Source organism: Streptomyces sp. CB01373 (assembly GCF_002803075.1).
In the GTDB taxonomy this organism is placed as follows: Bacteria; Actinomycetota; Actinomycetes; order Streptomycetales; family Streptomycetaceae; genus Streptomyces.
In genome coordinates this window covers 253139-309703 of the sequence record NZ_NNBK01000006.1, presented here as the reverse complement: position 1 = coordinate 309703, position 56565 = coordinate 253139, and the positions used below count along the sequence as shown (strand labels likewise).

Sequence of the window (56565 nt, the reverse complement as noted above, 5' to 3'; positions counted from 1 at the left end):
TAGTCCCCCGGGCCGGAGCCGGAGTCGGGCATGTGCCCCGGCCCTTCGAACCGGATGTGCCGGACGCCGACCTTCGCCTGCCGCAGCCGTGTCCGCAGCGGGCCCTCGGTGTTGGGCCGCAGCGTCAGGCCGGCCAGGACGGCGATCCGGTCCGCGGTCTTCGGCACGGTCGAGTGGTCGGTCCACAGATGCTCGGCGAACTCCGGCTCGCGCAGCCTCTCCAGGCAGTCGTCGAGCTGCCGCACGGCCCAGGTCTCCCGGCCGACGGCGGTCTTCCCGGCGACGTACCCGACGAGGTGCCCGAACCCGCGCTCCCGCAGCCGTCTCAGAACGGTCTCGCGTTCCGCGAGGAGCGCGAAGTGCCGTACGTCATGGCGCAGTTCGCGCAGCCGTCCGACGGTCTCGGCGAACTGGCCGGCGTCGGTGACGGTCATGGGCGCGATCACCACGCCCTCGTGCCGGGTGAGCGCCAGGTCGAGGACCTCCACCACCCCCTGCCGCCAGGACGCCAAGTCCCTGAAGTCGCCGCGCAGTCCGGGCGGCAGCATGCGGCGCAGACCGAACCCGGCATGCTCGGGATCGCAGACGACGCTGCCGGGCAGACGGCGCTGGATCTCGTGTGCGGTCTGTGTTTTTCCGCCCCCGAAGGGGCCGTTGATCCACAGGAGCATGCGCAGACCCTACCGATGGCCGCGTACTGCCTTCAGCCGTGTCCGCCGGCCCGGACGAGTCCCGTCTCGTAGGCGAGGACCACCACCTGCACCCGGTCCCGCAGGCCCAGCTTGGTCAGGATGCGGCCCACATGGGTCTTCACCGTCGCCTCGGACAGCACCAGCCGGGCGGCGATCTCGCCGTTCGACAGGCCCTGCGCGACCAGGACCATGACCTCGCGCTCGCGCTCGGTGAGCCGCTGGAGCTCCTTGTGCTGGGGCTCCTTGCCGGCCATGGGCAGCATCGGGGCGAACCGGTCGAGCAGCCGCCGGGTGGTGGAGGGCGCGACGACGGCGTCCCCGCTGTGCACGGAGCGGATCGCGGCGAGCAGGTCGCCGGGCGGCACGTCCTTGAGCATGAACCCGGAGGCGCCGGCCTTCAGCCCGGAGAAGGCGTACTCGTCGAGGTCGAAGGTGGTCAGGATGAGCACCTTCGGCGGGTCCGGCTCGGAACAGATGCGGCGGGTGGCCTCCACACCGTCCAGCTTCGGCATGCGCACGTCCATCAGCACCACGTCGACGGCGGTGGAGCGCAGCACCTGGAGGGCCTCGACGCCGTCGCCCGCCTCCGCGACGACCTCCATGTCCGGCTGGGCGGCGAGCACCATCCGGAATCCCGTGCGCAGCAGCACCTGGTCGTCGACGAGCATCACGCGGATCGTCATCGGGTGGGTCCTCTTCCGTTCGTCATCGGTGGTTCGCGCGGGTGCGGTGTGCGCCGGTGTCAGTGCACCGGTTTGAGCGGCAGCAGGGCGCTGATGCGGAAGCCGCCGCCGGGGCGCGGACCCGCGTCCAGGGTGCCGCCCACCATGCCGATGCGTTCGCGCATGCCGATCAGGCCGTGCCCACGCCCGTCGGCGCCGCCCTCCTCGTACAGCTCGTGCGGCGCGCCCTTGCCGTCGTCCTCGACGAGCAGTCCGAGCCCGTCGTCGAAGTAGACCAGGCGCACGCTCGCGCCCGCGTTCGGCCCGCCGTGCTTGCGGGTGTTGGTGAGGGCCTCCTGCACGATGCGGTACGCGGTGAGCTCGACCCCGCTGGGCAGCGGACGCGGGGTGCCCTCGATCCTGAAGTCGACGGGGAGCCCGGAACCCCGGCACTGCTCGACGAGGTCCTCGATCTGGCCGACGTCGGGCTGCGGCACGTACTCGCCGCCCTCCTGGTGCTCGCCGGTGCGCAGCACGCCCAGCAGGCGGCGCATCTCGGCGAGGGCCTGGCGGCCGGTGGAGGAGATCGTCTCCAGGGCCTTCTTGGCCTGGTCGGGCGCGGCGTCCAGGACGTAGGCGGCGCCGTCGGCCTGCACCACCATCACCGACACGTTGTGCGCGACCACGTCGTGCAGCTCGCGCGCTATCCGGGCGCGTTCCGCGGCGACCGCGACCTTGGCCTGTGCCTCGCGTTCCTTCTCCAGACGGGCGGCGCGCTCCTCCAGCTGCGCGAAGTAGGCGCGGCGGGTGCGCACCGAATCGCCGAGCACCCAGGCGAGGGCGAACGGCACCGTCTGGAAGACGGTTATCGCGACATTGCCCAGGGCGCTCGCGTCGTGCTGCGGCCAGCGGATCTGCGCGAGGGTCGCCGCGCACAGCCCGCCGGCCAGGGCGAACCGGCTGGCCCAGCGGGCGCCGATCGCGGCGACCGTGTAGATGATCACCAGCATGGCGAAGTCGGCGACCATCGTCTCGGCGTCCAGGACCAGCTGCGCCGCACCCGCCGCGCCCGCCAGCACCAGCATCTTCTCCGGCATCCGGCGGCGCAGTGCGACGACCACGCACAGCACGAAGGACAGGGCGAGGCCCGCGTGGACCGAACCGTGGTGGCCGGGCGCCCCGTTGAGATTCGACACGCTCACGCCGGAAAGCCCGAGGAGGATGAGGGCCCAGGAGCCGTCCACCCACATCGGGTGCCTGCGGATGAAGTCATAGAGGCGCTGCACGTAACCCAGAGTAGGGAAGCGGCACAGGTGCCGGGGTCAACCGGAGGGCCGATCCGCACGGGGCTCTCGTACTCCCCAAGGTGGAGGCAGTGATCATTTGTGCGCCTCGCCCCACCGGGCGGACCCTAGTCTGTCGGGGTGACGGAAGACCCGGCGGACAGCACCGAGCGCACCACGGCAAACGGCCCCGAGCGCACCCCCGCGCGCACCACGGCGCGGAGCGCGGCGGGCGGCCGGGCCGAGGAGTGGCGCGGCTGGCGGTCAGCGGCCGAGGAGGCCCTGTACGGGCCGGACGGCTTCTACCGGCGGCCCGAGGGCCCGGCCGGTCACTTCCGTACGTCCGTGCACGCCTCGCCGCTGTTCGCGGCGGCCGTGGCGCGGCTGCTGTGCGGGGTCGACCGGGCGCTGGGCCGCCCGGCGGCGCTCGACTTCGTCGACATGGCGGCCGGGCGGGGCGAGCTGGCGGCGGGCGTGCTCGCCGCGCTGCCCGCGGACGTGGCGGCACGCACGCGCGTGCACGCGGTCGAGATCGCCGCCCGGCCGGAGGGCCTGGACGACCGGATCGCGTGGTCGGAGCAGCCACCGCGGGGCATCACCGGGCTGCTGTTCGCCAACGAGTGGCTGGACAACGTGCCGGTGGAGGTCGTGGAAGTGGACTCCGCGGGCGTGCCCCGGCAGGTCCTCGTACGGCGGGACGGCGCCGAGCGGCTCGGGGAGCCGGTGACGGGAGCGCGGGCGCGGTGGCTGGACCGGTGGTGGCCGCTGGCCGCCGAGCAGGGCCTGCGCGCGGAGATCGGGCTGCCCCGCGACACCGCCTGGGCCGCCGCGGTCTCGCGGGTCGAACGGGGCCTCGCGGTCGCCGTCGACTACGCGCACACGGCCGGGGCGCGACCGCCCTTCGGAACGCTCACGGGCTTCCGGGAGGGCCGGGAGACGGCACCGGTGCCGGACGGGTCGTGCGACATCACGGCGCACGTGGCCCTGGACGCCTGCGCCGCGAGCGCGCCTGAGGGCGCCCGGCTGCTGACACAGCGCGAGGCCCTGCACGCCCTGGGAGTCACCGGCGCACGCCCCCCGCTCAGCCTCGCCTCCACGCGCCCCTCGGAGTACGTACGCTCCCTCGCGCGCGCCGGGGAGGCCGCCGAACTCACCGCGCCGGGCGGGCTCGGCGACTTCGGCTGGCTGGCGCACCCGGCCGGCCTCGCGGAGGCGGACGCGGCGGCCCTATTTGTCGATGTCCCCGACCACGAAGAACATTGACCCCAGGATGGCCACCATGTCCGCCACCAGCGTGCCCGGCAGCAGCTCGGTGAGCGCCTGGATGTTGTTGTACGACGCCGAACGCAGCTTCAGCCGGTACGGCGTCTTCTCACCCTTGCTGACCAGGTAGTAGCCGTTGATGCCGAGCGGGTTCTCGGTCCACGCGTACGTGTGCCCCTCGGGCGCCTTGAGGACCTTGGGCAGCCGCTGGTTGATCGGGCCGGGCGGCAGCTCGGCCATCCGGTCCAGACAGGCGTCGGCGAGGTCCAGCGCGTTGTGGGTCTGCTCCAGCAGGCACTCGAAGCGGGCCAGGCAGTCGCCCTCCTGCCGGGTGACCACCTTCAGGGTGTCCTGGAGCTCTCCGTACGCCAGGTACGGCTCGTCACGGCGCAGGTCGAAGTCGACGCCCGACCCGCGCGCGATCGGACCGCTCACGCCGTAGGCGTGCACGGCCCGCGGCGTCAGGACGCCCACGCCCCGGGTGCGTCCGCGGAAGATCTCGTTGCCGAGCACCAGGTCGTCGAAGACGTCCATGCGCGAGCGCACGGCGGCCACCGCGGCACGCGCGCGCGTGGTCCAGCCGGCCGGCAGGTCCTCCTTCAGGCCGCCGACCCGGTTGAACATGTAGTGCATCCGGCCGCCGGAGACCTCCTCCATGACGTTCTGGAGGACCTCGCGCTCCCGGAACGCGTAGAAGACCGGGGTGATGCCGCCCAGCTCCAGCGGGTAGGAGCCGAGGAACATCAGGTGGTTGAGCACCCGGTTCAGCTCGGCGAGCAGGGTGCGCGTCCAGACCGCGCGCGCGGGCACCTCCATGCCGAGCATCCGCTCCACGGCGAGGACCACGCCCAGCTCGTTGGAGAAGGCCGACAGCCAGTCGTGGCGGTTGGCCAGCATGATGATCTGGCGGTAGTCCCTTGCCTCGAACAGCTTCTCCGCGCCGCGGTGCATATAACCGATCACCGGCTCCGCGCGTTTGATGCGCTCGCCGTCCAGCACCAGCTTCAGCCGCAGCACGCCGTGCGTGGAGGGGTGTTGCGGCCCGATGTTCAGCACCATGTCGGTGCTCTCCGCGGCGCCGCCGATCCCGACCGTGGTCTCCGTCGTAGGAGTCATGGACACAGTCTCTCGTACGTACGCTTGCCCCATGGAAACGGGGAGCCGGGAGGACGAGCGGGCGGCGGCCGGGGACGAACCGGTGTGGCGGGCGCTGCCGCGCGGCCTGCTGCGGATGCGCCGGCTGTTGCTGGTGGTGTGGCTGGGCCTGTTCGCCCTGGCGGCGGGGCTGCTGCCGGGCCTGCTGGCCGGCCTCGCCTGGTCGGCGTTCGCCCTGCTGCCGCTGGCCCTGATGGCATGGGGCTGGGTGCTGCTCGGCCGCAACTGGCGCTCCTGGCGGTACGCCGAGCGCGCCGACGACCTGCTGATCAGCCGAGGCGTGCTGTGGCGCGAGGAGACCGTGGTGCCCTACGGGCGGATGCAGCTCGTCGAGGTCACCTCCGGGCCCGTGGAGCGGCACTTCGGGCTGGCCACCGTGCAGCTGCACACGGCCGCCGCCGCGACCGACGCGATCATCCCCGGCCTCGACCCGGCCGAGGCGGAACGGCTGCGCGACCGGCTCACCGAACTCGGCGAGGCACGATCGGCGGGGCTGTGACGGCGGCGGGGGGCGACGAGGCCGTACGCGGAGAGGTCATACGCGGGAAAGCCGTTCCCGGACAGGCCGCGTCCGAAGAGGCCGTGAGCGACGGCGGCATATCCGAACCGGCCGTGAACGACGCGGCCGTACCCGGCGGGCTGCCCGTGACCGAGCGGCGGCTGCATCCCGTCACACCCCTGAGACGGGCGTGGGCTCCGGTCGCCGTGCTCACGGGCTGGGCCGTGCACGACCCCGACCAGGCGCAGCGGCACCTGACGCGGCTGACGACGACCACGCTGGTGACCGGACTCGCGCTCGTCATACCCCTGGCCGCCCTCTACGGCTTCCTGTCCTGGTGGTTCACGCACTTCGCGGTGACCGACACCGAACTGCGCATCCGCACCGGGCTGTTCTTCCGCCGCACCGCGCACATCCGGCTGGAGCGGATCCAGGCCGTCGACGTCACCCGGCCGCTGCTCGCCCGGGTCGCGGGCGTGGCCAAGCTGAAACTCGACGTCGTGGGGACGGACAAGAAGGACGAACTCGCCTTCCTCGGCGAGGAGGAGGCGCGGGCGCTGCGCGCCGAACTGCTCGCGCGCGCGGCCGGGTTCGCGCCGGAGACGGCGCACGAGGTCGGTGAGGCACCCGCGCGGGAACTGGTCCGTGTACCCGGGCGCCTGATCGCCGTCTCGCTGCTGCTGACCGGCGCGACCTGGGTGTCGCTGGTCGCCGCCGCCGTCGTACCGCCGCTGCTGTGGCTGGCCACCCACAGCCTGTGGACAGTGCTCGCCTCCGTCCTGCCGCTGCTCGGCAGCGCCGTGGCGAACAGCGCGGGACGCTTCGCCGCCGAGTACGACTGGGTGGTAGGCGAATCGCCCGACGGGCTGCGGATCGACCGCGGGCTGCTGGACCGCACGCACGAGACGGTGCCGCCTGGGCGGGTACAGACCGTACGGATCGTGGAGCCGCTGCTGTGGCGGTGGCGCGGCTGGGTGCGGGTCGAGCTGGACGTCGCCGGGTCGTCGAACACCTTGCTGCTGCCGGTCGCTCCGCGGGAGGTCGCCGAGTCGGTGATCGCCCGGGTCCTGCCCGGGGTGACGGTGCCTCAGGCCTCCGGCCTGCTCCGGCCGCCGCGGCGCGCCCGGTGGTGCGCGCCGGTGTGGTGGCGCGGCCACGGGATCACCGTCACCGACGCGGTGTTCGCCGCGCGGCACGGGCTGCTGCGGCGCCGGCTCGCACTGGTGCCGCACGCGAAGGTACAGAGCGTACGGCTGCGACAGGGGCCCTGGCAGCGCGTGTGGGGCCTCGCCGGCGTGCACGTGGACAACGGGGCCGGCCGGACCGTGACGGCCCGGCTGCGGGACGCGCGGGAGGCGGACCGGCTGTTGCGGGCCCAGGCGGAGAGGTCGCGCACAGGCCGCCGGAGCGCGCGGCCGGACCGGTGGATGACCTGACCGGTGGGCGACCCGGGTGCGACGCCGGGCGGGTGCCCGGCGTCGCGGAGGACCGGCGTCAGGAGGCCGCGGTGCGCAGCCCCGGAAGGGTGATCTGTTCCGTCTCGTCGTGGGCCGTCAGGTCGATGATCTGATGGCCGGCGACCGGCGCGTCGGCGTCGGCCGGCTTGTACTGGGACTCGGCCTCCGCCTTGTGCGGGGCGAGCGACTCCTGGCCCACCACGTCGCCGAGGCCGTCGTTCCGTACGGTGTCCGACTCGGTGGCCGACGCGTCCGCCTTCGTGCCGAAGAAGTCGAAGCCGCCCTCGACCAGCGGGCGCCGCGAGGGCGCGGCCGGTACGACAGCCACCGCGGTCGGCACGGTGAAGTGCCCGGAGGGCAGCCGAGGCGCGGGCTTGGCCGACTCGGCCTCCTTGGCGGAGGAAGCCGGTAGGGCGGGGGCGGGTGCGGAGGAGGCAGGCGCGGCCTGCTCACCCGAATCGGCCGCGGCCGAGGACGCGATGGACCGGTCGACCGGCTCAGCGGCCTCGGCCATCCCGGCCGCCCCGGCGAGGTGACTCCGGTCGGCCGGCTCGGCGGGCTCGACCAACTCGGTCGCCCCGGTCGACTCCGCGGAGTCCTCCCGGTCGGCGGGCTCGGCGGTCTCGACGGGCTCGGTCTCCGTCCCCGCCTCGTCCGTGGCCGCCGCGCGCTCGCGCGCCTCGTCCGTCTCGTCCGTCGCGGACTCCGGGTCGGCGTCGCCGTCCGCCGGTACGGACGCTTCCCGCACCGGGTCGGTCTCCGACGCCGTGTCAGCTTCCTCCGAGGTACCCGCCTTGGCCGCCTCGTCCGTCCTCGCCGCCCGGGCGCCGTCCTTGCCCAACCGCGACAGGGCGGCCTCGGCGCGCAGGTACAGCTCGGATCCCTCCGGAGAGAACGCGCCGGGCGCCGCGGCCTCCGGTCTCTTCTCGGTCGGCCCGGTCGCGGGAGCCGCGGACTCGTGCGTCTCCGCACCCTCGACGTCCGCGACGTCGACGTCTGCACCCTCGACGTCCGTGACATCGGCCGCGTCCACGGCGTCCGTCGGTGCGGCGGGCAGCGCGAGCACGTCGGGGCCGGTCTCGATCTCCAGCAGGCGGCGGCCCTCCAGCGCGCTCGCGCGCTCGGTCTCCGCCGTGGCGTACCGCCGCAGCAGTGCCGCATGCTCGTTGCGCAGCCCCGCGAGTTCCGTGCGCCGGGCGCGCAGCTTCTCCTCAAGGCGGCCGCGCAGTTCGCGTGACTCCTCGAGGTCGGTCTCGAGTTCGGCGATCCGTTCCTCGAATCGCCACTCGTCGCTCACACGCGCGCGCGTGAGGTCGGCTACCTGCCGTCCGGCCTGCGCGTCCCAGCGGCGCATGACGACCGCGCCGAGAACAGCGGTCACCGCGGCGGTCCCGGCGAGCAACCGCAGCACCGCCGCGTCCGTGAACGCCCAGGGGCCCAGGGCGCAGACGACGGAGACGCCGGCGATCACCGAAGACGGCAACAGCCTGTGCAGGGGTGGGGAATGGCGATGACGTCCACGTGACATGGCCAGAAACTTACCGCGCGTACCTGAATCATGTCGGGCCGCCCCACAAAAAGACAGCCATAACGAAACCTTCATGCGCCGAAGGGAGTTCCGGCCGCGTTTTCCTCCCCTTCAAAGATCATTTTCAGCGGTCGCCCAGCAGGCCGCTCATCCACTGCAACGTCGCCGGGATCTCGCGCCGCCAGGTGTTGAAGTTGTGGCCGCCGCTGTCGAGGATGATGGACGCGATCCGCGTCCTGTTCGTCGCCTTCACCGCGTCGATGAACCTGAGCGTCGACCTGTAGTTGCCCTCGCCGAGCCTGCTGCTGGTGACGAGCAGCGAAGTGTCGGGCGCCGGCAGGTGCTTGACGCTCCACAGCAGATCGGCACGGTTCCGCAGATTCCTGTCCCCCTGGAAAAGATCACCCGTGGTCGGATCGATGGGCGCCCTGTAGTACGGGGACAGGCCCGCACCCGCGGCATACACCTCGGGATGGTGCAGTGCGAGTTTCAGCGCGCAGTAACCGCCCGTGGAATCGCCGACAATGCCCCAGCTGCCCGGCTTCCTTCCGACCCGGTAGTGCGCGAGAAGCGCGTCCGGCAGGTCCTTGGCGAAGAACGTCTCGGTCTGCGGACCGCCCGGGACGTCCACGCACTCCGTGTCCCGCGGCGGCGCCACCGTGGGCCGCAGCATCACCAGGATCATCGGCTGCGCCCGCCCGGTCCTGGCCAGCTCCTGCGCGGTGTGCGGGTAGCGCAGCTTGCTGATCAGCGCCTGCGCGGTGCCCGGGTAGCCGGTGAGGACCACGGCCGCCGGGAAGGTACGGGTCCGGTACTGCGGCTGGAAGTACTCCGGCGGCAGGTAGACGAACGCGGGCGAGGCGATGTGCGTCGTACGGCCCACGATGCCGACCTGCTGGATCTGTCCGGAGACATGGGGCCGGTCGCCGTCGCCCAGCCGCACCTGCTGGGTGCCGATCACCTGGAGGGGGCCTCCGGTGCGGCCGTGCGCGGAGTTGTCGACGACGACCCCCGGCGCGTTCTCCTGCCCGAACAGGTCCGCCCAGCTGGCATAGAAGCCGAAGGCCTGGTTGGCGGCGAGTGCGACGCAGACGAAGATCGCCACCTGGGTGGCCAGCAGCATGCCGACGCGCCCGGTCACCGCGTGCCAGGTACGGCGGGCCAGACGCGGCCAGAGCCACACCGTGCCGGCGAACAGCAGCACGGCGAGGAGAATCGCCAGTACCAGCACCTTGTTGCTCGTGAGACCCATGGGCTTCCCTGCCTGCACTTCCCGCCTCAGGGCTCGCCGACGCTTCCTTGCGAGGGCTTGCCCTGGGCTTTCCCTGCCCTTTGACCCGACTTTCCGGCGGGGAGTGAACCTCTCTCCCCGAGACACCGTCCTAGAGGGCGCAATGTCGCCGGATGCCCGGATCGGCACCGGATTCAAGGTCTCTCGCAGAACTACGGGATGCGATGTCTGTCAGGATAGATGGGGAATTGTCGGACGGGGTTCCGGACCGATCCAGCAGGATGCGGCGCATACTGCGCGGCCCGCGCCCCGAGGCCGTCCCCGCGCTGGTCGCCAGGGCCTGCGCGGTCGTCGGCCTCCTGGACATCGCCGCGGGCGTCTTCCCACGCTTCCGGCACAGCCGGATGCACGCCATGGCCGAGGTGCTGCCGGGCTCGTTCGGGCCGTTCGCCGCGGCGCTCTCGCTCAGCGTGGGCGTGCTGCTGCTGTTGCTCGCGCACGGCCTGAGGCGGCGCAAGCGCCGGGCCTGGCGCGCGGCCGTGGTCCTGCTGCCGGCCGGCGCGGCCGCGGAGTTCGTCTACCGGCACTCCGTGGTCGGGTTGGTCATCTCGCTGGCGCTGCTCGCGCCGCTGCTGTTCCACCGCGGCGAGTTCGCCGCGCTGCCGGACCCGCGCAGCCGCTGGCGGGCGCTGGCCAACTTCGTCCTCATGAGCGCCGGCTCACTGGCCCTGGGCATGATCATCGTCAGCGTGCACACGCACCGCATGGTCGGCGACCCCAGCGTGGCGGACCGGCTGACCCATGTCGTCTACGGCCTGATCGGCTTCGAGGGCCCGGTGGACTACCAGGGCAACACCTCCTGGACCGTCGCCTTCTCCCTCGGCGCCCTCGGCTGGCTCACCGCCGTCACCACCGTCTACCTGGCCTTCCGCCCCGAGCACCCGGCGGCACGCCTGACCGAGGAGGACGAGAGCAGGCTGCGCGAGCTGCTGGCCCGGCACGGCGGCCGCGACTCCCTCGGCCACTTCGCGCTGCGCCGCGACAAGGCCGTCGTGTTCTCCCCCAGCGGCAAGGCGGCGGTGACGTACCGCGTCGTCTCCGGCGTGATGCTCGCCAGCGGCGACCCGATCGGCGACGTCGAGGCCTGGCCGGGCGCCATCGAGCGCTTCATGGACGAGGCCAGGGCCCACTCCTGGACGCCCGCCGTGATGGGCTGCTCCGAGACCGGCGGCGAGGTGTGGACCCGGGAGACCGGCCTGGACGCCCTGGAGCTGGGCGACGAGGCGGTGGTCGACGTCGCGGATTTCTCGCTCGCCGGACGCGCGATGCGCAACGTCCGCCAGATGGTCAAGCGCATCGAGCGAGCCGGCTACGAAACCCGGGTGCGGCGCATCCGTGACCTCGGCGGCACCGAGCTGGAGCGGGTCCGGCGGGCCGCCGAGGACTGGCGCGGCACCGACACCGAACGCGGCTTCTCCATGGCGCTCGGCCGCATCGGCGACCCGGCCGACGGCGACTGCCTCATCGCCACCGCCCACAAGCAGGACGCGGAGCCGGGCGAGTACGGCGATCTGAAGGCGATCCTGCACTTCGTGCCCTGGGGCGAGGACGGCGTGTCCCTGGACCTGATGCGGCGCGACCGCTCGGCCGACCCCGGCATGAACGAACTGCTGATCGTGGCGGCGCTCCAGGCCGCCCCGAAGTTCGGCATCACCCGTATATCGCTGAACTTCGCGATGTTCCGCTCGGCGCTGGCTCGGGGCGAGAAGATCGGCGCCGGCCCGGTGCTGCGCGCCTGGCGCGGGCTGCTGGTCTTCCTCTCCCGCTGGTTCCAGATCGAGTCGCTGTACAAGTTCAACGCCAAGTTCCAGCCCCGCTGGGAGCCGCGGTTCGTCGTCTACCGCGCCTCCTCCGACCTGCCCCGCATCGGCTTCGCCGCCATGCAGGCCGAGGGCTTCGTCGACCTCGCCCTGCCGCTGCCGCGCTTCCTGCGCCGCCGTTCCGCCGCCGCCCAGAGCCCCTGCGCTCACTCGGTGGCGGAACCGGACGTCCGCGCGGCATGACCCGGGACCGGCCCGGGCGGAACCCCCATCCCCTCCAGCACAGGGGGGTTCCGTCCGGGCCACGGCACGAAGGCCCAGGGGGCGGGGCCTACGCTGAACGTATGAGCAACTTCAGCGGGCGCGGCCGCGTGGCGGGCCTTCCGGCGTGGGGCCGGTGCGCGGTCATGGGGGTCGTGAACGTGACCCCCGACTCCTTCTCCGACGGAGGCCGCTGGTTCGACACGACCATCGCCGTCAAGCACGGCCTGGACCTGGTCGCCCAGGGCGCGGACCTCGTCGACGTCGGCGGCGAGTCCACCCGGCCCGGCGCCAGCCGCGTCGACGAGGCCGAGGAGCTGCGGCGCGTCATCCCCGTGGTGCGCGGCCTCGCCGCCGAGGGCGCCACGATCTCCGTCGACACCATGCGCGCCCGCGTCGCCGAGCAGGCGCTCGCGGCCGGTGCCGCCCTCGTCAACGACGTCAGCGGCGGCCTCGCGGATCCCGCGATGATCCCCGTGGTCGCGGACGCGGGCGCGCCCTTCGTTGTCATGCACTGGCGCGGCTTCCTGGAGGGCGGCAACGTCCACGGGGTGTACGAGGACGTCGTCACCGAGGTCGTCGACGAGCTCCACGCGCGCGTGGAGGCCGTCCTGGAGGGCGGGATCGCCGCCGACCGCGTCGTCGTCGACCCCGGCCTCGGCTTCTCCAAGGAGGCCGGGCACGACCTCGCGCTCCTGGCCCACCTCGACCGCCTGCGCGGGCTCGGCCACCCCGTGCTGGTCGCCGCCTCCCGCAAGCGCTTCCTCGGGCGGGTGCTGGCCGGCCCGGAGGGCGCGCCCCCGCCCGCGCGCGAGCGCGACGCCGCCACCGCCGCCGTCTCCGCCCTCGCCGCGCACGCCGGCGCCTGGGCTGTCCGCGTCCACGAGGTCCGCGCCACGGCGGACGCGGTACGCGTCGCCCGCGCCGTGGAACAGGCCCGCACCCCCGCGGGCCCGGCGGACAGTCCCGCCGAAGGAGACCGGTGAGCGCGCCCCACACCGACGTCGAACAGGTGGAGGCCGCCAACACCGCCTACTACGAGGCCCTGGAGCGGGGTGATTTCGAGGAGCTGTCCGCGCTCTGGCTCACCCCCTCCGACCTGGGCGTCGACGAGGAGTACCACGACCCGGCCGACACCGGGGTGGTCTCCTGCGTGCACCCCGGCTGGCCCGTGCTCACCGGACGGGGCGAGGTGCTGCGCTCCTACGCGCTGATCATGGCGAACACCGACTACATCCAGTTCTTCCTCACCGACGTGCACGTCTCGGTGACCGGCGACACCGCCCTGGTGAACTGCACGGAGAACATCCTCAGCGGCGGCCCCGCCCCGGCGGCCGGCGGCGAGCTCGGCCCGCTGGTGGGACAGCTCGTCGTCGCCACCAATGTCTTCCGGCGCACCGGCATCGGCTGGAAGCTCTGGTCCCATCACGCCTCCCCGGTTCTGGCCGAAAACGACGGTGCCGAGGACGACGACACACCCGCCTGAGTGGGTAGGCGCCTGAGCAGGAACGCGGAGTGGCCGGAATCACGGACTGCGGGAGAAGGGCCGCCCACCGGTCCGTGAGCATCCGGGTTCTCCAGGGGAAACACACGGTGAAACCTGCCGGGTCCGGCTCGCCCCGCCTCCCCGCGGCCCGGCTCCGTCAGTGCCCGCAGGTAGATTCGTGCCAGGCCGGTGTGCCGCCCGTACGCGGCAGGGACCGGTCGCCGCCGACGATTGCAGGAGTGATTCGCGTGGATCGTGTCGCGCTGCGCGGCCTGAGGGCCCGCGGGCACCACGGTGTGTTCCCCAAGGAACGCGAGGAGGGCCAGACCTTCCTCGTGGACATCGTCCTGGGAGTCGACACCCGGCCGGCCGCGGCCGACGACGACCTGGCGAAGACCGTGCACTACGGCATCGTGGCCGAGGAGGTCGTGGCCGTGGTGGAGGGCGAGCCCGTGAACCTCATCGAGACGCTCGCCGAGCGCATCGCCCAGGTCTGTCTGAAGCACGGCGGGGTCCTGGAGGTCGAGGTCTGCGTCCACAAACCGGACGCCCCGATCACCGTGCCCTTCGACGACGTGACCGTCACCATCACCCGGAGCCGAGTATGAACGTGCCTTTCACCAAAGGGCCCACCGACCCGACCGTCCAGCCGGTGCCCGCCTCGGTCGTCGAGAAGGTCGACGCCGCCGACACCACCCTGCAGAACCCCAAGCGAGCCGTGATCTCGATCGGCTCCAACCTCGGCAACCGCCTGGAGACCCTCCAGGGTGCCGTCGACGCCCTGGAGGACACCCCCGGCGTCCGCATCAAGGCCGTCTCCCCGGTCTACGAGACGGAGCCGTGGGGCGTCGAGCCCGGCTCCCAGCCGTCGTACTTCAACGCGGTGGTGGTCCTGAAGACCACGCTGCCGCCGTCCTCCCTGCTGGAGCGCGCCCACGCCATCGAGGAGGCCTTCAGCCGGGTCCGCGACGAGCGCTGGGGTCCGCGCACCCTCGACGTCGACATCGTCGCCTACGCGGAGAACGTCTCCGACGACCCGGTCCTCACGCTTCCTCACCCGCGGGCGCACGAGCGCGCCTTCGTCCTGGCCCCGTGGTACGACGTGGACCCGGAGGCGCAGCTCCCGGGCCGCGGCGCGGTGGCCGATCTGCTGACCGCGCTCACCCGCGACGGCGTCGAGCCGCGGGCGGACCTGGAACTCCGGCTGCCCGAGTAGTCGTTAAGGTCAGGGCGACGCAAGGTCTGCGACCGGCCCCGGTCCGGGGGAGCTGAAGGGACACCGTGAGAGAGCTGCGTATCAGGCTGCTGGCAGGCGTGTTCGTCGTCGCCGGAGTGCTGTCCTGGGCGGGTGCCCGGCTGTGGACCGCGGTGGGGACGCTCCCCGGCGTCCCGCTGGCCGCCCCCATCGTCCTCGCCCTGATCGCCGCCGTCCTCCTGGCCACGGCGCTCTCCCTGCGGGCCCGGCTGAAGGCACAGCGCGAGCGCAGGCCCGGCGCCAAGGGTGTCGACCCCATGATGGCCGCCCGCGCGGTCGTCTTCGGCCAGGCCAGCGCCCTGGTCGCCGCCCTCGTCGCCGGCGTGTACGGCGGCACGGGCGTCGCCCTGCTGGAACTCCTTGACATCCCCGCCCGCCGCGACCAGGCCTTCTACGCCGGTTTCTCGGTCCTCGCCGGGATCGCGGTGATAGCGGCCGCCCTGTTCCTCGAACGGGTCTGCAAGCTGCCCGAGGACGACGACCAGAACCCGCCGGGGGCGCAGCCGACGGCATGAGCCCGGCGGACGGCGTACGCCGGCTGAGCGGGCGGGCGCGGCCGGGCTCCGGGCGCGTCAGCGCGCCATGATGAGGCTCATCGCCTCGTTCCGCGTCGCCGCGTCCCGCAACTGACCGCGCACCGCCGAGGTGATGGTCTTCGCGCCGGGCTTGCGGATGCCCCGCATCGACATGCACATGTGCTCGCACTCCACCACGACGATCACACCGCGCGGCTCCAGGATGTCCATCAGAGAGTCCGCGATCTGGGTGGTGAGCCGCTCCTGCACCTGCGGGCGGCGGGCGTAGACGTCCACGAGCCGGGCCAGCTTCGAAAGCCCCGTGATCTTCCCGTTGGTGGAGGGGATGTAGCCGACGTGCGCGACGCCACGGAACGGCACGAGGTGGTGCTCGCAGGTCGAGAACACCTCGATGTCCTTGACCAGCACCATCTCGTCGTGACCCAGGTCGAACGTCGTCGTCAGCACGTCCTCGGGCTGCTGCCACAGGCCCGCGAATATCTCTTTGTACGCCCGGGCCACCCGTGCCGGTGTCTCCCGCAGGCCTTCACGGTCCGGGTCCTCGCCGACCGCGATGAGGAGTTCGCGAACGGCGTTCTCGGCGCGCTTCTCGTCGAACTCACCGAGGAAGCCCTCGCCGTCCAGCGTCACGGGGTCGGTCATGTGAAGCCTCGTTCCTGTGTGTCTGATCTGCGGGCATGCGAAATGCCGCGTCCCCCAGGCTAGAACCTGGGGGACGCGGCATGCATTCCGGGGCAGGTGGACCCTGCGCGGGCCTCCGGTCAGTTGTCCGGACGGTCCTCCGGCACCTGCTCCGTGGCCGGGGCGGGCTCCGTCGCCGTGGACTTGACGGTGCTGATCGCCGCCGTCGAGCCGTTGGCTCCGTTCGTCAGCGCGAGCTCCTTCGGGGAGAGCACCGGCGGGCGGGTCGACGGGGTCCGGCGGGACGAGCCGGTCCACGCGGGCCGCGGCGGCCGCTTGACGATCTGGGAGAAGACCTCGGCGATCTCCTCCTTGCCCAGGGTCTCCTTCTCGAGGAGGGCCAGGACGAGGTTGTCGAGGACGTCGCGGTTCTCGACCAGGATCTCCCAGGCCTCGTTGTGCGCGTTCTCGATGAGCTTCTTGACTTCCTCGTCCACCAGCGCGGCGACCTCTTCCGAGTAGTCGCGCTGGTGAGCCATCTCACGTCCGAGGAACGGCTCGGTGTTGTCGCCGCCGAACTTGATCGCGCCCAGCCGCTCGGTCATGCCGTACTGGGTGACCATCGCACGGGCCGTGGTGGTGGCCTTCTCGATGTCGTTCGCCGCGCCCGTCGTCGGGTCGTGGAAGACCAGCTCCTCGGCCGCGCGGCCGCCCAGCATGTAGGCGAGCTGGTCCAGCATCTCGTTGCGGGTCGTGGAGTACTTGTCCTCGTCGGGCAGGACCATCGTGTAGCCGAGGGCCCGGCCGCGGGACAGAATCGTGATCTTGTGGACCGGGTCGGAGTTCGGCGAGGCCGCCGCGACCAGGGCGTGACCGCCCTCGTGGTACGCGGTGATCTTCTTCTCCTTGTCCGACATGATCCGGGTCCGCTTCTGCGGGCCCGCGACCACGCGGTCGATCGCCTCGTCCAGCATGTGGTTGTCGATCAGCTTCTTGTCACTGCGGGCCGTGAGCAGCGCGGCCTCGTTCAGGACGTTGGACAGATCGGCACCCGTGAAGCCGGGGGTGCGGCGGGCGACGGCGGACAGGTCGACGTCGGGCGCGACCGGCTTGCCCTTCTGGTGGACCTTGAGGATCTCCAGACGGCCCTGCATGTCGGGGCGGTCCACGGCGATCTGACGGTCGAAGCGGCCCGGACGCAGCAGCGCCGGGTCGAGGATGTCGGGCCGGTTGGTGGCCGCGATCAGGATCACGCCGCCCTTGACGTCGAAGCCGTCCATCTCGACCAGCAGCTGGTTCAGCGTCTGCTCGCGCTCGTCGTGACCGCCGCCGAGGCCGGCGCCGCGGTGGCGGCCGACCGCGTCGATCTCGTCGACGAAGACGATCGCCGGGGCGTTCGCCTTGGCCTGCTCGAACAGGTCGCGGACACGGGAGGCGCCGACGCCGACGAACATCTCGACGAAGTCGGAACCGGAGATCGAGTAGAACGGAACGCCGGCCTCGCCCGCGACAGCGCGCGCGAGCAGGGTCTTGCCGGTGCCGGGCGGGCCGTAGAGCAGCACGCCCTTGGGGATCTTCGCCCCGACGGCCTGGAACTTGGCCGGCTCCTGGAGGAACTCCTTGATCTCGTGGAGCTCCTCGACGGCCTCGTCCGCGCCCGCCACGTCCGAGAACGTCGTCTTCGGGGTGTCCTTGGTGATGAGCTTGGCCTTCGACTTGCCGAAGTTCATCACCCGGGAGCCGCCGCCCTGCATCTGATTCATCAGGAACAGGAAGACGACCACGATGAGGACGAAGGGGAGCAGCGTGAGCAGGATGCCGACGAAGGGGCTCTGCTTCGACGGCGAGACCGTGTAGCCCTTCGGGATCTGCTTGTCCTGGTACTTGGTCTGCAGCGTGTTGGCGATGGTCACGCCCTGGTCGCCGATGTAGCTCGCCTGGATCTTCGAGCTGCCGTCGACCTTCAGGCCGTCCTTGAGCTCGACCTTGATGGTCTGCTCGTCGCCCGTGACCAGCTTGGCCTGCTGGACCCTGTTGTCATTGATCGCCGCAACGACCTTGCCCGTGTCAACCGTCTTGTAGCCGCCGGACTGACCGACGACATTCATCAACACGACCACGGCAAGGACGGCCAGCACGATCCACATGACCGGCCCACGGAAGTATCGCTTCACGTCCATCCATACGGAGCGGTGCCGCCCCGTCCCTCCTGCCACAGTGAGTTTGATAAGACAGTTCTTCTGACGGTACCCCAGCATCGGGGCTCGAAGCCGCACGGTAGGGCCGACGTATCCGTCTGCTTGCTCCAACGGCTCCGGCGCCGCCGGGGTTCCCGATCACGTTCCGCGCTTGAGCCCTTCGGGGTCAGCCGCCGTAGACGTGGGGTGCGAGCGTACCGACGAACGGCAGGTTCCGGTACTTCTCGGCGTAGTCCAGGCCATAGCCGACCACGAACTCGTTCGGGATGTCGAAACCGACCCACTCCACGTCGATGGCGACCTTCGCGGCCTCCGGCTTGCGCAGCAGCGTGCACACCTTCAGGGAGGCGGGCTCGCGCGAGCCGAGGTTGGAGATCAGCCAGGAGAGGGTCAGGCCGGAGTCGATGATGTCCTCGACGATCAGGACGTGCCGGCCCTTGATGTCGGTGTCGAGGTCCTTGAGGATCCGCACCACGCCGGAGGACTGGGTGCCCGCGCCGTAGGACGACACGGCCATCCAGTCCATGGTGAGCGGGGTGGACAGCGCCCGGGCGAGGTCCGCCATGACCATCACCGCGCCCTTGAGGACGCCGACGATCAGCAGGTCCTTGCCCGCGTACTCCGCGTCGATCTTCGCGGCCAGCTCGGCCAGCTTCGCGTCGATCTCTTCCTTGGTGATGAGCACCTTCTCGAGGTCGGCACCCATGTCTTTCGCGTCCACCCGCATCACTTTCGGTCGTCTCACCGGCGTCGACGGCCCTCCTCCGGACTCCGCGTCAGCGGACCGGCTGGAGGGGCCCTGTTCAGCCTTGCCGAATCACCAGTCTGCCACCCTGCCGCTGGGCGACCACCCTGCCGGGCAGGTTGATGGCCTTCTGCCCGCGCCAGCCGGTGATCAGCCGGTCGACCTCCTCGATGTGCCGGGCGAACAGCGACCCGGCCGGAGCGCCGGCGTCGATGGCGGCCCGGCGCAGGATGCGGCGGCGTACGGCGGGCGGCAGGGCGTACAGCTTGGCGCACTCCAGGCGGCCGGCGTCGTCGCGGACGGTGGCCTCGGCCTGACCGGCCCAGGCGTCGAGGGCGTCGGCGTCGTCGCGGGAGAGCTGGGCGGTACGGGCGAGGGCCTCCACGACGCCCTTGCCGAGGGCCTTCTCCAGGGCGGGGAGGCCCTCGTGGCGCAGCCGGGAGCGGGTGTAGGCCGGGTCGGTGTTGTGCGGGTCGTCCCAGACGGGCAGGGACTGGACCATGCAGGCCTTGCGGGCGGTCTGCCGGTCGATGTGCAGGAAGGGGCGGCGGTAACGGCCGCCGGCCCCCGAGACCGCGGCCATTCCGGACAGGGAGCGGATGCCGGAGCCGCGGGCGAGGCCGAGGAGCACCGTCTCGGCCTGGTCGTCGCGGGTGTGGCCGAGCAGGACGGCGTGGGCGCCGTGGCGCTCGACCGCGGCGTCGAGGGCGGCGTAGCGGGCGTCACGGGCGGCGGCTTCCGGACCTCCGTCGCGGCCGACGGTGACGGCGACGGCCTCGACCGGGTCGAGTCCGAGGGCACGCAGCCGCTGGGCGACCTCGTCGGCGCGCATCTCGGAGCCTGCCTGCAGGCCGTGGTCGACGGTGACACCGCCGGCCCGGACGCCGAGCCTGGGGGCCTCGAAGGCGAGGGCGGAGGCGAGCGCCATGGAGTCGGCGCCGCCGGAGCAGGCCACGAGCACGAGCGGCGACGGCGGACGCTCGTGCGGGGCCGGTGTGTCCGGTGCGGCATGCGCCGCCGGTGCGGCGTGGGCGGCCGGCGAGCCGTGGGCGGCATGCGCGGCGGTCGCCCGGACGCGGCCCGGTTTCGATGCGCCGAGCGGGGGCTGCCCTGGGAGTTGCGCGGCCAGGGGGCCGGGCCGAGCGTGCGCGGCCGGTTGCGCGGGGTGGGGCGAGAGCTGTTCGTCGAGGATGTCGTGGAGGACGCGGCGTACCGCCAGGCGTATCGCCGCGACCGCAGGATGGGGACCCATGTCCGGTTCCCTTCACGGAGTCTTCGGGGGGTGAGCCCGATATCGGTCACTCAGAGTGCGTCGATGGTGACAGAAACAGGCCGTTCCCCGAGCATTGCACGCCTACGCATGGCTCACGGTCCCTCGGACGAGTGATTGAAGCGGCGTTCGCCTGCCGTAGGCCGGATTCCTCGTCCGGACGTCGCACACATGGTCACGGTTCGGCCCTGCGGTGCACCCGTGCGATCCAGTCCGCCGGCTTCGAGATCTCCCCCTTGGTGGGGAGGGTGTTGGGGGAGGTCCACACCCGGTTGAAGCCGTCCATGCCGACCTGCTCGACGACCGCGCGCACGAAGCGCTCGCCGTCGCGGTACTGGCGCAGCTTGGCGTCCAGGCCGAGCAGCTTGCGCAGGGCCATGTCCAGGCGGGAGGCGCCCTTGGCACGGCGCTGCTGGAACTTCTCGCGGATCTCCGCCACGGACGGCACGACGTCCGGGCCGACGCCGTCCATCACGAAGTCGGCGTGGCCCTCCAGGAGGGACATCACGGCGGTGAGGCGGCCGAGGATCTCGCGCTGAGCCGGGGACTGGACCATCTCGACCAGGGAGTGGCCGCCGTCGTCCTCCTCGGCCTCGGGACGGCCGCCCGCCAGGGACTGGGCGGCCTCGCGGATGCGCTCCAGGAGGGCCATGGGGTCGACGTCCGTCTCCGCCAGGAAGGACTGGATCTCGCCCTCGAGGTGGTCGCGGAGCCAGGGCACGGCGGTGAACTGCGTGCGGTGCGTCTCCTCGTGCAGGCACACCCACAGCCGGAAGTCGTGGGGGTCCACGTCGAGTTCGCGCTCGACGTGGACGATGTTGGGGGCGACGAGCAGCAGCCGGCCGCCGCCGGGCGAGCCGTCACCGGCCGGCAGGTCGCGGGTGGCGGGGGCGAAGGTCTCGTACTGGCCGAGGACGCGGGAGGCGAGGAAGGACAGCAGCATCCCGAGTTCCACGCCGGTGACCTTGCCGCCGACGGCGCCGAGGACCGCGCCGCCGGGGGTGCCGCCGCGCCGCTCCTGCATCTTGTCCAGGAGCGGTTTGAGGATCTCCCGGAAACCGGCGACGTTCGCCCGGATCCAGCCGGGGCGGTCGACCACGAGCACGGGGGTGTCGTCCGTCCCGCGCGTACCCAGGCGGGTGAAGCCGCGCACGTGCCCCTCGGACGCCTTGGCGTGCCGGCGCAGTTCCGCGACGACCGCCCGGGCCTCGTCCCGGCTCACCTCGGGCCCCGGCCGCACCAGCCGGGTCGCGGTCGCGACCGCGAGATTCCAGTCGACCATCCCGGAACTTGCCGCACCACCGATGCTCGTCATGCGTCAACGGTACGTGAGCCCCGCCACTCGGGGCAGGCCGTGACGCTGGGCGAATGTGCCCTTTGTGTGCCGGCCGCGCCCCCGGTGCACCGAGTCGCCCCCGGGACGCCCGGGTCCGCCGGGACCCGGCTCGGTGCAGGGCTGGGCCACCCGTGCGGTCGCGGCAGAGGGCCGGTACGAAGCCGGCGGGGCCCGCCGCGCCCGGGCCGGGCCGTCAGGTGCAGGCGCAGGTAGCCAGGGTGGTGGCCGCGTGGTCCAGGGCCGTCTGAGCCGCTTCCGGGGCCGTGGTGTCCTCCGCGAGGAAGGCGAAGGCCAGGAGGTGGCCGTTGCGGGCGACGAGCGTGCCCGCGAGGGTGTTGACACCCGTCAGCGTGCCCGTCTTGGCCCGTACGAGCCCGGCCGCGCCGTCCGCGTAGCGGCTGGTCAGGGTGCCGGTGAAGCCGGCGACGGGGAGGCCGGTGAGGACCGGGCGGAGGGCGGGGTCGGCCGGGTCGGCCGCCTTGGCCAGCAGGGCCGTGAGCAGCTCCGCGGTGAGCCGGTCGGCGCGGTCGAGTCCGCTGCCGTCGTGGAAGTCGGCGCCCGTCAGGGGCAGGCCCAGCTTCTTCAGCTGGGCGGTGATCGCGGCGGCGCCCCCGGCGAAGTCGGGCCGCCCGCCCGTCGCGGTGGCCGTCTGGCGGGCCAGGGCCTCGGCGATGTCGTTGTCGCTGTTGGTGAGCATCCGTTCGACCAGGCTCGACAGCGGGGGCGAGGAGACGGCGGCCAGGGTCTCCGCGCGGCCCGTCGCCCCGGCCGCGCCGGCGACCGTGGTCCGTACGCCGTGGCCGGACAGCAGGTCGGCGAAGGCGCGGGCCGCGTCCGCCGCCGGGTCGGCCACGCGCGGGGCCGGGCCGCTGGTCGAGTCGCCGGTGCGGCCCTCGTCGGCCATCAGGGCGGTGACCGGGGCGAGGTTGTCGTTCACGCCGATGGGGTGCAGGGAGGTACCGGCGTACAGGGTGGTGTCGTAGGAGAGCGTCACCTCGGTCACATGCCGCTTGCTCAGCGCGGTCGCCGTGTCGGCGGCGAGGGTGCGCAGGCTGGCCAGGTTCCCGGCGTCCTTGCGTGCGGTGAGCGTGGGGTCGCCGCCCCCGATCAGGACGAGTTTCCCGGTGCCGGGTTCCAGGGCGGCGCGGGTGGTGAGCCGGTGGTCGGCGCCGAGGGCGGACAGCGCGGCGACGGCGGTGGCGATCTTGGTGGTGGAGGCGGGGACGTGCGGGTCTCCGGCGGCCTGGCCGTAGAGCCGCTCGCCGGTGGTGACGTCGAGGACGGCCGCCGCGTGGCGGGTGCCGAGGGCGGAGTCCCGCAGCAGCGGGTCCAGGGCGGCCACGAGGGCCGTGGTGTCCGACGCCGGCCGCGCCGGGTCGCCGGCCCCGCCGAGGCCCACCAGCACCGGAACGGCACTGGGCGCGGGCTTCGCCCCGCCGTCCAATCCGGATACATCGGACGCATCCGACGGATCCGGCGTACCGGTCCGGCGACCGTGATCTGCGCCACCCGTGCGCCCCAGGGCCGCGGCCCGGTCCCGCTCGGCCGTACGCTGGCCGGAGGAGTCCCAGGGCCCGGCGGCGGTCACCACACCGGCGGCGAGCGCCAGCCCGGCCGTGGCGGCACCCGCGGTGTACTGCCAGGTCTTCGGCTTGGTGAGCCGCGTTCCGGCGGCCTCCGTGAGTTGCGCGACCCGCGGTCTCACGGTCCGCGCGGCCCGTACGAGCCCCGGCCGTGCGGCCCGTGCGAGACGGGCCAGGCGCGGTCTCGCGGCCCGCCAGGCTCTCAGCTCCGGCACGACCACCAGCCCCTTTCGCGATCACACACCTGCGTGAGGGACACTTAATCACCAGAACTATGTGCTGATCATGGAGGAGCCACCGGTGGAGTTCGACGTCACGATCGAGATTCCGAAGGGTTCGCGGAACAAGTACGAGGTGGACCACGAGACCGGTCGTATCCGCCTGGACCGTCGACTCTTCACTTCGACCAGCTATCCGGCGGACTACGGCTTCGTCGAGAACACCCTCGGCGAGGACGGCGACCCGCTGGACGCGCTGGTCATCCTGGACGAGCCGACCTTCCCCGGCTGCCTCATCAAGTGCCGCGCGATCGGCATGTTCCGGATGACCGACGAGGCCGGCGGCGACGACAAGCTTCTGTGCGTGCCGGCGTCCGACCCGCGTGTGGAGCACCTGCGGGACATCCACCACGTGTCGGAGTTCGACCGCCTGGAGATCCAGCATTTCTTCGAGGTCTACAAGGACCTGGAGCCCGGCAAGTCCGTCGAGGGCGCCGACTGGGTGGGCCGCTCCGACGCCGAGGCGGAGATCGAGCGTTCCATCAAGCGTTTCCAGGAGCACGGCGGTCACTGAGCCCCGCGCCTCCCACGCGCCGCACCGTCCCCACGGGGGCGGTGCGGCCGTTCGCATACCGGTGCCTCCGTCTGCGCATACTGAGGCAGACGGAAGGTGTCGTTCAGGGAGCGTTTCTCAGTGACGGACGCGGAGGACCGCAAGCCGCAGTCGGACGAGGCGCGGAGTGCGTTCAGGGTTCCCGCCGGGTCGTCGGTGACCCAGGTGACCCAGGTGATCCCGGTCGTACCGGCGGCCGAGGCGGAGTCGTCCACGACGTCCGAGTTCGCCGTGCCCGAGGGGCTGACGGCGCCCAGGACGGGGACCGCCGAGTCGGAGACCACGTCCGAGTTCGCCGTGCCGAACGGCCTCGACGTCACTCCGCCGCCCGTGGTGGAGCCGGAGGGATCCGCCTTCAGCCTGCCGAGCACCTACAGCGCCAGCCAGGCCCCGCCCGCCTTCACCCCGGCGGGCGGCACCCCGGCGGTCAACCTGCCCCATGACGTCCCCTGGCAGGACCGGATGCGCACCATGCTGCGCATGTCGGTGGCCGACCGGCCCGCGCCCGAACCGGTGCACAAGGCGGCGGAGGAGGGCGGCCCCGCCGTCCCACGCGTGCTCGACCTGACCCTGCGTATCGGCGAGCTGCTGCTCGCGGGCGGTGAGGGCGCCGAGGACGTGGAGGCGGCGATGTTCGCGGTCTGCCGTTCCTACGGCCTGGACCGCTGCGAGCCGAACGTCACCTTCACCCTGCTGTCGATCTCCCACCAGCCGTCCCTGGTCGACGACCCCGTGACGGCGTCGAGGACGGTACGCCGCCGGGGCACCGACTACACGCGCCTGGCGGCCGTCTTCCGGCTCGTCGACGACCTGAGCGATCCGCAGAACCACCTCTCCCTGGAGGAGGCGTACCGGCGGCTGGCGGAGATCCGCCGCAACCGGCACCCCTACCCCGGCTGGGCGCTGACCGCGGCCGCCGGGCTGCTCGCGGGCACGGCCTCCGTCCTGGTCGGCGGCGATCTGATCGTCTTCGTGGCCGCGGCGCTCGGCGCGATGCTCGGCGACCGGCTGGCGTGGCTGTGCGCGGGGCGCGGACTGCCGGAGTTCTACCAGTTCACGGTCGCCGCGATGCCGCCGGCCGCGCTCGGCGTCGCGCTCACCGCGGCGCACGTCGACGTGAAGGCGTCGGCCGTCATCACCGGTGGACTGTTCGCGCTGCTGCCGGGGCGGGCGCTGGTGGCGGGCGTGCAGGACGGCCTGACCGGCTTCTACATCACCGCCTCGGCGCGCCTGCTGGAGGTCATGTACTTCTTCGTCGGCATCGTCACCGGCGTACTGCTGGTCCTGTACTTCGGTGTGAAGCTGGGCGCCGTCCTCGACCCGGACGCCGCGCTCGCCATGAGCCGACGGCCGGTGCTCCAGATCGTCGCGGCGATGCTGCTGTCGCTGACTTTCGCCGTGCTGTTGCAGCAGGAGCGGTCCACCGTGCTCCTGGTGACGCTCAACGGCGGTGTCGCGTGGTCGGTGTACGGCGCCATGCACGACGTCGGCAACATCTCCCCGGTGGCGTCCACGGCCGTGGCGGCGGGCCTGGTGGGCCTGTTCGGGCAGTTGCTGTCCCGCTACCGGTTCGCGTCCGCACTGCCGTACACGACCGCCGCGATCGGGCCGCTGCTACCGGGTTCGGCGACGTACTTCGGTCTGCTGTCGATCGCGCAGAACCATGTCGACAACGGGCTGGTGTCGCTGGCCAAGGCGGTGTCGCTCGCCATGGCCATCGCGATCGGGGTGAACCTCGGCTCGGAGATCTCCCGGCTGTTCCTGAAGATGCCGGGCGCCGCCTCCGCCGCGGGGCGCAGGGCCGCGAAGCGGACCCGCGGGTTCTGACCCGCGGGCGCCCGGCCCCCGCACTTCCTACGAGGACTTCCTACGGGGCGCGGTAGTAGCCGCCGTTGTCCGGGTACTGCGGGTTCTGGTCGTAGCCGCCCTGGCCCTGCTGCTCGCCGTAGGGCTGCTGCGGGTACGGCTGCGCGTACTGCTGCTGGCCGTAGCCGTACTGCTGCTGCTCCTGCGGGGGCTGGTTCTGCCCGCCGTACTGGTGCGGCGGCTCGATGCGGCGCAGGCGGGTCGTGGCGTCGTCCATGACCGGCTGCTGGAACTGCTGCGGCTGCTGCCCGTACGGGGCGGCGGGCTCCGGGGCCGGGGCGGCCGGCTCCTCGGGGGCCTTCTTCTCCTTGGAGCGGGCGCGCAGGAACTCGATGATGATCGGGACCACCGAGACGAGGACGATCAGGATGAGGATCGCCTCGATGTTGGCCTTGACGAAGCCGATGTTGCCCAGCCAGGAGCCGAGGAGCGTCACGCCCGCGCCCCACAGCACACCGCCGATGACGTTGAAGATCAGGAACGAGCGGTACCGCATGCCGCTGACGCCCGCGATGATCGGCGTGAACGTGCGCACGATGGGCACGAAGCGGGCCAGGACCAGGGACTTCGGGCCGTACTTCTCGAAGAACTCGTGCGCCTTGGTGACGTTCTCCTGCTTGAACAGGCGGGAGTCCGGCCGGTTGAAGAGCGACGGTCCGACCTTCTTGCCGAACATGTAGCCCGCCTGGTCGCCCAGGACCGCGGCGAGGCAGATCAGGGCGATGGCGCCCCACAGCGGGAAGTCCAGCTGCTTCGACGTGATCAGCAGACCGCAGGTGAACAGCAGGGAGTCGCCCGGCAGGAAGAAGCCGATGAGCAGACCCGACTCGGCGAAGACGATGAGGAGCAGGCCCCAGATACCGAAGGAGTTGAGCAGGTGGTTCGGATCCAGCCAGCTCGGGCCGAGGGCAAGCGTCGTCACGGTTCCGGACTCCTGAGGGGTGGGGTGGTACGGCGTCGGGGGCGAGGCGAAGCCTCGTGCGGTGCCGCACAAAGCTACCAACGCAAGGTATACGCCCAAGGTTCCATGAGTGCCCGGGGGATGGCGCCGCACGGTCCGCTCACGCCAAGCTTGCTCCATGAACATCGAGGAATACGGCGGCGGCCAGGAGCCCGAGCCGGACGTGCTGGTCGTGACGACGAACGAGGTATCCGGCCACCGGGTGGAGAAGGTCATCGGCGAGGTCTTCGGGCTGACGGTCCGGTCCCGGTATCTGGGCAGCCAGATCGGGGCGGGTCTGAAGTCGATGATCGGCGGTGAGCTCAAGGGGCTCACCAAGACGCTGGTGCAGACCCGCAACCAGGCCATGGAGCGGCTCGTCGAGCAGGCACGCGCGCGGGGCGCCAACGCGGTGCTGGCCTTCCGCTTCGACGTGACCGAGGCGGCGGACGCCGGCACGGAGGTGTGCGCCTACGGCACCGCCGTGGTCCTGGTCCGGGAGTGACCGCCCGGGGCCCGGGTGCCGGACACCCGGGCCCCTCCTTTTTCCTCCGGCGTTCCCGCGGCGTTCCTACGACGTGTGCCGCTCGGCGTTGGCCAGGATCGCGTCGTGCAGGTACGCGGCCAGGCCCGGCCGGATCTTCTCGTAGGTGGCGGTGAAGCGCGGGTCGGCGACGTACATCCGCGCCAGGCAGCTGTGCATCTCGTGCCCGCAGTCGTAATAACTGCCGGAGATGAACCGGCGGTGCTCCTCGGCCACGTCCATGGCGGCCTCGGAACCGGCCGGTGTGCCCGCGTCGAGCAGTGCCGCCATGCGCCGGTGGATCGCGTCCTGCTCCTCGGTGAGCCGCTTCCAGTCCTCCTTGGTGTACGAGGCGGTACGGCGCTGGGACTGCCGGTAGGCCTCCGTGCCGCCCCAGCGCTGCCCGACCTCGTCGGCGTATCGCTCGGGGTCGTGGTCGCCGAAGACCTCGAACCGCTCCTCCGGGGTGAGATCGATGCCCATCCTGCGTGCCTCCATGGCGTGCTCCACGGCCGCGGCCATCTCCTTCAGCTTCTCGATCCGGGCGGTCAGCAGTTCGTGCCGGCGGCGCAGGTGCGCGGCCGGATCCGCCTCCGGGTCGTCGAGCAGGGCCGCGACCTCCTCGAGCGGGAAGCCGAGCTCCCGGTAGAACAGGATCTGCTGCAGCCGGTCGAGATCCGCGTCGCCGTAGCGCCGGTGGCCCGCGTGGCTGCGCTCGCCCGGGACGAGCAGGCCGATGTCGTCGTAGTGGTGCAGGGTGCGCACCGTCACTCCGGCGAATCCGGCGACCTGTCCCACGGAGTAGCTCACTTCCGCTCCTTTCTCGGTACGTGGTCCACGGTGGCTCCTCACGCCGCGTGAGGTGCAAGCGTGTTTCGTTCCGGATGTTGTGTCGCTTTCGTCCGCTTATCGTGAGCCCGTGGCCCAGGACACCGCGCAGCAGGCACCGACCGCCCCGGCGGCCCCGGCCCGCGCCCTGCTGCCGCTGATCCTGCCCGCACTGGTCGTCGGGGTCGGCTCCAGTCTGCTGTTCCTGCTGGTGAGCGGGGTGGCGGAACGGTTACAGGGGGTTCTGTGGGGGAGCCTGCCCGATGCCCTGGGCATCGGGCGCTACTCGGTCGTCTGGATGCTGGTCGTGCTCACCGCGACCGGCGCTCTGGTGGGACTGGTGGTGTGGAGGGCGCCGGGGCACGCCGGACCGGACCCGGCGACGCTGGGTCTGACGGCAGCCCCGGTGGCGCCGGCCGTGCTGCCGGGGCTGCTGGTGGCCGCCGTGCTCATGCTGGCCGGCGGGCCGAGCCTCGGCCCCGAGAACCCCCTCATCATGGCGAACGTGGCCCTGGCGTTCGCGCTGGGCCGCCGGCTGCTGCCCCGGCTGCCGGGCGCGCTGTGGCCGGTGCTGGCGGAGGCGGCGACGATCGGCGCCCTGTTCGGCACCCCGGTGGCCGCCGCGCTCGTCGTCTCCGAGGCGCTGGCCGGGCGGCCGGCCAAGGGGGCGCTGTGGGACAACCTCTTCGCGCCGCTGGCCGCCGGGACCGCGGGCGCCCTGACGACCGCGCTGGTCGCCCGCCCCACCTTCGACCTGGGTCTGCCTCCCCTCGGCCGGCCGCACTGGGGCGACCTCCTGGCCGCGCTGGTGACCGCCTTCGCGGCCGCGCTGCTCGGCCTGCTCGCCGTGTACGCCTTCCCCTATGTCCACCGTGCCTTCTCCCGGCTCGGGCATCCGATGCTGGTCCTTCCCGCCGGTGGGCTCGTGCTCGGTCTGCTGGCGGTGCTCGGCGGTCCTCTGACGCTCTTCAAGGGGCTGTCGGAGGTCACGGAACTGGCCCGCGATCCCGGGGCCTGGACGGCGGGGCAGTTCGCGACCATGACCGTGGTGAAGCTGGCCGCGCTGCTGGTCGCCGCGTCCTGCGGGTTCCGCGGCGGGCGGATCTTCCCGTCCGTGTTCGTCGGCGCCGCCTTCGGGCTGACCGCGCACGCCCTCGTGCCCGCGGTGCCCGAGTCGCTCGGCGTGGCGGCGGGCGTGCTGGGCATACTCCTGGCCGTCACCCGGCAGGGCTGGGTGAGCCTGTTCACGGCCGCGGTACTCGTGTCCTCGCCGGCCGTCCTCGCTCTGCTGTGCGCCGCCTCGCTGCCGGCCTGGCTGCTGGTGACCGGCAGGCCGCTGATGCAGCTCGGGAAGGACGGTACGGCGATCCGCTGACCCCGCAGCCCCTCCCCCGCCTCCTCGAACCCCCCGGCCCCAGGAACCCATCGATCGCGTCGATCCCGCAGGAGACAGCCCATGCCGCTGCACCGAGGACACGAGAAGCCCGACGAGCGCCCCCTGTCGGTCAACCCCTTCTACGGAGAGGCGAATCCGGCCGTCGAGATGGCCGAGGCGCCGCCCAAGCACCGGCTCGGCGACACGCCCCTGCCGCCCTCGACGGCGTACCAGCTCGTGCACGACGAGCTGATGCTGGACGGCAACTCCCGGCTGAATCTGGCCACGTTCGTCACGACCTGGATGGAGCCGCAGGCCGACGTCCTGATGAACGAGTGCCGCGACAAGAACATGATCGACAAGGACGAGTACCCGCGCACCGCCGAACTGGAGCGGCGCTGTGTGGCGATGCTCGCCGACCTGTGGAACGCGCCGGATCCCTCCGCCGCAGTGGGCTGTTCGACGACCGGGTCGAGCGAGGCGTGCATGCTCGCCGGGATGGCGCTCAAGCGGCGCTGGGCGCGGCGCAACGCCGACCGCTACCCCGGGCGGGATGCCCGGCCGAACCTCGTCATGGGCGTCAACGTCCAGGTGTGCTGGGAGAAGTTCTGCAACTTCTGGGAGGTCGAGGCCCGTCAGGTCCCCATGGACGGCGACCGCTACCACCTCGACCCGCAGGCCGCCGCCGAGCTGTGCGACGAGAACACCATCGGGGTCGTCGGCATCCTCGGCTCCACCTTCGACGGCTCCTACGAGCCGATCGCCGACCTGTGCGGGGCCCTGGACGCCCTCCAGGAGCGCACGGGCCTCGACATCCCGGTGCACGTCGACGGCGCCTCGGGCGGCATGATCGCGCCCTTCCTCGACGAGGACCTGGTCTGGGACTTCCGGCTCCCACGGGTGGCCTCGATCAACACCTCGGGCCACAAGTACGGGCTGGTGTACCCGGGTGTCGGCTGGGCGCTGTGGCGGGACGGCGAGGCGCTGCCCGAGGAGCTGGTCTTCCGGGTCAACTACCTGGGCGGTGACATGCCGACCTTCGCGCTGAACTTCTCCCGGCCCGGCGCGCAGGTGGTGGCGCAGTACTACTCGTTCCTGCGGCTGGCCCGCGAGGGCTACCGGCTGGTGCAGCAGTGCACCCGGGACGTGGCCCGCCACCTCGCCGAACGGGTCGAGGCGCTCGGCGACTTCCGGCTGCTGACCCGCGGCGACCAGCTGCCGGTGTTCGCCTTCACCACGGCGCCGGAAGTCGAGGCCTACGACGTGTTCGACGTCTCCCGGCGGCTGCGCGAGAACGGCTGGCTGGTGCCCGCGTACACCTTCCCGCCGAACCGGGAGGACCTGTCAGTCCTTCGCGTGGTCTGCCGCAACGGGTTCTCGGCCGACCTCGCCGAGCTGTTCCTCGACGACCTCGGCCGCCTGCTGCCCCAACTGCGCCGCCAGCCGCACCCGCTGACCCGGGACAAGAAGGCGGCCACCGGGTTCCACCACTAGAGCCTGCCGCGACCCTAGAACGGGAAGCCGCTCCGGCCGTGCTGGACCGAGATCCACTTCAGCGTGGTGAAGGCGTCCAGGGTCGTCTCGCCGTTCAGACGGCCGATGCCGGAGTGCTTCTCGCCGCCGAAGGGGACGAGCGGCTCGTCGTGGACGGTGCCGTCGTTCACGTGGAACATGCCGGTGTCGATCCGCCGGGCGAAGGCGACGCCCCGTTCGACATCCGCCGTGTGGACGGCGCCGCTGAGGCCGTACGGGGTGTCGTTGACGATCCGGACCGCCTCCTCCTCGCCGTCGAACGGGACGACGAAGGCGACCGGCCCGAAGACCTCCTGGCGGAGCAGGGCGGAGTCGGCGGGCAGGTCCGTCAGGACCGACGGCTCGACGAGGTTGCCAGTGGTGGCGCCGCGCAGCAGGGCGGTGGCCCCCTCGGCGATCGCCTGCTGGACGACGCCCGACAGCGCGTACGCCTGCGTGGAGTTGATCACCGGGCCGATGACGGTCTCCGGGTCGCGCGGGTCGCCGACCTTCAGCGAACCGACCTTGGCGACGAACTTCGCGGTGAACTCCTCGGCGACCGAGCGGTCCACCAGGATCCGGTTCGCGGCCATGCAGACCTGGCCCTGGTGGACGTACCGGCTGAAGACGGCCGCGTCGACCGCGTAGTCGAGGTCGGCGTCGTCCAGGACCACGACCGCGCTGTTGCCGCCGAGTTCCAGGACCGAGCGCTTGAAGTGGGAGGCGCAGACGGTGGCGACGTGCCGGCCGACCTGGTCGGAGCCGGTGAAGGAGATGACCTTGGGGACGGGGTGCTCGATGAAGGCGTCGCCGATCTCGGCTATGTCCGTGATGACGACGTTGAGCAGACCGGCCGGCAGACCCGCGTCCTCGAAGATCTTCGCGATCAGGGAGCCGCCGGTGACCGGGGTGTCCTGGTGCGGCTTGAGCACCACGCCGTTGCCGAGGGCGAGCGCCGGGGCGACCGACTTCAGGGACAGCAGGAAGGGGAAGTTGAAGGGGCTGATGACGCCCACGACACCGACCGGCACCCGGTAGAGGCGGTTTTCCTTGCCGTCGACCGGGGAGGGCAGGATCTTCCCCTCGGGGCGCAGCGCCAGGTGGATCGACTCGCGCAGGAACTCCTTGGCGAGGTGCAGTTCGAAGGCGGCCTTCAGACGGGTGCCGCCGAGCTCGGCGATGATCACGTCGGTGATCTCCGGCTCCCGCTCCTCGACCAGCCGCAGCGCCTTCTCGAAGACGGTTCTGCGCGCGTAGGCGTTGGTCGCGGCCCATTCCTTCTGGGCGCGGGCGGCCGCACGGTAGGCCTGGTCCACCTCGTCGACCGTGGCTATGGTGATCGAGGCCAGCTTCTCCCCGTCGTAGGGATTGAAGTCGATGATGTCCCAGGAGCCGGTCCCCGGGCGCCACTCGCCGTCGATGTACTGCTGGGCCAGTTCGGTGAAGTAGGACGACATGCGCTCCTCGATCCCCTGCCGCGAGACGGTCGAAGCAGTCGGAGCCCCGGATCAACCCCCGATCACTTCTTCATGGTCTGATCGCGTGTCATCGTACTTGCGAGCGAGGCGAGTTGGGCGTCCGATGCGTGTTTCCGGGGGGGTTCCCTACGACAGCTGGAGCAGCCCGCGCAGCAGGTCGCGGCTCTCGTCCGGGCCGGGTCCGTCGTGCTGGAGTTCCTCCAGCGTCCGCTCGTACTGGGCGACGTCCTCGGGCTTGTCCAGGTAGAGGGCGCTGGTGAGCTGCTCCAGATAGACCACGTCCGACAGGTCCGACTCGGGGAAGCTGAGGATGGTGAAGGCCCCGGACTCGCCGGCGTGCCCGCCGAGGCTGAACGGCATGATCTGCAGCCGTACGCTGGGCCGCTCGGACATCTCGATCAGGTGCTGCAACTGCCCGCGCATCACGTCACGGTCGCCGTGGGGACGGCGCAGGGCGGCCTCGTCCAGGACGATGTGGAGGTCGGGCGCGTTCTCCGAGACGAGGTACTTCTGCCGCTCCATGCGCAGCGCCACCCGCCGCTCCACGTCGGCCTCGCTCGCGCCCTGCATACCGCGCCGGACCACTGCCCGGGCGTACGCCTCGGTCTGCAGCAGTCCGTGCACGAACTGCACCTCGTAGACGCGGATCAGCGACGCCGCGCCCTCCAGTCCCACATAGGTGGGGAACCAGTTCGGCAGGACGTCTGAGTAACTGTGCCACCAGCCCGCGACGTTGGCTTCCCTGGCGAGGGAGACCAACGAGGTGCGCTCCGTCTCGTCCGTGATGCCGTACAGGGTCAAGAGGTCTTCCACGTCTCGGGTCTTGAAGCTCACCCGGCCCAACTCCATCCGGCTGATCTTCGATTCCGAAGCGCGGATCGAGTACCCGGCCGCCTCGCGCGTGATCCCCCGCGCTTCCCGCAGCCGCCTGAGTTGCGAGCCGAGCAGCATGCGCCGCACCACCGATCCTGGCTCTCCCGCGCTCACGTTCGCCAGCCTCCCCAACCGTCTTCAAGGCCCGCAGTCTGCCACTAATTCACTCCGAGCTGTACTCGCGCGATTACGGAAACGGAAAGAGATCAAGGAATATGCGCGGGCGCCCGCCAGGCGGGAGACCGGCAGATGACAGGAAGATGGCGGAAAAAATGGCCAGTAAGCGGTACGGGGAGGAGCATTTCGGTCGCGTGCACGTGCATCTGCCCTTGCATCTGCTCTGCCCATCCGAAACCATGGTCTCGCGCCACCGCTGCATCGCAACGACCGCGGATTACCGGGAGTGCCTCGCATGGGGACGAATGGATCGACCATGCTCGAGCCGTTACGGCTGGGCCTTCCCCCGCTGGATCCCGCGGCCGTGGCCGGCGCGGCCTCCTGCGCACTGCCCGCCCGCTACGAAGCGGTGCGCGAGGCGAGACGGTTCACCCGCACGACCCTTGACCGCTGGGAGCTGGACGACCGGTTCGAGGACGTCTGCCTGGTGGTCTCCGAACTGGTCACCAACGCCCTGCGGCACGGACTGCCGGAGCCTGCGCCGGAGCCCGCGTGCGACCACGACTCGCCCGTGCGGCTGCATCTGCTGCGCTGGACGGGGCGGCTGGTGTGCGCGGTGCGCGATCCCAGCCGGGAGAGCCCGGTCGCCCGCGAGACGGACGACTTCTCGGCGGAGTCGGGCCGCGGCCTCTTCCTCGTCGACTCCTTCAGCGACGGCTGGGGCTGGCACCCGCTGACGGGCACCCTGGACGGCAAGGTGGTCTGGGCACTCTTCCGGCTGCCGCCCGCCGAATGACGAACCGCGGCCCTCTTCTGCGCCGCGGTTCTACGCGCGTCACCGCGTGTCGCGCTCCGGTCGCCCGGGGTCACGCGCATGACCGAAGGGAACGTCAGCCCGCTATCAGGTGGTCGAACTCCCCGTCCTTGATACCGAGGAGCATCGCCTCGATCTCCGCGCGCGTGTAGACGAGCGCGGGACCGTCGGGGAAGCGGGAGTTGCGCACCGCCACGTCTCCGCCCGGCAGTCGCGCGAACTCCACGCAGGAGCCCTGCGAGTTGCTGTGCCGGCTCTTCTGCCAGGCCACTCCGCGCAGCCCTGCCGCCGCCATGCCGTTGTACACGTCGCCCCCGTACCCGCCCTCGACGTCGTGGTCCACAGGTCGCTCCCCGGTGGTGCACTGGCTGGTATGGCCATTGATGCATCGGTCAACTGATCCGGATCATAGCCCTGTTCACATGCAGATGCGCGCGCAGATGCACGTGCACGAGGAGTGGTCCAGCGGTTACAGGCCTGCCGCCCGCCTCACCCGAGCCGCTCCAGCGTCTGCCCCAGAGCGCGCAGGACATGCGAGCGCCATCCCCCGTCCATGATCTTTCGCGCCATCATCTGTGCCGGGTCGTCCGGATCGAATCCGTCGTGCACCAGGAAGAGACGCGTGCCGCGGCCTTCCTGTTCCAACGTCCAGGTGAGTGTCCAGTCCGCGGGATTGGCCGGATCGGCGTCCCTCCAGCGGACGGACAGCATCCGCCGGACGTCGTAGGCGAGGACCTCCACGTCGACGACGCCGGAGAAGCGGGAATTGGGACGCGGGACGGAGGTCATCCGGTAGCGGTGGCCGACCTCCAGGCGGAAGTCCGCGGCACCCGGCATCTGCCACTGCGCGAGGAGCGAGGGCTCGGTGAGGGCCCGCCAGACCTTGGCCGGCAGGTGCGGGTAGAACTGGTCGACGCGGATCGTGGTGAGGTCGTCGTGGGGGTCGGTGCTCATGTGCGATCGCCGTGGGGTGTGGGGGCCGGGCCGGGGTCGGCGCTCAGGTGGGACTGTCGTCGGGCATACGGTCCAGCAGCGCGCCGAGTTCCTTCATCCGGCCGCGCCAGAACCGCTCGTACGGGTGGAGCCAGTCCTGCACCTCCGCCAGCGGGGCCGCCTCCAGTCGGTAGATGCGCTGCCGCCCGGCGCGCTGTTCGGAGACGAGGCCGGCCTCCCGGAGCACCTTGAGGTGTTCCGAGAGGCTGGGGCGGCGCATGGCGAAGCGGTCGGCCAGCTCCTGGACGGGCTGGGGCCCCTCCTCGCGCAGCAGCCGCAGCACCTCGCGGCGGGTGGCGTTGGCAAGCGCGGCGAAGACGCGGTCCTCGGCGGCGGTGTCCGTCCCCTTCATGCGGTGCTCGTCCCGTTCATGGCGGCGGTCAGAAACCTTCCTTCTCCGTCAGCAGCATCAGACCGTTGCCGTCGGGGTCCGCGAAGGAGGCCATGCGGCCCCAGGGCAGGTCGTCCGGACCCTGCACCGGGATGCCCGCCTGCGCGAGCCGCGCGCAGGCGGCGTCGACATCGGTCGTGACCAACATGATCCCCCGTGCCGATCCGGGCTCGAAACCCCCCATCCCCGGCCCGGAGAGCGTGAAGACCGTCTGCGCCCCGGCGGGCGCCACCTGGAGCCAGCGCCCCTGGGGCATGTCCCGGTCGGCGACGGTCTCGAAGCCGAGGACGTCCGTGTAGAAGCGCAGCGCGCGGTCCTGGTCGCCGACGGGGAGGGTGATGAAGGAGGCGTGAGTGATGTTCATGGGGACGACTTTAGGTAGGAGATTTCCTACGTGTCAACCGTAGGGAATCTCCTACCTATCGCCCGCCCCCGCCGCCGGCCGGATCAGCGGCCGGACGAGTACGGCAGCAGCGCCATCTCCCGCGCGTTCTTGATCGCCCGCGCGAGGAGCCGCTGCTGCTGGGCCGTGACCCGGGTGACCCGGCGGCTGCGGATCTTGCCGCGGTCGGAGATGAACCTGCGCAGCAGGTCGGTGTCCTTGTAGTCGATGTACGAGATCCCGGCCTGCTCCAAGGGGTTGGGACGGGGCTTGGCGGGCTTGCGGTCGCTCTTGCGAGGCATCGGGTCAGACCTCCAGGAGGGTGTCGAAGGCGGACGCCAGGCCCCTCCAGGCCTCGCGCCCGGCGGCGTACTCGGCGTCGGTCAGCAGACAGGACTCCAGCAGCCGTTCGAGGCCGTCGCGGTCCAGGCCGGGGGAGGTGAAGACGAGGTGCTGGCAGCGGTCGCCGTGCTCCGGGTGCCAGTCCAGTGCGGCCGCGGCCCGGCGCACCGGCGGGACCAGGTCCCAGGCCGCGTCCGGCAGGGAGGCGAGCCAGGGGCCCACGCCCTCCACGCACAGCGCGCCGCCGGCCGCGTCCCAGTGCAGCAGCGTGTCCGGCCGGTCGGCCAGCCAGAACCGGCCGCGGCTGCGCGCGGCGGCGCAGGTCAGGTCCTCGAGGGCCGTGTACAGCCGTTCCGGGTGGAAGGGGCGGTGGCGGCGCCAGACCAGCGTCGAGACACCGTGCGCGTCGGTCTCGGCGGGCAGTAGCGCGCACGCCGGATGCTGGGCCGCCGCGGCCGCCTCGACGTCGAATCCGGCGAGGGCGGCGCGGACCAGCTCCGAACGTCCGGTGGCCTCCCCCGCACGTGCGTGGGAGGTGCCCTCCGGGTCACCGTGGCCGATCGGGACCCGGCGGGCCGTCGGGTGGAGTTGTGCCAGCAGTTCTCGGTCCTCGTCGTCGGCGTCGGGGGAGTCGGCGACGGCAAGCACGGGTGCGTACTCGAGCTGCCGGGCGAAGGTGTCGGCGACGGTCCGCTGGTCGGTGGCGGCCGCGGCGAGCCCGCCGTCGGCCAGATCGTCGCCGTTGCCGAGGTACGGCAGGACCAGGGCCGGGTCGACGGCGGTGATCACTCCGGTGACGGTGAGGCCGCCGGCCACCACCACCTCGGCCATCGCCTTGGGCTCCACGGAGTCCCACAGTTCGACCACCGCGAGCCGGGTCCGCCCGGCGTCGGCGATCCCGCGCAGCTCCGGCACCAGGTCCTCGCGCAGCGCGCAGCACGCGCAGTCGTTGACCAGGGGCGTCTCACCGCGGGACAGCTCCCCGGAGGCGTCCCGGACGGTCCGCACGACCGTGCCCGCGGGGGCCGTCGCCAGGTCGTGGTGGAGCGCGACGCTGCCTGGCACCTCGGCGAGGAGACGCGCGACGGCCGCCCTCCGGGCGTCGGCGTGCAGCCCGCCGACGATCACCACCGACAGACTCACGCCCCGCCCCGCTTCCCGTACCGGCGCTCGAAGCGCTCCACGCGCCCGGCAGTGTCCAGGACGCGGGCGGTACCGGTGTAGAAGGGGTGGCTGACGTCGGAGATCTCGACGTCGACGACGGGGTAGGTGCGGCCGTCCTCCCACTCGATCGTCTTCTCGCCGGTCATGGTCGAGCGGGTGAGGAAGGCGTAGCCGGCGGCACGGTCACGGAAGACGACGGGCTCGTAGGCCGGATGGATTCCCTTGCGCACGGCGGCCTCAGCGCTCCTCTCGGAAGTCGACGTGCCGGCCGGCGACCGGGTCGTACTTGCGCAGGGTCAGCCGGTCCGGATCGTTGCGGCGGTTCTTGCGGGTGACGTAGGTGTAGCCGGTTCCGGCGGTGGACCGGAGTTTGACGACCGGGCGGAGTTCATTGCGTGCCATGCCGCTATGCTACTGAAAATGAATTCCATTTACATCACCGCACGAGGAGAGGTAGGTCACCCATGTCCGCCCACTGCATGCTGACCGGCGCCCGGCCCGGCTTCGGCAACCGCGTCTCGCACTCCCACCGCCGGACCTCCCGCCGCTTCGACCCGAACATCCAGAGCAAGCGCTACTGGCTGCCGAGCGAGGGCCGCCATGTGCGGCTCCGGCTGAGCGTGAGGGCCGTCAGGACCGTCGACACGATCGGTGTCGAGGCGGCCGTGGCGCGCATCCGCGCGCGCGGAGTGAAGGTCTGAGGAACTCAGGACAACCGGGGAACAGGGAGACGCCATGGCGAAGAAGAGCAAGATCGCGAAGAACGAGCAGCGACAGCGGATCGTCGAGCGGTACGCCGCCCGGCGGGCCGAGCTGAAGGAGATCATCCGCAGGCCGTCCTCGACGCCGGACGAACGGCTCGCCGCCGAGCGGGAGTTGCGCGGGCAGCCGCGGGACGCGAGCGCCACGCGGGTGCGCAACCGCGACCAGACCGACGGCCGGCCGCGCGGTTACCTGCGCACCTTCGGCCTGTCCCGGGTGAGCCTGCGGGAGCAGGCGCACGCCGGGCATCTGCCCGGGGTCCGAAAGGCCTCCTGGTAGGGCCCGGCCTTGGTGGCTTGCTGCGGTCGTACCTGCCGCCGGACGGCCGGCCGGGGTCGAGGCTGGGGGCTTTCCGATGACGACGGCGATCAGGGCGACGACGGCTGCCAAGGCAACAGGAGTGAGCGCGGCGACGCGGATCGCGGCCGCGGTCCTGCTCGGCGCGCTCGCGCTCTCCGGGTGCGAGCGCGGCGGCTCCGGTGACACGGGCGGAGCCGGCGCCACCCCCGGCGCGACCGCGTCCACGACCGGCGGCGACGACGGCGGCGCGGGCGATTCGGCCGCCGATGATGACGGCGTGGACGGCAGTTGGCTCGCCACCACCGGTGGCAGGGCCGTGGCTCTGATCGTCAACGGCAAGCAGGCAGCGCTCTTCTCGACCGGCCGGACCATCTGCACCGGAACGACGGCCGAGGAGGGCGCGCGGCACGTGATCCGCCTCGACGCGTGCAAGTCCCGTACGACCGGCACGGTGGACTCCGTCAACAGGACCACGCTCCGCGTTACCTGGGAGGGTGGTCTCGGCACGGAGACGTACACGCGGTCGACCGGCGGGGCACTACCGTCGGGCCTGCCAACGGCGAGCCTGGGCTCCTGACGTTCGCGAAGCCGATCGCGGGGCGGGCAACCGCGCGGCGCGCTCATGCGTGATGATCCCCGGGCATCGTCACGACCCAAGGGACCAGTTCATGCGCGCCATTCCGCTCACCGTCACCGCTCTCACCGCGGCCCTCCTGCTCACCGCCTGCGGCAGCGGCGGCGACACCGGCTCCGGGGACAAGAACACCGGCAGCACGGCCTGCCGGATCGGCGGGCTCGGGGTCCAGGCCGGACCCGCCAACGCCGCGCCCGCCGCCGGGGACACGGGCGATGTGCCCGTCACCGTCACCAACCGGGGTGCCCGGTGCACCCTGGAGGGCTTCCCGGGCGTCACCCTGTCCGCCGGCAAGGCCACGGCGACCGTCCCGCAGGACACGTCCGGCAAGCCGCAGAAGCTCAACCTGGCCAAGGGCGACACGGCGTCCTTCACCCTCACCTACGTGCGGGCCAAGGAGGGCGGCGCCAAGAGCCTCGCGGTGACGTCACTGAAGCTCCGCCTGCCCGGAGCGTCCGACAGCCAGGACTTCCCGTGGTCCTACGGCCCGGTCCAGGGCAAGAAGGACGCGGGCGACCCGGACGCCTCGGTGACGGCCTTCCAGCAGGCCGGCGACTGACCGCGACGTCCTTCACGCGGGTGGCGGCGGACCACGACGCCGGTCTCGCGGACGGTTCACGCGGGTGGCGACCGGCCGCGGCGCCGTCACGCGGGTGGTGCGGCCCGTCGGCCGAGTGGCGGGCGGGACTTCACCTGGGCCCGGTCCGCCGCCCGGGCCCCCTCCTCCCAGCCCTCCGTGTCGCTCACCCCGCGCAGCCGGGTGGTGGTCGTCTCCGGGAACAGGCGGTCCACGCGGTCGGTGACCGCGACGTCCCGGGTCGCCAGGACGGGCAGCAGGTCCGCGGTGACCTGGGTCTCGGCGGCCGCCGCGAGGCGGGCGCCGACCCGGTGGGCGTAGGCGGCGAGGAAGGACTGCCGGAAGGTCTTCGTCCGCTTGCGCCCGCCCGCCCGCTGGGCGGCCTCCGCCCTGGTCATCGCGGTGGTGGCCTGGACCAGCAGCGAGGCGTGGAGCAGTTCGACCGCCTCCAGGTCGGCTTCGAAGCCGACGACGGTGGAGAAACCGAGGGCCTCGTTCCACACGGCGCGGCAGTGGTTGGCGGTGGCGACGGCGTCCAGCAGCACGGCCTTGGCCTGTTCGTACGGCGCCTCGACACCGATCCGGCAGGCGCCGGGGGCGTCGGGCGCCGGGGCGCGGGCCGCGAGCAGCGCCTCGTCCACGCTGTGCCGCGCCATCAGCTCCTGCGCCTTCGCGCTGAGCGCCTCCGCCTCCTCCGGGTACCCGGTCGCCTCCGCCTTGGCGAGCAGCGCCCGGATCCGGGTGAGCATGCGGGACTCGGCCCGGGGCGCGGGCGCGGTCTCGTCCAGCGGTTCGAGCGCGGGGAGCCGCAGCAGCAGGCGGTAGAGCTCCAGGACGGTGGTGGCGTGCGAGAAGCGGTCGGCGCGGGGCGGTTCCCCGCAGGGCAGTGCGTCGAGCTGGGCGGTCCAGCGCGGGCCGCGCGGCCGGTCGTCGGCCGACTGCGCGCGGACGAGCGCCGCGAGCAACTGCGCGTGGGCCTCGTCGAGCTCTCGCCGCACGAGCCGTGCGACATCGGCGGGCTGCCAGCCGCGCTGCCACGCCGTCGCCACGAACTCCCGTCCGCGCCTGAGGAGTTCGGCGTCCGCCGCGGGGTCGGCCGCCAGCAGGGAGGCACCGGCGTCGAGGGCGTCGTCGGAGGGTGCGTACAGGGCGGCCCGGAAGGCGCCGTCGACGGTGTTGGACGTACTCACCGCTCGATCGTGCCATGAGCTGCCCGAAACTCTGTCCACAGCCTGTGGACAACCATCCACCTCGGAAGGCGGCAGGGGTGTCAACTCAAGGTTGACACCCTGGGGTGCGCAACCTACGGTTGACACATGACGAACCCCACCATCAGGTCGAGCGTCCGTCTGGACGACCTCATCTCGGCCATCAAGACCGTCCACCAGGAACCCCTCGAACAGCTCCAGGACGCCGTGCTCGCCGCCGAGCACCTGGGCGAGGTGGCGGACCACCTCATCGGGCACTTCGTCGACCAGGCCCGGCGCTCCGGCGCCTCCTGGACCGACATCGGCAGGAACATGGGCGTCACCCGGCAGGCCGCGCAGAAGCGGTTCGTGCCCAAGGAGTCGACCGACCTCGATCCCAGTCAGGGCTTCAGCCGCTACACGCCCCGCGCCCGCAAGGTGGTCATGGCCGCCCACGAGGAGGCCAAGGCCGCCAGGAGCGCCGAGGGAACGCCCGCGCACCTGGTCCTCGGGCTGCTCATCGAACCGGACGCCATGGCCGCGCAGGCCGTCGAGGCCCAGGGCGTCACCCTGGACGCCGTCCGCGAGGCCGCGACCGCCGCCCTGCCGCCGGCGTCCGACGACGCCCCCGAGCTGGTCCCCTACAGCTCGGCCGCCAAGAAGGCCCTGGAGCTCACCTTCCGCGAGGCCCTGCGCCTCGGCCACAACTACATCGGCACCGAGCACATCCTGCTGGCCCTGCTGGAGCTGGAGAACGGCGAGGGCGTCCTCAGCGGCCTCGGCCTGGACAAGGCACGCACCGAGGAGTACGTGGCGGCGGCCCTGGCGGAGCTGGTGGAGGACCGGTCCCGCCAGGACGAGGACCAGGAGCCGCAGGCGGACGGCGGACAGGAGGGCTGACCTGCCCGGACAGGACGACTGGCCTCCCCGGAGAGCACGGCTGACCTCCGCGGGCAAGGCGGCCGGCCTGCCCGGACGAGGCTGCCGACCGCCCTCCTGAGCGGCAGGCCGGAGCCCGTTGTCAGACCTGCCTGCGACACTCGCCGACATGACCGACCGGTGGGCTCTGGCACCGGCCGAGGACGGCGGCGCCGAGGTCGCCCCCCTCGGCCGGGACGGCCTGCCCGCCGGCCCGGTGCACCGTGCCGCGGACCTCACGGACGCGGTCCGCGGCAGGCCGGACGTCGCACGATGGGTGTGGCGGTCCACCGCCGAGGTCTATCCCCGCCTGCTCGCCGCGGGCGTGCGGGTGGAGCGGTGCTACGACATCGAGGACGCAGAGACGCTCCTCCTCGGCCACGAGGGGCGCCACGGCGAGCCCCGCTCGGCCGCCGCCGCGCTGGCCCGGCTTCGCGGCGGCCCCGTACCGGCGGACCCGCCGCACCGGTCCGCCGAACCGGGCGCGCAGTCCTCGCTCTTCGAGCCGCAGGGGGTGCGCCTGCCGCTGACGGACCTGATCACGGTCTACGCCGAGCAGCAGCGGCGGCACGAACGAGCCGAACACCCCGACCGCATGCGCCTGCTGACCGCCACCGAGTCGGCGGGCACGCTGGTGGCGGCCGAGATGAACCGCGCGGGCCTGCCCTGGCGCGCGGACGTGCACCGCGAGGTGCTGCACGAACTGCTCGGCGAGCGGTACGCGGGCGGCGGCGAGCCCCGCCGCCTGGCCGAACTCGCGGACGAGGTGTCCACGGCCTTCGGCCACCGGGTGCGGCCGGATCTGCCCGCCGACGTCGTCAAGGCCTTCGCCCGGGCCGGGATCAGGGTGAAGTCCACCCGCCGCTGGGAACTCCGGTCCGTCGAACACCCGGCCGTCGAACCCCTGCTGGAGTACAAAAGGCTGTACCGGATCTGGGTCGCCCACGGCTGGTCCTGGCTGCAGGACTGGGTGCGCGAGGGCCGGTTCAGACCGGAGTTCCTCGCCGGCGGCACGGTCACCGGCCGCTGGGTGACAAACGGCGGAGGCGCGCTCCAGATCCCGAAGGTCATCCGCCGGGCCGTGGTGGCCGACCCCGGCTGGCGGCTGGTCGTGGCCGACGCCGCCCAGATGGAGCCGCGGGTGCTGGCGGCCATCTCCCGCGACCCGGGGCTGATGGAGGTGGCGGGCCGGGACGCCGACCTCTACCAGTCGGTGTCCGACCGGGCCTTCTCCGGCGATCGCGCCCAGGCGAAACTCGCCGTGCTCGGCGCGGTCTACGGGCAGACCTCCGGCGACGGACTGAAGAACCTCGCCGCCCTCAGACGCCGCTTCCCGAAGGCGGTGGCGTACGTCGACGAGGCCGCGCGGGCCGGCGAGGAGGGCCGGCTCGTACGGACCTGGCTGGGCCGCACCTGTCCCCCGGCCGCCGGGACGGGCGAGGACGCCGACGGGGAGGCGGGCCTCCCACAGGACGACCCGGCCACCGCGCAACCCGCCGACCAGGGCTGGATGCCGGGGTACGCCTCCACCAACTCGCGCGCCCGCGGCCGCTTCGCCCGCAACTTCGTCGTGCAGGGCAGCGCCGCCGACTGGGCCCTGCTGCTGCTCGCCGCACTGCGCCGCACCTGCCGTGACCTGGCGGCCGAACTGGTCTTCTTCCAGCACGACGAGGTGATCGTGCACTGCCCGGAGCAGGAGGCGGACGCGGTCGTCGAGGCGATCCGGCAGGCCGCGGAACTGGCGGGACGGCTGACGTTCGGCGAGACCCCGGTGCGATTCCCGTTCACCACGGCGGTGGTGGAGTGCTACGCCGACGCGAAGTGAGCGGACCTGCCCCCGCACCGACCCCGGCGGCCGTGTTCCGGCGGGTCGAACGGGCCGGACAGGGTCAGACGGGGCCGGACAGCGCCGGACGGGGTCAGACGACCGGCGGCCGGCCGAGCCGGGTCAGCCGCCACACCGTCCGCCAGCGCATGGGCCGCCGCTCCCCCGCCGGCTCGCGCACCCCCTCCACGAACCCGCCGCACCAGGCCCGCAGTCCGGCGAGCGACCGGGTCCGCACCAGGGTCAGGAGCGTCCACACGCCGAGGTGGACCGGGACCAGCGGAAGCGGCAGCCGCCGCCTGACCAGCCAGACCCGGTTGCGGGCGGTGACCCGGTAGTAGACGGCGTGCCGCGCTGGCGAGGTCTTCGGATGCCGCAGGAGCAGCTCGGGCGCGTAGAGGATCTTCCAGCCGGCGTCGGCGGCGCGCCAGGCCAGGTCGGTCTCCTCGTGTGCGAAGAAGAACTCCGCGGGCCAGTCCCCGGTCTGCGCCAGCATCGCCATCCGCAGGGCGTGCCCGCCGCCGAGGAACCCGGTGACGTACCCGCCCCGCATCGGGTCCGACCTGCCGATCCGCGGCACGTGCCGCTGCTGGGTCTCGCCGTTCTCGTCGGCGATGCGGAAGCCGACGATGCCGAGGCGCGGGTCGGCGGCGTACAGGTCCCGTACCCGGCGCAGTACGTCGGCGTCGACGAGGAGCCCGTCGTCGTCCAGCTCCACGACCACGTCGACGTCCCCGAACTCCCGCAGCCGGGCCAGGGCGGCGTTGCGCCCGCCGGGACAGCCGAGGTTCTCGTCGAGGTCGACCGCCGTGACCTCGCCGGGCAGGGACAGCCGGCGGGCGAACTCGGGCAGCCGGCAGCCGTTGCCGACGATCACGATGCGGGCGGGCGCGAGATCCTGCTTGGCCACGGACTCCAGCAGGGCGTCGACCTCGGCAGGCCGGTTGCCCATGGTCACCACCGCGACAGCGATCCTCGGCTCCACCACGGCCCTCATCCCATCCGACGAAGGCGCCCGCGCGGCGCCCCTCGTTCACCAGGATGTCGCCTCGGCGGCGCCGGTTGCCCTGACGCCACCTCACTTTGCGTGCTCTTACCCGCGCCTCACCTCAACCCGCCCGGAATCGGTACGAAAACCGCACCGCATGAACTGTGTTCATCAGCCGTCCGGGTGTTGCCCGCCGAAATCCGCGCCGTCACTCGGTCGGGTACTGTCCGGCGAAAGATGTCCGGGAGAACCGCTTCAGCCGCGTTTGTTCCCCGATCATGCCCGAGTGAGCATGCAACGCCGAAGTTCCGCACGCCGCCGGGTCGTTCCGGCCGCCGTGGGCTCCCTCGTCGCCCTGTCCCTCCTGTCCGCCGTGTCCGCCGGCGCCCAGCCCGCCGCCGGAGCGCAACAGGCCGCTGAGGCGCAACCCGGCGGCGGGCTTCCGTCGCGTGCCGTGCCGCAGTCCCGGCCGGTGACGGTCGCGGAGGCCCGTACGGACGCCTACCTGAGATCGCTGCGCTCCCGGCCCGCGTCACTGCGCGGCTTCTTCGTGAGCCTGCCCAAGGGCGGGGACCTGCACAACCACCTCTCGGGCGCGGTGTCCACGGAGTATCTGATCGAGCTGGCCGCCGAGGACGGGCTGTGCGTCGAGACCGCGACGCTGACCGCCGTCGCGCCGCCGTGCGGGCCCGGCACCCGCCCCGCGGCGGACGCCCGGAGGGACCACGCCTTCCACGACGCGCTGGTCCGCACCTGGTCCATGCAGGACTTCCCGCCCGGCGGCAACGGCCACGACCACTTCTTCGACACCTTCGGGAAGTTCGGCGAGGTGACCTGGCGGCACCGGGGCAAGCTGCTCGCCCAGGTCGCCGACCACGTCGCGGGCCAGAACCAGTTCTATCTGGAAACGATGGTCAGCCCGGCCTCCGACGGCGCGAGGCAACTGGCCGCCGAGGTCGGCTGGGACGCCGATCTCGCCGCCCTGCACCGCAAGCTGGTGGCAGGCGGCAAGCTCGACGGGCTGGTCGCCGCGGCCCGCAAGGAGGCCGACGACGGCGACGCCGAGTTCCGCGCGACCGAGCATTGCGGCACCGGCCGGGCCCGGCCCGGCTGCCGGCTCACCGTCCGCTGGATCTCCCAGGCCTCCCGGGGCAGCGCCCCGGAGCGGGTCTTCACCCAACTCGCCCTGGGCATGCGGCTGGCCGAGCGCGACCCGCGCTTCGTCGCGGTCAACCTCGTCCAGCCGGAGGACGGGAACGTCGCGCTGCGCGACTACAGCCTCCAGATGCGCATGGTCCGCTATCTGCGCGGCGCGTACCCGAGGGCCCATGTCACGCTGCACGCAGGTGAGTTGTGGACCGGGCTGGTCAAGCCGCAGGACCTGGAGTTCCACATCAAGGAGGCCGTCGACGTCGCCCGCACCCAGCGCGTCGGGCACGGCGTCGACCTCGTCCACGAGGACGGCTGGCAGCGCACGGCCCGCACCATGGCCGCCCGTCAGGTCGCCGTCGAAGTGCCCTTCTCCAGCAACGCCCAGATCCTCGGCGTGAAGGGCGCCGAACACCCCTTCACCACGTACCGCCGCTACGGCGTCCCCATCGTGCTGGCCACCGACGACCCCGGCGTGTCCCGGATCGACATCAGCCACGAGTACCAGTACGCCGCCGCGACCTACGGCCTGTCCTACCCCGAGCTGAAGGACCTCGCGCGCGCCTCGCTCCAGTACGCCTTCCTGCCCGGTGCGAGCCTGTGGCAAGGCAATCCCACCACCGGGGGCTACCGGGTCGTGCCCGCCTGCCGCGGTGAACGCCCCGGCCTGCCCGTACGGTCCGCGGCGTGTCAGCGTCTGCTGTACGGCAGCCCCAGGGCGGAACTCGAATGGCGCCAGGAAGCGGCCTTCGCCGCCTTCGAACGCACACACGCCCGCACGACACGCTGAACCCCACCCTCCGCGCACCCTCCCGGGTGCGCGGAGGAACAGATCCTGGGAGGCCGCCACCGTTGTCCGCGCGTGGCGCGCATGCCGCGGCCGGGCGGTGGGACTACGGCCTGCCGATCATGTACGGATCACGGCGCGTACCACCGCTCGCCGCACTACTACTCCGAGTCGGGCGGCAGCAGCCCGTCCACGGACAGCCCTTCCAGACCATCCAGCCCTTCCAGCCCCGCCAGTCCTGCCACGGACAGACCCTGCACCGGAGCGCCCTCCACCGGCAGGGCCAGCTCGCACCAGATGGTCTTGCCGTTGCGGGCATGGCGGGTGCCCCAGCGCTGGGTGAGCTGGGCAACCAGCATCAGGCCGCGTCCGCCCTCGTCGAAGATGCGGGCCTGGTGCAGATGCGGGGCGGTACTGCTGGCGTCGGAGACCTCGCAGATGATCGTCCGGTCGTGAATGAGCCGCATCTGTATGGGGGGCTGGCCGTAGCGGATGGCGTTGGTGACCAGCTCGCTCACCACCAGCTCGGTCACGAAGCCGATCTCCTCCAGGCCCCAGGAGGCCAGCAGACGGGCGGTGCGAGCGCGGATCCGGGCCACTTCGGCCGGTTCCGCGGCGATGTCCCAGGTGGAGACGTGCGTCTCGTCCAGGCTGTGCGGCCGGACCAACAGCAGTGCCGCGTCGTCGGCCGGGGGCTCGGGCAGCAGCGTCTTGACCACGTGGTCGCACAGGGCTTCCAGCGAGTCGCACGGCTCGGTCAGTGCCTGGCGCAGCTCCTCCAGACCCGCCTCCAGGTCGCGCTGCCGGGACTCGACCAGGCCGTCGGTGTAGAAGGCGAGCAGGCTGCCCTCCGGCACCTGGATCTCCGCCGTCTCGAACGGCACACCGCCGACACCGAGCGGCGGCCCGGAGGGCAGGTCGAGGAAGTCGGCGCTGCCGTCCGGGGCAACGACGATCGGCGCCGGATGCCCGGCACGGGCCAGCGCGCAGCGCCCGGTCACCGGGTCGTACACCGCGTACAGGCAGGTGGTCCCGACATCGGCGGCGCCGCCGCGTGCCGGGTCGGCACCGTCGTCGGCGCCGGATTCCGCGGACTGCCGGCTCACCAGGTCGTCCAGCCGGGTGAGCAGTTCCTCGGGGGTGGGGTCGACATCGGCGAGGGTGCGCACGGCCGTACGCAGCCTGCCCATGGCCGCGGCGGCGTGGATGCCGTGTCCGACCACGTCCCCGACCACCATGGCGACCCGGGCACCGGAGAGCCCGATCACGTCGAACCAGTCCCCGCCCACCCCGGCGCGGGCCGCGGCGGGCAGATAGCGGGAGGCGGCCGACACCGCCGAGTGCTCGGGCAACTGCTGCGGCAGCAGACTGCTCTGCAGGGTGCGCGCGATCTCGTACTGGTTCTCCAGCGCCGCGGCCTTCTCTATGCTCGCCGAGGCCAGCTGGGCGAGCTGGACGAGGACCGCCTCGTCGTCGGCCGTGAAGTCGCCGCCGTCCGTCTTGTCCGAGAGCTGGATCAGCCCGAGGTTGCGGCCGTCGGTGGCGATCAGCGGGACGGCCAGCCAGCCGCGCATCGGCGGATGGACCGGGGCGTAGGAGCCGAAGCCCCGCCAGGCGGGGTGCGCCTCCAGCTCGTCCTGGGTCATCCGCATCGGCCGGTTGTCCCTGCACACCAGGACGTAGATCCCCTCTCCGACCGGGGGCGCGTCGAAGAAGCGGTACTCGCCGTACTTGTCCGACAGGGAGACCGCGTTGATCGCCTGGGCCCAGCGGAGGTTCGTGGTCATGCTGGTGACCGACTGGTGCGTGCCCACCAGCGCCCTGGCCTCCTCGGTGACCGTCTGGAGGGCGTAGTCCAGTGAGGGCGCGGCATTGATCCGCAGACTGGCCCGGGCCAGGTCCTGCAACTGCTGTGATCGTCTGTGCTCGAGCACGGCGGCGGCCGCGGCCCGCGCGTAGAGCCGGCTGTGCTCGGCCGCGTCCAGCCGCAACCGGATCTCGCTCATCACCGAGGCGCCCAGTTGCTCCAGGGCGTGCTGCTGGTCCGGGTCCCACAGCCGGGGCCTGGTGTCGATCACGTACAGCACGCCGATCGGCAGTTCCTCGAGGAGCAGCGGTACACCCAGGTAGGCGCGCATGCCGGTGGCGGCGACCGCGCGGTCGGCCCGGTGCGCGGAGTCGCAGCGGATGTCGTCGATGGCGAGCGGCCGGCCCGAGACCACCACCTCGGAACAGAAACACCAGTCGACCCGTTCCTGGTCCCCGTGCCACGGTACGACCCTGCCGTTGTCGCCCCGAAGGTACTGCTGGTCCGCCCCGGCCAGGCTGATCAGGGCCATACGGGTGTCCAGCAGCCGCACGGCCAGGTCCACGGACCGGGCGAAGGTGTCCGCGGTCAGTGCGTCGACCGCGCGGACGGCGTCCACCGCGGCCAGCCGTGCGGGCTCGTGCAGCACCGCGGCAGGGTTCGGCGGGTTGCCCGCCTTACCGAGCTCGGCCATGACCCCTCCGCGCCTGCCGTGTGAGTACGCACCCCGCTTGGATCCGGCGGTCCAGGCCTTGGCCCTGAACCCCTGGGCCGCCCGGAGATGTCGCCCGGACGTTCCAATCAGGGAGTCACCCTTGCCTGATTTCAAAAGTACGCCTGCCGCCCGCGGCGGCGAACTCGACCGGGTCCGCCGACGCATGCGGTCTCCGGCCGGTCGGGCACGCCCCCTCGGACTGCTCCGATGACCCCTTCCGGCCGGCGCGCTGGGTCCCACGCGGCTGCGCGGTAGTCCTGGCAGTAGTGCCGATGAACGAAAAAACCCAGCTCAGACATTGTCTGAGCTGGGCTTCGGATGGAGCCGCTTTCGGGATTCGAACCCGAGACCTACGCATTACGAGTGCGTTGCTCTGGCCATCTGAGCTAAAGCGGCGTGCTGCCGGCACCATGGTGCGATTGGCAACGTCGGTAAGTCTACACAGTTTCCGGGGGTGCTTCGCACACGCCCTCGGGCGCCCCGGGGGCCGGGGCGCCCGGGGCGGGGCCGTGGTTACGAGCAGCGCTTGCCGTTGGCCGGAGGGGTTCCCTGGAGGAGATAGGTGTTGATCGCGGAGTCGATGCAGCCGCTGCCGCGGCGGTAGGCGGTGTGGCCGTCGCCGTCGAAGGTCAGCAGACGGGCCGAGGCGAGCTGGCGGGACAGGCCCTGGGCCCAGCGGTAGGGGGTCGCCGGGTCGCGGGTGGTGCCGACCACCACGATGGGGGCGGCGCCCCTGGCCTCGATGCGATGGGACTGGCCGGTGGGCTTCACCGGCCAGTACGCGCAGTTCAGCGTGTTCCAGGCGAGGCCGCGGCCGAAGACCGGGGAGGCCTTCTCGAAGGCGGGGAGGGCTTCCTCCACCTGCTCGGGGTCCGCGAAGGGGGCCGGCAGGTCCAGGCAGTTCACGGCGGCGTTGGCGTACATCAGGTTGGTGTAGTGGCCGCTGGAGTCGCGCTCGTAGTAGCTGTCGGCGAGGGCCAGCAGCGCGGCGCCGTCGTTCTGCTTCATCGCCGACGTCAGCGCCGCGCGCAGTTGCGGCCAGGCCGCCTGGTCGTACATCGCCGCGATCACCCCGATGGTGCCGAGGGACTCGCCGAGGCCGCGGCCGCCGGCGTCACCGGCGGGGATCGGGTGGGCGTCGAGTTTGCGGAAGAAGGTGGCGAGCTGGTCGCCGACCTGCTTCGGCGTCGCGCCGGGGCCGCCGAGCGGGCAGTCGCTCTGCCGTACGCAGTCCTTCGCGAACGACTGGAAGGCCCCGTCGAAGCCCGCCGCCTGGTCCAGGTTCATCCGGCGTGCCGACAGCGACGGGTCCATGGCCCCGTCCAGGACCAGGCGGCCGACGCGTTGCGGGAACAGGCCGGCGTACGTCGCCCCGAGGAACGTCCCGTACGAGGCACCGACGTAGTTGAGCTTTCCGTCGCCCAGCACCGCGCGCAGGATGTCCATGTCGCGTGCCGCCTCCACGGTGGAGACGTGCCGCAGCAGCCGGGCGGCGTGCGCGCCGCAGCCTTCCGCGAACTTGCGGTACGCGGCGACCAGCGCGTCGGTCTCCTTGCGGTCGTCGGGCGTGAAGTCGGTCTGCGTGTACGTGTCCATGTCCCGGTCGTCGAGACACTGCACGGAGTCGCTGCGGGAGACCCCGCGCGGGTCCATGGCGACCAGGTCGTAGCGGGCGCGGACCTCCTCCGGATAGCCGACACCGGCGTAGTGCTGGAGATAGGCGATGGCCGAGCCGCCCGGCCCGCCCGGGTTCAGCAGGAGCGAACCGAGCCGCTTGCCCGGACCGGACGCCTTCTTGCGGGCCACGGCCAGCCGGACGTCACCGGCGGCGGGCCGGTCGTAGTCGAGCGGCGCCTTGACCGTGGCGCACTCGAAGCCGGCCACCCCGCAGTCGCGCCAGGACGGCTTCTGCCCGTAGTACGACGACAGGGCGGGCGGTGTGGCCCGCGGCAGCGCGGCCAGCGCCGCGACCGCCGCGGGTTCGGTCCGGCGCTGCGTGGTGCCTGGGGTGCAGGCCGAGACCAGCAGGGCGGCGGCCGCCAGGAGGGTGCCGCCCGCGCGTACCGCGCGGAGGGAGGTTCGGGGCCGAGGGCCTCTGCTGCTGTTCGGACGGAGGGCGCGCCTGATGTGCATCCAGCGAGCGTAACTCTCCGCGATCGGATGAGTGCGTTACGTGCGGAGCGTTGCCCGTACGAGTGACGCCGATGTCTCGGTGCCCGGCCTCGTCAGCCCGCCCTCAGGGCCATCGTCATCGCCTCCACCGCCAGCAGCGGGGCCACGTTGCGGTCGAGGGCGTCGCGGCAGGCCGCGATCGCCTCTATGCGGCGCAGGGTGGACTCGGGTGAGCCGCCGCGGGCGAGGCGCTCCAGGGTGTCCTCGACGTCCGCGTTGGCGATGGCGACGCGGGAGCCGAGCTGGAGGGCCAGGACGTCGCGGTAGAGGCCGGTGAGGTCGGTCAGGGCGAGGTCGAGGCTGTCGCGCTGGGTGCGGGTGCGGCGGCGCTTCTGCTTGTCCTCCAGGTCCTTCATCACGCCTGCCGTGCCTCGGGGCAGCCGGCCGCCCTGGGCCGCGCCGAGCGCCGTCTTCAGCTCCTCGGACTCCTTGGCGTCCATCTCCTCCGCGAGCGCCTTGGCGTCGTCGGCCGCCGCGTCGACGAGTTCCTGCGCGGCCCTGAGGCAGCCGCCAATCTCGTCCACACGCAGGGGAAGCTTCAGGACGGTGGCCCGGCGTTCGCGCGCGGCGGGGTCGGTGGCCAGGCGGCGGGCCCGCTCGATGTGGCCCTGGGTGGCGCGGGCCGCGGAGGCCGCGACGGCGGGTTCGACGCCCTCCCGGCGTACGAGCATGTCGGCTACGGCGTCCACCGATGGTGTGCGCAGGTTCACGTGCCGGCAGCGGGAGCGGATCGTGGGCAGGACGTCCTCGACCGAGGGGGCGCACAGCAGCCAGACCGTGCGCGAGGCGGGCTCCTCGACGGCCTTCAGCACGGCGTTGGCGGACTTCTCGTTCAGCCGCTCGGCGTCCTCGACGAGGATCACCTGCCAGCGGCCGGTCGCCGGGGCGGTGAACGACTTGCGCACGGTGTCCCGCATGTCGTCGGCGAGGATCTGCGTACCCACGGCGGCGACCGTGTTGACGTCGGCGTGGGTGCCGATCAGCGCCGTGTGGCAGCCGTCGCAGAAGCCGCAGCCCGGGACTCCGCCGACGGCGCGGTCGGGGCTCACGCACTGGAGGGCGGCGGCGAAGGCCCGTGCCGTCTGCGTGGTCCCCGCGCCGGGCGGTCCGGTGAACAGCCACGCGTGCGTCATCTTCGACGCCTCCGGCGGCGGCGCGCCCGTGGTGGCCGCGGTGACCAGGGCGTCGGCGTCCCGGGCAGCGGCGCTCAGCTGTTCACTGACGCGCTCCTGCCCGACGAGGTCGTCCCACACGCTCATGGGTCACGCCGCCCTCTCGTCATGTCGTCATTTTCGTCATGGTTCGTGATGCGAGAACCATTGTGCGGGGCACCACTGACAACGCGGCGGGCGGCTCCGACGAGCCCCCACGCCGACGACCGCCTCCGAGCCCCACGCGGGCGGCCGCCTCCGGGGCGCGGGCCGGACCCCTTCGGCATGGGGGAATTCTCGGCCCCCATGCCGACACGGGGTTCGGCTCAGCGTCGCCGGCCCCTGCCCCGGCCGCCCTCGCCGTCGTCGGGCCCGTCGCCGTCCTCGCGCGGGCCCAGCAGTTCGTCCGCCAGGGTCGGCAGGTCGTCGAGGGGCGTCTCCTCGGCCCAGTCCGGCCGCGGCCGCCGCCGGGCGACCGCCTCGGCGTCGACCTGGGGCAGCTCCCGCGTACGGTCGTCGCCGTCGTCGTGCCGAACGGCCCGCGACCGCTCGCCCCGTCCGTCCCGCTCGTCCCGGAAGAAACCGGGCGGGAACCGGTCCGCGGGGTCCTCCCCGCGCACCGGAGGCAGGACCGCCGTCTCGTCCGCGGCCCCCGGCGTGAAGGCCGGCAGCACGGCGGTCTCGTCCACGGCTCCCGGCGGGACGGGCGGCAGTACGGCCGTCTCGTCTGCGGCGCCCGGCGCCACCACGGGCTTCGGCAGCTTCGCGGTCACCTCGGACTCCGACTCACCCGCCGTCCGCGGCCGCCCCGACTCCGCCGGCCCGCGCGACATCCCACGGGAGTCCTCGCCCGAGCCACGGCCCCTGTCCTGGTCCGAGCCCCGGCCCGTGCCCCGCTCCGAGCCCTCGCCCGAAGGCTCACCGGCCGGCCGCTCGTCCCGCACCGGCGGCAGCACCGCGGTCTCGTCCACGGGCCCGCCCGACGCGTTCGTCGGCGTCACCACCGGCGTCGGCACTGTCATCGCCTCCGGCGGCACCGGCGCGGCCGAGGGCTCCGTGGACCGACGCGGACCCGTCTGCGCGGTGGCCGCTGCCTGCTCCGCCGCACGCCGGGCCTCCTCGGCCCGGCGCAGGGCCTCCTCCGCCTTGCGCTGCTTCTCCATCCGCCGCGCCTCGGCCTCGGCGCGCAGCCGCTCCTCCTCCTCGGCCTGCAGACGCCGCTGCTCCTCCTCGGCCTTGCGGCGCGCCTCGGCCTCCGCCCGTGCCCGCTCCTCCGCGAGCAGCCGGGCCTGTTCCTCCTCGGCCTTGCGGCGGGCCTCCTCGGCGCGCAGCCGGGCCTCCTCGGCCTGCCGCTCCGCCTCGCGCCGCTGCGCCTCCTCCAGCTCGCGCCGCTTGCGCTCCTCCTCCTCGGCGCGCAGCCGGGCCAGCTGCTCCTGGCGTTCGCGCTCCTGGCGCTCCTCCTCGGCCTTGCGCCGGGCCTCCTCCTCGGCCTTGCGGCGCGCCTCCTCCTCGGCCTTCCTGCGCGCCTCCTCCTGCGCCTTCAGCTCGGCCTCGGACAGCGGCAGCATCTGGTCGAGCCGGTGCCGGACGACCGTGGTCACCGCCTCCGGCTCCTGCCCGGCGTCCACCACGAGGTAGCGGCCGGGGTCGGCGGCGGCCAGCGCCAGGAAACCGGACCGCACGCGCGCGTGGAACTCGGCCGGCTCCGACTCCAGACGGTCGGGCGCCTCCGTGAACCGCTCCCGGGCGGTCTCCGGCGAGACGTCCAGCAGGACCGTCAGATGCGGCACAAGACCGTTCGTCGCCCAGCGGGAGATCCGCGCGATCTCCGTCGGGGACAGGTCGCGGCCCGCGCCCTGGTAGGCGACGGAGGAGTCGATGTACCGGTCGGTGATCACCACGGCGCCCCGCTTCAGCGCGGGCCGTACGACCGTGTCGACGTGCTCCGCGCGGTCGGCGGCGTACAGCAGGGCCTCCGCGCGGTGGGACAGACCCTGCGAGGACACGTCCAGCAGGATCGAGCGCAGCCGCTTGCCCACGGGAGTGGCACCCGGCTCGCGGGTGAGGACGACCTCGTGGCCCTTGGACCTGATCCAGTCGGCGAGCGCCTCGGCCTGCGTGGACTTGCCGGCGCCGTCACCGCCCTCCAGGGCGATGAAGAACCCGGACTCCGCCGGGGCCGTCACCGGGTCGTCGCCGCCCCGCAGGGCGTCGACGAGGTCCTGCCGCAGCGGTACGCCGGAGCGGTCGTCGACCTTGGCGAGGACCAGCGCGGCCACCGGCAGCAGCAGCGCGCCGACCAGCATCAGCGTGAACGCGGCGCCGCCGTGCGCGAACACGAACCGGCCGTCCTGGAGCCGGTGCGGGCCGATCCCGGCCGCGACCACGGGGGCGAGCACGACACCGAGCGCCACGAAGACGCGCACCACCGCGTGCAGGTGCTCGGTCATGCGCGGCTTGCGGTAGTCCTCGGCCTCCTGGTCGAGCAGCGTGTGCCCGGTGTTGGCGGCGGCGCCCGCGCTCACGCCGGCCAGCGCGAGGATCAGCAGGACCGTGGTGACGTCGGGGACCAGCCCGGCGGCGAGCAGGGCGACGCCGGTGAGGGCGATCGTCAGGGCCAGCAGCCGTCGCCGCGACAGGGAGACCAGCGCCTTCGGCGCCGTACGGATGCCGACCGCGACCCCACCGGTCAGGGCGAGCACCGCCAGCCCGTACAGCACCGGACCGCCGTGCAGGTCCGTGGCGTGCAGCACGCAGACGGCGACGGCGGCCGCGATCGCCCCGGCGACGGACGCGCAGGCGAGCACGAGCAGCGGCACGGCACCCGTGCGGCCCTTGTCGACACCTGAACCCGTCTTCGGGCGGCGCAGTCCCTCCAGCGGCGAGCGCGGGCGCGGGGTGCGGGTGCCGGGCAGTTCCAGGTAGGTCAGCACGGACAGGGACGCGGCGAAGAGTCCGGCCGCGACGTACGCGCCCAGGGCCGCCTGGTGCTGGTCGAACCAGGCGACTGCGGTGCCCAGGAGGTTGTTGACCAGGGAGGCGGCGATCAGGGCGGCGGCCGCCAGCGGGACCGCCAGGAAGGTGGTCCGCAGCGACAGACGGCGCAGGGCGTCCATGTGGTCCGGCAGCGGGCGCACCGTGGCGCCCTCCGGGGGCGGGGCGGGCAGCAGCGCGGGGGCCGCGCCGTCCCGGCACACGCTCCAGAGGCGCTCGGCGGCCCCGGTCACGAAGGCGGTGACCAGGAGGAGGACCAGGGCGTTGTCCGGCGTCCAGTCGATCCACAGCGGGGCGACGATCAGCAGGGCGGCACGCAGGCCGTCGGCGCCGACCATGGTCCAGCGCCGGTCGAGCGGCCCCTCCTGGGAGGTGAGCGAGGTGAGCGGTCCGAGGAGGACCGCGCCGAAGAACAGCGTCGCCAGAACGCGCGCTCCGAAGACCGTCGCCACTGCGAAGGCCACGCCCCGGTAGCCACCGCCGAAGGGGCCGGTGACGGCCGCCGCCTGGAGGGCGAGGACGACCAGGACCAGGAGCGCGAGGGTGTCCCCGACGCCTTCGGCCAGTTGGGCGCTCCACAGCCGCCGCAACTGCGGCCGGCGCAGCAGGGCGCGGACGGCACGCTCGCGGGAATCGGTCAGGAGCGCGTCGTCGGGTGTGGAGGTGTGGGCCGTTGGCTGCTCGGCTCGCGTCATGCGTTCAGCCTATCGGGACGCACCGACAGCTCGGAGCGACCGACCGGAGGTGCGCACGCCCCGACACCAAAGTGATGCCGGGGCGTGCCTTTTGCAAAGGAGCCGTGAGGGATCCGCGGTGCGACCGGTCCTCCGGAGAGGAGCCGTGACGGATCCGCCGCGCGATCAGTCCTCCGCCGCCTTGGCGGCCGTCGCCTTCGCGGTGGTCTTCTTCGCGGTGGTCTTCTTCGCCGCCGTCTTCTTGGCGGTGGTCGTCTTCTTCGCCGCGGTCTTCTTCGCCGCCGTGGACGCCGTCTTCTTCGCCGTCGTCTTCTTGGCGGCGGCCTTCTTCGCGGTCTTCTTGGCCGGGCTCTTCGCGCGCTTCTCGGCGAGGAGCTCGAAACCGCGCTCCGGGGTGATCGCCTCGACGCTGTCGCCGGAGCGCAGGGTCGCGTTGGTCTCGCCGTCGGTGACGTACGGGCCGAAGCGGCCGTCCTTCACCACGACCGGCTTGCCGCTGACCGGGTCGGCGCCGAGCTCCTTCAGCGGCGGCTTGGCGGCCGCGCGGCCCCGCTGCTTGGGCTGGGCGTAGATCGCCAGCGCCTCTTCCAGCGT

At 72.4% G+C, this 56565-nt stretch carries 53 protein-coding genes and 1 tRNA gene (1 of these 54 running past the window's edge); 22 read left to right on the top strand and 32 right to left on the bottom strand.

Annotated features, from left to right (window positions below; all coding sequences use genetic code 11):
* The 3 genes in view from CG719_RS11940 to CG719_RS11930 are tightly spaced (at most 59 nt apart) and all read right to left on the bottom strand, a layout consistent with a single transcriptional unit that may run on beyond the window.
* On the bottom strand, nt 1–671 hold the 5' portion of the coding sequence (locus CG719_RS11940) for an AAA family ATPase (RefSeq protein WP_100568535.1). It extends 1 nt beyond the left edge of the window; 671 of the gene's 672 nt are visible here — the first part of the coding sequence; it begins with the start codon at nt 669–671; only part of the stop codon is in view: it crosses the left edge, with 2 bases visible at nt 1–2.
* Nucleotides 672–703: 32 nt separating this feature from the next.
* A complete protein-coding gene (locus tag CG719_RS11935) occupies nt 704–1375 on the bottom strand; it encodes a response regulator transcription factor (RefSeq protein WP_100568534.1) in 672 nt (223 codons plus the stop codon).
* A gap of 59 nt (nt 1376–1434) precedes the next feature.
* On the bottom strand, nt 1435–2640 hold the full coding sequence (locus tag CG719_RS11930; protein ID WP_100568533.1) for a sensor histidine kinase: 1206 nt from the start codon (nt 2638–2640) through the stop codon (nt 1435–1437).
* A gap of 279 nt (nt 2641–2919) precedes the next feature.
* On the opposite strand from CG719_RS11930, the gene CG719_RS11925 reads away from it, so the two are divergent.
* The gene (locus CG719_RS11925; RefSeq protein WP_234375530.1) at nt 2920–3900 is read left to right on the top strand and encodes an SAM-dependent methyltransferase; all 981 of its coding nucleotides are present in this window, start codon (nt 2920–2922) and stop codon (nt 3898–3900) included.
* Here the strand turns inward: CG719_RS11925 and CG719_RS11920 are convergent.
* Nucleotides 3865–5016, bottom strand: a complete 1152-nt coding sequence (locus CG719_RS11920) for an NADH-quinone oxidoreductase subunit D (RefSeq protein ID WP_100568531.1) — start codon at nt 5014–5016, stop codon at nt 3865–3867. The two genes, CG719_RS11925 and CG719_RS11920, sit on opposite strands and share 36 nt — an antisense overlap.
* A gap of 31 nt (nt 5017–5047) precedes the next feature.
* Between CG719_RS11920 and CG719_RS11915 the strand changes: the two genes are divergently transcribed.
* Entirely contained in the window at nt 5048–5554 is a 507-nt protein-coding gene (locus CG719_RS11915; RefSeq protein ID WP_100568530.1) for a PH domain-containing protein, read from the top strand.
* Between the two features lie 98 nt (nt 5555–5652).
* Nucleotides 5653–6990, top strand: a complete 1338-nt coding sequence (locus CG719_RS11910) for a PH domain-containing protein (protein WP_100568601.1) — start codon at nt 5653–5655, stop codon at nt 6988–6990.
* A 58-nt stretch (nt 6991–7048) separates the two neighbouring features.
* Here the strand turns inward: CG719_RS11910 and CG719_RS11905 are convergent, their stop codons facing one another.
* Nucleotides 7049–8539, bottom strand: coding sequence for a hypothetical protein (locus tag CG719_RS11905; RefSeq protein ID WP_100568529.1), 1491 nt, complete (start codon nt 8537–8539; stop codon nt 7049–7051).
* Nucleotides 8540–8663: 124 nt separating this feature from the next.
* Nucleotides 8664–9791 carry an alpha/beta hydrolase gene (locus CG719_RS11900; protein ID WP_100568528.1) on the bottom strand — a complete coding sequence of 376 codons (1128 nt, stop codon included), beginning with the start codon at nt 9789–9791 and terminating at the stop codon, nt 8664–8666.
* A 260-nt stretch (nt 9792–10051) separates the two neighbouring features.
* Between CG719_RS11900 and CG719_RS11895 the strand changes: the two genes are divergently transcribed.
* The 6 genes from CG719_RS11895 (at nt 10052) to CG719_RS11870 (ending at nt 15107) form a co-directional block, all read left to right on the top strand.
* Nucleotides 10052–11833 carry a phosphatidylglycerol lysyltransferase domain-containing protein gene (locus CG719_RS11895; RefSeq protein ID WP_376493306.1) on the top strand — a complete coding sequence of 594 codons (1782 nt, stop codon included), beginning with the start codon at nt 10052–10054 and terminating at the stop codon, nt 11831–11833.
* Nucleotides 11834–11934: 101 nt separating this feature from the next.
* Nucleotides 11935–12837, top strand: a complete 903-nt coding sequence (gene folP, locus CG719_RS11890; protein ID WP_100568526.1) for a dihydropteroate synthase — start codon at nt 11935–11937, stop codon at nt 12835–12837.
* Entirely contained in the window at nt 12834–13337 is a 504-nt protein-coding gene (locus tag CG719_RS11885) for a nuclear transport factor 2 family protein (protein ID WP_100568525.1), read from the top strand. The genes folP and CG719_RS11885 overlap by 4 nt, the downstream gene beginning before the upstream one ends.
* A gap of 248 nt (nt 13338–13585) precedes the next feature.
* Nucleotides 13586–13945, top strand: coding sequence for a dihydroneopterin aldolase (gene folB / locus CG719_RS11880; protein WP_100568524.1), 360 nt, complete (start codon nt 13586–13588; stop codon nt 13943–13945).
* Nucleotides 13942–14553: a 2-amino-4-hydroxy-6-hydroxymethyldihydropteridine diphosphokinase gene (gene folK / locus CG719_RS11875; protein WP_100568523.1), complete on the top strand. Its 612-nt coding sequence runs from the start codon at nt 13942–13944 to the stop codon at nt 14551–14553. The genes folB and folK overlap by 4 nt, the downstream gene beginning before the upstream one ends.
* A gap of 65 nt (nt 14554–14618) precedes the next feature.
* A complete protein-coding gene (locus CG719_RS11870) occupies nt 14619–15107 on the top strand; it encodes a DUF3180 domain-containing protein (protein WP_100568522.1) in 489 nt (162 codons plus the stop codon).
* Nucleotides 15108–15164: 57 nt separating this feature from the next.
* Here CG719_RS11870 and folE read toward each other — a convergent pair whose 3' ends face one another.
* The 6 genes from folE to dacB all read right to left on the bottom strand — a co-directional run bounded on the left by folE (nt 15165) and on the right by dacB (nt 23102).
* Complete coding sequence (gene folE / locus CG719_RS11865) at nt 15165–15770, bottom strand: GTP cyclohydrolase I FolE (RefSeq protein ID WP_100568521.1); 606 nt, start codon at nt 15768–15770, stop codon at nt 15165–15167.
* 119 nt (nt 15771–15889) lie between these two features.
* Nucleotides 15890–17929, bottom strand: coding sequence for an ATP-dependent zinc metalloprotease FtsH (gene ftsH, locus CG719_RS11860; protein ID WP_199836605.1), 2040 nt, complete (start codon nt 17927–17929; stop codon nt 15890–15892).
* A gap of 184 nt (nt 17930–18113) precedes the next feature.
* Nucleotides 18114–18674 (bottom strand): hypoxanthine phosphoribosyltransferase, encoded by a 561-nt coding sequence (hpt, locus tag CG719_RS11855; protein ID WP_100568520.1) that lies wholly within the window; start codon nt 18672–18674, stop codon nt 18114–18116.
* Between the two features lie 76 nt (nt 18675–18750).
* On the bottom strand, nt 18751–19944 hold the full coding sequence (gene tilS, locus CG719_RS11850; RefSeq protein ID WP_100568519.1) for a tRNA lysidine(34) synthetase TilS: 1194 nt from the start codon (nt 19942–19944) through the stop codon (nt 18751–18753).
* A 193-nt stretch (nt 19945–20137) separates the two neighbouring features.
* On the bottom strand, nt 20138–21277 hold the full coding sequence (locus CG719_RS11845) for a zinc-dependent metalloprotease (protein WP_100568518.1): 1140 nt from the start codon (nt 21275–21277) through the stop codon (nt 20138–20140).
* 214 nt (nt 21278–21491) lie between these two features.
* On the bottom strand, nt 21492–23102 hold the full coding sequence (gene dacB, locus CG719_RS11840; protein WP_234375521.1) for a D-alanyl-D-alanine carboxypeptidase/D-alanyl-D-alanine endopeptidase: 1611 nt from the start codon (nt 23100–23102) through the stop codon (nt 21492–21494).
* 79 nt (nt 23103–23181) lie between these two features.
* Between dacB and CG719_RS11835 the strand changes: the two genes are divergently transcribed.
* Together CG719_RS11835 and CG719_RS11830 are read left to right on the top strand one after the other, a co-directional pair.
* Nucleotides 23182–23673, top strand: a complete 492-nt coding sequence (locus CG719_RS11835; protein ID WP_100568598.1) for an inorganic diphosphatase — start codon at nt 23182–23184, stop codon at nt 23671–23673.
* Between the two features lie 120 nt (nt 23674–23793).
* Complete coding sequence (locus tag CG719_RS11830; RefSeq protein WP_100568517.1) at nt 23794–25539, top strand: threonine/serine ThrE exporter family protein; 1746 nt, start codon at nt 23794–23796, stop codon at nt 25537–25539.
* Between the two features lie 40 nt (nt 25540–25579).
* On the opposite strand, the gene CG719_RS11825 is transcribed toward CG719_RS11830, so the two are convergent.
* On the bottom strand, nt 25580–26500 hold the full coding sequence (locus CG719_RS11825; protein ID WP_100568516.1) for a DedA family protein: 921 nt from the start codon (nt 26498–26500) through the stop codon (nt 25580–25582).
* A gap of 157 nt (nt 26501–26657) precedes the next feature.
* On the opposite strand from CG719_RS11825, the gene CG719_RS11820 reads away from it, so the two are divergent.
* Nucleotides 26658–27023, top strand: coding sequence for a YbjQ family protein (locus CG719_RS11820; RefSeq protein ID WP_100568515.1), 366 nt, complete (start codon nt 26658–26660; stop codon nt 27021–27023).
* 66 nt (nt 27024–27089) lie between these two features.
* On the opposite strand, the gene CG719_RS11815 is transcribed toward CG719_RS11820, so the two are convergent.
* Nucleotides 27090–27851 (bottom strand): MerR family transcriptional regulator, encoded by a 762-nt coding sequence (locus tag CG719_RS11815; RefSeq protein ID WP_100568514.1) that lies wholly within the window; start codon nt 27849–27851, stop codon nt 27090–27092.
* 109 nt (nt 27852–27960) lie between these two features.
* Between CG719_RS11815 and CG719_RS11810 the strand changes: the two genes are divergently transcribed.
* On the top strand, nt 27961–29244 hold the full coding sequence (locus CG719_RS11810) for an ion channel protein (RefSeq protein WP_100568513.1): 1284 nt from the start codon (nt 27961–27963) through the stop codon (nt 29242–29244).
* An 81-nt stretch (nt 29245–29325) separates the two neighbouring features.
* The gene (locus CG719_RS11805; protein WP_100568512.1) at nt 29326–30738 is read left to right on the top strand and encodes a glutamate decarboxylase; all 1413 of its coding nucleotides are present in this window, start codon (nt 29326–29328) and stop codon (nt 30736–30738) included.
* Nucleotides 30739–30752: 14 nt separating this feature from the next.
* Here the strand turns inward: CG719_RS11805 and CG719_RS11800 are convergent, their stop codons facing one another.
* Nucleotides 30753–32213: an aldehyde dehydrogenase family protein gene (locus CG719_RS11800; protein WP_100568511.1), complete on the bottom strand. Its 1461-nt coding sequence runs from the start codon at nt 32211–32213 to the stop codon at nt 30753–30755.
* Between the two features lie 147 nt (nt 32214–32360).
* Nucleotides 32361–33185 carry a helix-turn-helix domain-containing protein gene (locus CG719_RS11795; RefSeq protein ID WP_100568597.1) on the bottom strand — a complete coding sequence of 275 codons (825 nt, stop codon included), beginning with the start codon at nt 33183–33185 and terminating at the stop codon, nt 32361–32363.
* 334 nt (nt 33186–33519) lie between these two features.
* On the opposite strand from CG719_RS11795, the gene CG719_RS11790 reads away from it, so the two are divergent.
* Nucleotides 33520–34020 (top strand): ATP-binding protein, encoded by a 501-nt coding sequence (locus tag CG719_RS11790; protein ID WP_199836604.1) that lies wholly within the window; start codon nt 33520–33522, stop codon nt 34018–34020.
* Between the two features lie 94 nt (nt 34021–34114).
* Here CG719_RS11790 and CG719_RS11785 read toward each other — a convergent pair whose 3' ends face one another.
* From CG719_RS11785 to rpmG, 8 genes are all read right to left on the bottom strand, one after another.
* Nucleotides 34115–34381, bottom strand: coding sequence for a DUF397 domain-containing protein (locus CG719_RS11785; protein WP_100568509.1), 267 nt, complete (start codon nt 34379–34381; stop codon nt 34115–34117).
* A gap of 146 nt (nt 34382–34527) precedes the next feature.
* Nucleotides 34528–34992: an SRPBCC family protein gene (locus CG719_RS11780; RefSeq protein ID WP_100568508.1), complete on the bottom strand. Its 465-nt coding sequence runs from the start codon at nt 34990–34992 to the stop codon at nt 34528–34530.
* A 43-nt stretch (nt 34993–35035) separates the two neighbouring features.
* Nucleotides 35036–35383, bottom strand: coding sequence for an ArsR/SmtB family transcription factor (locus CG719_RS11775; RefSeq protein WP_100568507.1), 348 nt, complete (start codon nt 35381–35383; stop codon nt 35036–35038).
* A gap of 28 nt (nt 35384–35411) precedes the next feature.
* Nucleotides 35412–35786: a VOC family protein gene (locus CG719_RS11770; protein WP_100568506.1), complete on the bottom strand. Its 375-nt coding sequence runs from the start codon at nt 35784–35786 to the stop codon at nt 35412–35414.
* Nucleotides 35787–35869: 83 nt separating this feature from the next.
* Nucleotides 35870–36106, bottom strand: coding sequence for a 30S ribosomal protein S18 (gene rpsR, locus CG719_RS11765; RefSeq protein WP_100568505.1), 237 nt, complete (start codon nt 36104–36106; stop codon nt 35870–35872).
* A gap of 4 nt (nt 36107–36110) precedes the next feature.
* Nucleotides 36111–37289, bottom strand: a complete 1179-nt coding sequence (locus CG719_RS11760; RefSeq protein WP_100568504.1) for a CobW family GTP-binding protein — start codon at nt 37287–37289, stop codon at nt 36111–36113.
* Nucleotides 37286–37540: a type B 50S ribosomal protein L31 gene (locus CG719_RS11755; protein ID WP_100568503.1), complete on the bottom strand. Its 255-nt coding sequence runs from the start codon at nt 37538–37540 to the stop codon at nt 37286–37288. Before CG719_RS11755 ends, CG719_RS11760 begins: the two co-directional genes overlap by 4 nt.
* A 7-nt stretch (nt 37541–37547) precedes the next feature.
* The gene (gene rpmG, locus CG719_RS11750) at nt 37548–37712 is read right to left on the bottom strand and encodes a 50S ribosomal protein L33 (RefSeq protein ID WP_100568502.1); all 165 of its coding nucleotides are present in this window, start codon (nt 37710–37712) and stop codon (nt 37548–37550) included.
* Between the two features lie 62 nt (nt 37713–37774).
* Here rpmG and rpmB point away from each other — a divergent pair, with 62 nt between their 5' ends.
* From rpmB to CG719_RS11730, 4 genes are all read left to right on the top strand, one after another.
* Nucleotides 37775–38011 (top strand): 50S ribosomal protein L28, encoded by a 237-nt coding sequence (rpmB, locus tag CG719_RS11745; RefSeq protein ID WP_100568501.1) that lies wholly within the window; start codon nt 37775–37777, stop codon nt 38009–38011.
* Nucleotides 38012–38045: 34 nt separating this feature from the next.
* Nucleotides 38046–38351: a 30S ribosomal protein S14 gene (gene rpsN, locus CG719_RS11740; protein ID WP_100568500.1), complete on the top strand. Its 306-nt coding sequence runs from the start codon at nt 38046–38048 to the stop codon at nt 38349–38351.
* Between the two features lie 76 nt (nt 38352–38427).
* Nucleotides 38428–38949: a hypothetical protein gene (locus CG719_RS11735; protein ID WP_100568499.1), complete on the top strand. Its 522-nt coding sequence runs from the start codon at nt 38428–38430 to the stop codon at nt 38947–38949.
* 91 nt (nt 38950–39040) lie between these two features.
* A complete protein-coding gene (locus CG719_RS11730; protein WP_100568498.1) occupies nt 39041–39565 on the top strand; it encodes a DUF4232 domain-containing protein in 525 nt (174 codons plus the stop codon).
* Nucleotides 39566–39651: 86 nt separating this feature from the next.
* On the opposite strand, the gene CG719_RS11725 is transcribed toward CG719_RS11730, so the two are convergent.
* The gene (locus tag CG719_RS11725) at nt 39652–40773 is read right to left on the bottom strand and encodes a DUF2786 domain-containing protein (protein WP_100568497.1); all 1122 of its coding nucleotides are present in this window, start codon (nt 40771–40773) and stop codon (nt 39652–39654) included.
* A gap of 126 nt (nt 40774–40899) precedes the next feature.
* Between CG719_RS11725 and CG719_RS11720 the strand changes: the two genes are divergently transcribed.
* Nucleotides 40900–41670, top strand: coding sequence for a Clp protease N-terminal domain-containing protein (locus CG719_RS11720; protein ID WP_100568496.1), 771 nt, complete (start codon nt 40900–40902; stop codon nt 41668–41670).
* 148 nt (nt 41671–41818) lie between these two features.
* Entirely contained in the window at nt 41819–43513 is a 1695-nt protein-coding gene (locus tag CG719_RS11715) for a bifunctional 3'-5' exonuclease/DNA polymerase (RefSeq protein WP_100568495.1), read from the top strand.
* 94 nt (nt 43514–43607) lie between these two features.
* On the opposite strand, the gene CG719_RS11710 is transcribed toward CG719_RS11715, so the two are convergent.
* Entirely contained in the window at nt 43608–44501 is an 894-nt protein-coding gene (locus CG719_RS11710; RefSeq protein WP_100568596.1) for a glycosyltransferase family 2 protein, read from the bottom strand.
* Nucleotides 44502–44793: 292 nt separating this feature from the next.
* Here CG719_RS11710 and CG719_RS11705 point away from each other — a divergent pair, with 292 nt between their 5' ends.
* Nucleotides 44794–46440 (top strand): adenosine deaminase family protein, encoded by a 1647-nt coding sequence (locus CG719_RS11705; RefSeq protein ID WP_199836611.1) that lies wholly within the window; start codon nt 44794–44796, stop codon nt 46438–46440.
* A gap of 158 nt (nt 46441–46598) precedes the next feature.
* Here CG719_RS11705 and CG719_RS11700 read toward each other — a convergent pair whose 3' ends face one another.
* From CG719_RS11700 to CG719_RS36330, 6 genes are all read right to left on the bottom strand, one after another.
* Nucleotides 46599–48938, bottom strand: a complete 2340-nt coding sequence (locus CG719_RS11700; protein ID WP_159024846.1) for a SpoIIE family protein phosphatase — start codon at nt 48936–48938, stop codon at nt 46599–46601.
* Nucleotides 48939–49278: 340 nt separating this feature from the next.
* Nucleotides 49279–49355 (bottom strand) — tRNA-Thr (locus tag CG719_RS11695).
* A gap of 117 nt (nt 49356–49472) precedes the next feature.
* On the bottom strand, nt 49473–51092 hold the full coding sequence (locus CG719_RS11690; protein WP_100568492.1) for an alpha/beta hydrolase: 1620 nt from the start codon (nt 51090–51092) through the stop codon (nt 49473–49475).
* A 92-nt stretch (nt 51093–51184) separates the two neighbouring features.
* The gene (locus CG719_RS11685; RefSeq protein WP_100568491.1) at nt 51185–52390 is read right to left on the bottom strand and encodes a DNA polymerase III subunit delta'; all 1206 of its coding nucleotides are present in this window, start codon (nt 52388–52390) and stop codon (nt 51185–51187) included.
* A 218-nt stretch (nt 52391–52608) separates the two neighbouring features.
* Nucleotides 52609–55971 carry a dTMP kinase gene (tmk, locus tag CG719_RS11680; RefSeq protein WP_100568490.1) on the bottom strand — a complete coding sequence of 1121 codons (3363 nt, stop codon included), beginning with the start codon at nt 55969–55971 and terminating at the stop codon, nt 52609–52611.
* Between the two features lie 165 nt (nt 55972–56136).
* The coding region (locus tag CG719_RS36330; protein ID WP_324838198.1) for a topoisomerase C-terminal repeat-containing protein at nt 56137–56565 on the bottom strand (429 nt) is incomplete at its 5' end.

Coding starts and splice junctions, on each gene's coding strand:
- CG719_RS11935 (WP_100568534.1), bottom strand. CDS start 1,375: ATGACGATCCGCGTGATGCTCGTCGACGACCAGGTGCTGCTGCGCACG.
- CG719_RS11920 (WP_100568531.1), bottom strand. CDS start 5,016: ATGACTCCTACGACGGAGACCACGGTCGGGATCGGCGGCGCCGCGGAG.
- CG719_RS11915 (WP_100568530.1), top strand. CDS start 5,048: ATGGAAACGGGGAGCCGGGAGGACGAGCGGGCGGCGGCCGGGGACGAA.
- CG719_RS11905 (WP_100568529.1), bottom strand. CDS start 8,539: ATGTCACGTGGACGTCATCGCCATTCCCCACCCCTGCACAGGCTGTTG.
- CG719_RS11900 (WP_100568528.1), bottom strand. CDS start 9,791: ATGGGTCTCACGAGCAACAAGGTGCTGGTACTGGCGATTCTCCTCGCC.
- CG719_RS11895 (WP_376493306.1), top strand. CDS start 10,052: ATGCGGCGCATACTGCGCGGCCCGCGCCCCGAGGCCGTCCCCGCGCTG.
- folP (WP_100568526.1), top strand. CDS start 11,935: ATGAGCAACTTCAGCGGGCGCGGCCGCGTGGCGGGCCTTCCGGCGTGG.
- folK (WP_100568523.1), top strand. CDS start 13,942: ATGAACGTGCCTTTCACCAAAGGGCCCACCGACCCGACCGTCCAGCCG.
- folE (WP_100568521.1), bottom strand. CDS start 15,770: ATGACCGACCCCGTGACGCTGGACGGCGAGGGCTTCCTCGGTGAGTTC.
- ftsH (WP_199836605.1), bottom strand. CDS start 17,929: ATGGACGTGAAGCGATACTTCCGTGGGCCGGTCATGTGGATCGTGCTG.
- hpt (WP_100568520.1), bottom strand. CDS start 18,674: ATGCGGGTGGACGCGAAAGACATGGGTGCCGACCTCGAGAAGGTGCTC.
- tilS (WP_100568519.1), bottom strand. CDS start 19,944: ATGGGTCCCCATCCTGCGGTCGCGGCGATACGCCTGGCGGTACGCCGC.
- CG719_RS11845 (WP_100568518.1), bottom strand. CDS start 21,277: ATGACGAGCATCGGTGGTGCGGCAAGTTCCGGGATGGTCGACTGGAAT.
- CG719_RS11820 (WP_100568515.1), top strand. CDS start 26,658: ATGAACATCGAGGAATACGGCGGCGGCCAGGAGCCCGAGCCGGACGTG.
- CG719_RS11805 (WP_100568512.1), top strand. CDS start 29,326: ATGCCGCTGCACCGAGGACACGAGAAGCCCGACGAGCGCCCCCTGTCG.
- CG719_RS11800 (WP_100568511.1), bottom strand. CDS start 32,213: ATGTCGTCCTACTTCACCGAACTGGCCCAGCAGTACATCGACGGCGAG.
- CG719_RS11795 (WP_100568597.1), bottom strand. CDS start 33,185: ATGCTGCTCGGCTCGCAACTCAGGCGGCTGCGGGAAGCGCGGGGGATC.
- CG719_RS11790 (WP_199836604.1), top strand. CDS start 33,520: ATGGGGACGAATGGATCGACCATGCTCGAGCCGTTACGGCTGGGCCTT.
- CG719_RS11780 (WP_100568508.1), bottom strand. CDS start 34,992: ATGAGCACCGACCCCCACGACGACCTCACCACGATCCGCGTCGACCAG.
- CG719_RS11775 (WP_100568507.1), bottom strand. CDS start 35,383: ATGAAGGGGACGGACACCGCCGCCGAGGACCGCGTCTTCGCCGCGCTT.
- CG719_RS11770 (WP_100568506.1), bottom strand. CDS start 35,786: ATGAACATCACTCACGCCTCCTTCATCACCCTCCCCGTCGGCGACCAG.
- rpsR (WP_100568505.1), bottom strand. CDS start 36,106: ATGCCTCGCAAGAGCGACCGCAAGCCCGCCAAGCCCCGTCCCAACCCC.
- rpmG (WP_100568502.1), bottom strand. CDS start 37,712: ATGGCACGCAATGAACTCCGCCCGGTCGTCAAACTCCGGTCCACCGCC.
- rpmB (WP_100568501.1), top strand. CDS start 37,775: ATGTCCGCCCACTGCATGCTGACCGGCGCCCGGCCCGGCTTCGGCAAC.
- rpsN (WP_100568500.1), top strand. CDS start 38,046: ATGGCGAAGAAGAGCAAGATCGCGAAGAACGAGCAGCGACAGCGGATC.
- CG719_RS11735 (WP_100568499.1), top strand. CDS start 38,428: ATGACGACGGCGATCAGGGCGACGACGGCTGCCAAGGCAACAGGAGTG.
- CG719_RS11730 (WP_100568498.1), top strand. CDS start 39,041: ATGCGCGCCATTCCGCTCACCGTCACCGCTCTCACCGCGGCCCTCCTG.
- CG719_RS11720 (WP_100568496.1), top strand. CDS start 40,900: ATGACGAACCCCACCATCAGGTCGAGCGTCCGTCTGGACGACCTCATC.
- CG719_RS11715 (WP_100568495.1), top strand. CDS start 41,819: ATGACCGACCGGTGGGCTCTGGCACCGGCCGAGGACGGCGGCGCCGAG.
- CG719_RS11705 (WP_199836611.1), top strand. CDS start 44,794: ATGCAACGCCGAAGTTCCGCACGCCGCCGGGTCGTTCCGGCCGCCGTG.
- CG719_RS11700 (WP_159024846.1), bottom strand. CDS start 48,938: ATGGCCGAGCTCGGTAAGGCGGGCAACCCGCCGAACCCTGCCGCGGTG.
- CG719_RS11690 (WP_100568492.1), bottom strand. CDS start 51,092: ATGCACATCAGGCGCGCCCTCCGTCCGAACAGCAGCAGAGGCCCTCGG.
- CG719_RS11685 (WP_100568491.1), bottom strand. CDS start 52,390: ATGAGCGTGTGGGACGACCTCGTCGGGCAGGAGCGCGTCAGTGAACAG.
- tmk (WP_100568490.1), bottom strand. CDS start 55,971: ATGACGCGAGCCGAGCAGCCAACGGCCCACACCTCCACACCCGACGAC.